Below are 57,671 nucleotides of genomic sequence, written 5' to 3' on the forward strand. Positions count from 1 at the left end.
ACGCATCGCGTGATTTGGTCCGCGCTGTTTATGCTGGTACTGATCACTTTAACCCGCAATTGGCCCCAGGTGCGCAGCGTGCTTGCGCAACCGAAAAAAGTGCTGCTGCTCGCTCTCACCGCCGTGACCATTGGCGGCAACTGGCTGCTGTTTATCTGGGCGGTAAACAATCAGCATATGCTGGAAGCCAGCCTTGGTTACTTTATCAACCCGCTGATTAATGTGGTGTTTGGCATGCTATTCCTGCGTGAGCGCTTCCGTCGCTTGCAGTGGCTGGCGGTGTTGCTGGCGACAACCGGCGTGCTGGTGCAGCTGTGGCAATTCGGTTCGCTGCCGATTATCGGTCTGGGACTGGCGTTCAGTTTTGCCTTATATGGTTTAGTGCGTAAAAAGATTCAGGTGGATGCGCAAAGCGGCATGCTGATCGAGACGCTGTGGCTGTTTCCACTGGCGGCAATTTATCTGTTTGGCTTCGCTGACAGCGCCACCAGCCATCTCAGTGCGAACGCCATGAGCCTGAATCTCAAGCTTGTCGCGGCAGGCATTATCACCACTATTCCGCTGATGCTGTTTGCCGCAGCCTGCGCGCGTCTGCGTTTATCCACCGTTGGGTTCTTCCAGTATCTTGGCCCGACGCTGATGTTCCTGCTGGCGGTCATCTTCTACGGCGAGAACCTGACGCCGGACAAAATGGTGACCTTCGGCTTTATCTGGCTGGCTCTTGCCGTTTTCATTGTTGATGCAGTGGTATTTTCAGCGCGTACGCGCGTGCGCGTAGCGTGAAATAAAACGCGCCAGCGCCGGACCGGTAAGCAGGATGGTGAACAGACGAAGTGTCTGTAGTGCCATCACAAAAGCGATATCGACCCGCGTGCCCGCCGCAATAATCGCCACGGTATCCAGCCCGCCAGGGCTGGTTGCCAGGTATGCAGTCATCAGATCGACGTGCAGCACGCGCGTCAACATCCAGGCTAATCCGCCACACAACAGCATCAAACCAAAAATCGACACCAGCATTTGCGGCAGCGTGCGCAGCGCCAACAGGAAGATGGGGCGAGTAAAGCGTAATCCCACGCTCCAGCCAATCAGCGAATAGGCCAGCGCCAGCAACCACTCCGGCACCTGCAAGGTGGCCACATCGCTGCCGTGCAGTACCGCGCCAATCAGCGCCGGCAGCAGCAATGCCCCAGAAGGAATACGCAGCTTCTGACCGAGCCATGCACCGGCTACCATGACCACCAGCGTTAGCAGGAAACTGCTTTGCAGCGCGGGAAACCACACCAGATCCACGGTGCCGCCACTGGAACCTAATCCAATACGCGCCACCACCGCGGCTGCCGTGGCGACAAACAGCACGCGCAAATACTGCATAAAGGCGACTAACCGCACATCAGCACCGAAATCACCGGCCATCGCCACCATCGCCGAGGCGCCGCCGGGCGACGATCCCCATGCGCCGGTGGGTCCGGGCAAATGACTGAAGCGCACCAGCAGAAAACCCGATAGCCCGCTAGCTGCCAGGGTCAATACCAGCACCGCCAGTACCACCGGCCAATCCTGAATGAGCGGAGTGAGAATTCCCGGCGATAAGCTTTGGCCGATCATGCAGCCCAGCACCGCCTGTGCCAGCACAAAGAAACGTTTATCGATGCGGACGGTTGCGCCGGATAATCCCATGATGGTGCCGACGATCATCGGACCAAGCAGCAAGGCCGCAGGAAGGTGGAACAGCTGGAGTATAATCCCCAGTACTAACGATGCAATCAGCAGAAGGGTCCACTGAAGTCGCAGGGAGAAGCGCGCCATAAGGTGGAATCAGAAAGAAAACAGAACCAACAGGTTACGCAGAAATGGGGAACAGCGCTAGTTTATGGGCTAATGTTAATCGCTTAAGCGCTTTCCGGTCGCCATAAATGGCGACCCTACGTTTTCAGGAGCGATTTTGTAGGGTCGTCATTCATGACGACCGCGATATTCGGCAGGTTACAACCAGTTCTTACGCTTGAAATAGAGGTACGGCGCTAGCCCGGCGAGGATCATTAAAGTAATCGCCCCCGGATAACCAAAGCTCCATTTCAGTTCCGGCATAAACTCAAAGTTCATACCGTAGCTTGATGCCACCAGCGTTGGCGGCAGGAACACCACCGAAACCACCGAGAAGATCTTGATGATGCGGTTCTGCTCGATGTTGATGAAGCCCATCGCCGCCTGCATCAGGAAGTTCACCTTCTGGAACAGCGATTCGTTATGCGGCAGCAGTGATTCGATATCGCGCAGGATTTCACGCGCCTGCTCCAGCTGGTTGCTCGGCAGGCGCGCCTTGCGCACCAGGAAGTTGAGCGCGCGCTGGGTATCCATCAGGCACAAACGCACTTTCCAGCCGATATCTTCCAGCTCTGCCAAACGTGACAGCGCCTGATCGTACTCTTCGCCCTGCTGGCCTTCCATGATCACGCGGCTGAGTTTCTCCAGCGCGCTATAAATGTTCTCGATCTCATCCGCCAGCTGCTCGATTTTGGTTTCGAACAGATCCAGCAGCAGTTCATAGGCGTTGCCATCGGTCAGCGTCTGGTTACGCGCACGCATGCGGTAAAGGCGGAAGGCTGGCAATTCGCGCTCGCGCAGCGTGTAGAGGCGATCTTCACGGATGGTAAATGCCACAGTGGAGTTGCCCGCGTGGTCTTCCGCATCTTCAAAGAAGAAGAAGGAGTGAATGTGCAGGCCGTCTTCGTCTTCGAAGAAACGCGCCGAGGCTTCGATGTCTTCCAGCTCCGGACGCGTCGCCAGGCTTTGGCCGAGTTCACACTGCACGCGATCGCGTTCGCTGTCGTCGGGCTCGATCAAATCGACCCACACCGACGTGTTGAGTTTGTCGTTATCTTCTTCCAGCTCGATGCGCGTCAGGCGATTACGATCGAGTTTAAATGCGCTCAGCATAGCAATAACTCCCCATTTTTTTGGAATGGGACAAGGCGGTGAACCACTGTTTATAGCGGGCACGGCGAAGCCTGAACACGGAAACTTTCGCTTCAAGGGTAAATCAGTGCTAACTCATGCGACGAGAGTAAAAAAGGGAGGTCGCTGATAACCGCTAAGGCTACCAGCTAAAAGAGGTAACCTTAGGAGTTCCTGTTAAACAGGTGATTGAGCCAGCATCGACTGGGCGCGTCCAAGGCATTGTCCTCTCATGATAATAGTGCGCGCATGTTACGCTGAGACGAAAAAGTCGTCAAGGTAGCGCAACCGCGCTACACCGTTTCCAGACGGGCGTAAGCCGCCACCAGCCACTTAATGCCCTGGCCCTGAAACGCCACCTGCAGGCGGCTGTGTTCACCGCTGCCTTCGAGGTTGATAATGGTGCCTTCGCCAAACTTGGCGTGACGCACGCGCTGGCCGAGCGTGAAGCCGCTATCGTTTTGCGCAATCGGCGTGCCCATGCGCTGATGGCTAACTGGACGACTGACGCTGGCGCGCAAACGTACCTCTTCCACGCACTCCTCCGGCAGCTCGCCGATAAAACGTGAAGGGCGGTGATACACTTCCTTACCATAAAGGCGACGGCTTTCCGCGTAGGTTAGCGTGAGCTTCACCATCGCGCGCGTCACGCCAACGTAAGCCAGACGACGCTCCTCTTCCAAACGCCCGCCTTCATCCAGCGACATCTGGCTCGGGAACATGCCCTCTTCCATGCCGACGATAAACACCTGGCTGAACTCCAGACCTTTCGCCGAGTGCATGGTCATCAGCTGCACCGCGTCCTGCCACTTGTCGGCCTGACCTTCGCCCGCTTCCAGCGCCGCATGTGACAAGAACGCCTGCAGCGGCATCAAATCTTCGTCTTCATCCTGATAGCTGAACTGGCGCGTGGCCGTTACCAGTTCCTCAAGGTTTTCGATACGCGCCTGGCCTTTCTCACCCTTCTCCTGCTCGTACATTACCCACAAACCGGAGTCTTTGATCACCCGATCGGTTTGCACATGCAGCGGCATTTCGGCGGTTTCGGTGGCCAGTGAATCCACCAGTTCGCAGAAGCGTTGCAGCGCCGATGCGGCGCGGCCGGCTAACGCTTTGTTCTGTAATAGCTCGCGCGTTGCCTGCCACATTGTCAGTTGCTGTTCGCGCGCGGTCTGGCGCACCACGTCCAGCGTGCGATCGCCCACGCCGCGCACCGGCGTATTCACCACACGTTCAAACGCCGCATCGTCATTGCGATTGGCCATCAAACGCAGATAGGCCAGCGCGTCTTTGATCTCCTGACGTTCGAAGAAGCGCATGCCGCCATAAATACGGTACGGCATGCTGCCTTGCAGCAGCGCCTCTTCCAGCACGCGTGATTGGGCGTTGCTGCGGTAGAGAATGGCGCAATCCTGCAGCGCGTTGCCGTTCTCATGCCAGCTCTTGATGCGATTCACCACGAAACGCGCTTCGTCTAACTCGTTGAATGCGCAGTAGAGCGAAATCTTTTCGCCGTCGCTGCCGTCAGTCCACAGCTCTTTGCCGAGGCGGCCATTGTTATTGGCAATCAGCGTGTTCGCGGCTTTCAGAATGTTGTTGGTCGAGCGATAGTTCTGCTCCAGACGGATGGTTTCTGCGCCAGGGAAGTCCTGCAGGAAGCGCTGGATGTTCTCTACCTGCGCACCGCGCCAGCCGTAAATCGACTGATCGTCATCGCCGACGATGATCACGCGGCCAGTGTCGCCCGCCAGCATGCGAATCCACGCGTACTGAATGTTGTTGGTATCCTGGAATTCATCCACCAGCACGTTACTGAAACGCTCGCGGTAATGGTTCAGGATGTGCGGCTTGTTAAGCCACAATTCGTGGGCGCGCAGCAGCAGCTCGGCGAAATCCACTAACCCGGCGCGATCGCAGGCTTCCTGATACGCCTGATAGATACGCAGCCAGGTTTGCTCCACCGGATTGCCGTAGCTTTCGATATGTTTTGGCCGCAGACCTTCATCTTTTTTGCCGTTGATGTACCACATGCCCTGACGCGCAGGCCACTGTTTCTCATCAAGGTTCATGGCTTTGATCAAGCGTTTGAGCAGGCGCAGCTGATCGTCGCTGTCGAGAATCTGGAAATCCTGCGGCAGACCGGCATCAAGATGATGCGCGCGCAGTAAACGGTGCGCCAGGCCGTGGAAGGTACCAATCCACATGCCGCCCTGGCTGGTGCCGATCAGCTGATCGATACGGTGGCGCATCTCCGCTGCCGCTTTGTTGGTAAAGGTCACCGCCATAATCGAATAGGGTGAACAATTCTCTACCGACAGCAGCCAGGCGATGCGATGTACCAGCACACGGGTTTTGCCACTGCCTGCTCCGGCCAGCACCAGCAGGTTGCTACGCGGTGCGGCGACCGCCTCGCGCTGTTTGTCATTCAAGCCGTCAAGCAGTTCAGAAACGTCCATAAGCACCGTTTTAAGAATTGAGATACATATCCAAAATCATTCGGCTTGCCGCAAGGCGGCAAGTGTGTGAATCCCCGGGAGTTTACATAAGTAAATGACCGGGGTGAGCACGCGCAGCCAACGCAGCGTCAAGTCGAATGATGATGGATACGACTGGATAAATTTACAGCTATTATAGCAGCGAGGTCAGAGATGCCAACCGATCAATTTCAACGTGCGGCAGCAAACGCGCATCATCAATTTTCATCAGATTGCCTGCGCGCAGGTTAATCCAGCAGGCTTGCATGCCGGCACGCAGCGAACCGGCGACATCGGTGGTGAGATCGTCTCCCACATGCAGAATGTGCTCAGGCGCGATGTTCAAACGCTGCGCCGCGAGGTGATACATGTCCTGCCACGGCTTAGCGCGGCCGTGCGGACCGGCTCGCAGCGCGAACTGGAAGTAGTGATCGATGCCGAGCTTTTCCGGACAGGCATTGCCGTTAGTGATCGCCACCAGCGGTACGCGCTCGCCCAGCCACGTCAACGTTTGATGCGTCTCGTCAGGCATAGCGACTTCGCTGCGCCAGTGATGGAATACGCTCATCACTTCGCTGGCACCGGTGGTTGCTTCCGTTGCAGATAAACCCACATTGAGCAGCGCCAGCTCCACCGAGCGGCGACGCCATTCAGACACGTCGTGATAAATCTCCGGCTCGCGCGCCAGCAACTCATTACGCAGCGCCTGATAATCCGCCTGGGTAAACTCGCGCAGCGCCGGATGGTAGGCCTGCAAGGCGGCGTGCGATTCGGCCGTGGTTTTGCGGATCACTGGATGGTTGTCGTACAGCGTGTCGTCGAGATCAAAGGTGATCGCTTTGATCGGGCCGAGCGGACGATAAAACTTCATTAAGACTTTCCTCGTTTGGCACGCGGATGGGCCGCATCGTAAACCGTCGCCAGATGCTGGAAATCCAGATGGGTATAGATTTGCGTGGTCGCCAGATTGGCGTGGCCAAGCAGCTCCTGCACCGCGCGCAAATCGCCGCTCGATTCCAGCAGGTGCGTGGCAAAAGAGTGGCGCAGTTTATGCGGATGAATATGGCTGGCAACGCCCTGCTTAATGCCCCATTCGGCAAAGCGCTTCTGCACGTTGCGCGTCGAGATCCGGCTGCCGCGACTGGAGACAAACAGCGCATCATCCTGCGGCGCAAAACTCGCGCGCAGCGGCAGCCAGTGCTGAATCCACGTCACCGCCGTGCCACCAATCGGCACCCGGCGCTCTTTGCTGCCTTTACCCAGCACCCGCACTTCGCCGGCTTCCAAATCCATATGGCGACAGTCAATATTCACCAGCTCTGACAAACGCAACCCGCCGCCGTACATGGTTTCCAGCATCGCGCGGTCGCGCACCGCCAGCGGATCGTTAAGGTCGATCTCCAGCAGCTGGTTTACTTCATCAACGTCCATGTTCTTCGGAAGATGGCGTGCGTTACGCGGCGTGGAAATCCCTTTGGCGGGATTGGCGGTCAACATGCCCTGATGAACTTGCCAGTCGAGAAAGCTGCGCAGCGCCGACATGCGCAATGCCAGACTGCTAGGCCCCAAACCGCCGCGACGGCTGCGTGCCGCCAGGGTGCGCACCTGCGCGGGTTCGAGCTGCGCCCAACTGGTCAACTTCATGTCATCGGCCATGTCGATAATGGCCTGCAACTGCCGTTGGTAATTCTTTTGCGTCAGCGGACTGAGCTGGCGTTCAACTTTCAGATAACGCAGAAAGTCATCCACGGCTGGCAGCAGCGGACTGACGCTACTCATGCGCGTTCAATCCAGCGCGACAGCAGATCCGGCAGCATTTGCGCCAGATGCTGTAGCAGCAGCGTGCCCATGCCCGCCTGATAATGCTGGTTATCGCGGCTGGTAAACATCAGCACGCCGAGCTCGCCGTGCTCACCCATCAGCGACATCGCCACCGAACCAATCGCTTTGGCCTGCGGCAACAGCAGTAATAGCTCCGGACCATTCAGACTGCCGAGATAGTGCTGATTGTCGCCAAAGCGCTGAATACGCAGCGGCTCAAACGCCTGACGGGACAACCCGAGTTGGGTGAAATCTGAGGGGGCGCCAATGTGCCACTTGTCGTTGAACACGCGTACATGTGCGCCCGCCAGGCCCAGCTCGCGTGCCCAGCGATGCAAACGCGTCAGCATCTCTTGCAGGCTGTCTGCCGCGGCAAGATGGCCTTGCAGCGTCAGCAGACGATCAAACAGCTGATGGTTGGCCGTGGCCTGCTCCATCAGCAGCGTGATCTCCTCTTCCAACTGCTGGATGTGGTTGCGCTGTCGCGCCATATGCCACTCCACCAGCGAAACGCTGCCGCGTACCGGATGCGGCACCATCATCTGTTCGACCTGGCGTGCATTGCGAATAAAGAAATCGGGGTTGTGACGCAGAAATGCGCTTACCGATTGATCGTCCAGCAAAACCTCGCTTTCGGTCTGCTCTTCGACATTTTTCATAGATGAATAAACCCATCGTAGACGTGTGTGGCGGGACCGGTCATAAACAGCGGCTGCCCTTCCCCTTTCCAGGCGATATGCAGCGTTCCGCCAGGCAGATCGACGCGCACATTCTCGGCCAAAATACCTTGTTGAATGCCGCAGGCAACCGCCGCACAGGCGCCGCTACCGCACGCCTGCGTTTCACCCGCGCCGCGTTCATACACGCGCAGACGGATGTGCTCGCGATGAATCACTTCCATAAAGCCGACATTAACGCGTTCGGGAAAACGCTCATGGCTTTCCAGCTCCGGGCCCAGCGTTTCCACCTGCGCGGTTTTCACGCTTTCCACCTGAATCACACAGTGTGGATTGCCCATCGACACCGCACCAAACATCACGGTTTGTTCGGCAACGCGTTGTAAATAAAGGTTCTCAGCTTTATTTGCGCGTAACGGCACGCTTTGCGGTTCGAAATTAGGTTGCCCCATATTCACACGCACCAGCTCATCGTTGGTAACGCTAAGCACCATGCGACCGGTTTGCGTACTGACGCGGATGTCGCTTTTGTTGGTCAATCCTTTCAGGCGCACAAAGCGGGCAAAACAGCGCGCGCCGTTGCCACACTGCGCGACTTCGCTGCCATCGGCGTTGAAAATGCGGTAGTGGAAATCGAGATCCGGATCGTAAGGTGGCTCGACGATCAGCAGCTGATCGAAACCGATCCCCAGATGTCTGTCCGCCAGGCGGCGAATCAGTTCCGGCGAAAAAAAGACGTTTTGCGTCACGGCATCCACAACCATAAAGTCGTTGCCGAGACCGTGCATTTTTGAGAACTGCATTTTCTGCTCCGCCGGATTACTCATAGAGTTTAGTTTGCCTGCGAACCAGGCTTGCTGGTGACCAGGCCACCCACATCAGCATCCTGAGAAGCTTTCTGCTGCTGCTCGGTGACCTGCTGATGAGGCTTGTTGGGTTGATCTTTTGGCGGGAAATACAACGGTCCTTTCAGGCCACAGCCTACCAGGCTAACCAGTGCCAGCGCCATACCCAGCTGACTTATCGCTCGTATCATTCTGTCTGCTCTTCTGTCCTTAAGCCATGGTTGCTTATCATCGCAGTTGACGTTGTAAAAGCAACAGGAAATAGCCGCAATTCCAGCAGCAGGTCAGAGTTAGAGCGTATCCCACCGCGCGAACGCGGGCGGGATCAATGCATTTGGTAACGCGGCTGGAAATCGCCGTTATCGTTATCAGGCTGCGTAGCGCAGAGCTGCGTTAACGTTTGGCTGCGGAACGGAATCACCTGGAATCGCTCACCCGTGTTCACAATTTGGTAGAACTGCGGCAAGTTAAAGTTGATAAAGCTTGAGCCGTAGGTAAAGCGATCGTGGGATGAAGAGTAGAAACGGCTCACGTCACGCACCAGCTCTTCTTTACTGCCTTCGCAGTGATGATAAACCTCAACGCGATTGGTTTCGTCGAGGATATAGATATTGAAGCCGCGATCGTCTGTGGTGTCTTCAAAGAAGAACTGAATGATGCCCTCGCTGGCATAGCCGTTTACCACCGGCGGCAGCGGCGTCTGATTCGATTCCACTTTGATCGACAAACCGTGCAGCTTGTTATTGGAAATCGCACCATAGAATTCAACGGCGTTTTCCAGCTTCTGCACGGAGACGCTCATCCGTTCAAAGAATAAGCCCCAGGTTTGGCCCGCCATGCGTAACGCTTTGAAGCGGCCAGGTTCCTGACGCGTGCTGGATAAACGCAGCTCAATACATTCTGAAACCAGCTGCTGCACGCGAGTGCGGATTAAGCCGCGCAGATGCTGGCTGTAGCAGAACACTTCTACCGTATCCGGCGGTGCCGCATCCTGATGCATTTTACCGAGGATGGTTTTCAGCGCTTCAATCATCGCCTGCTCGCCGCTGAAGTGCAGCGTGCGCACTTCATTCCACGAGTTGCGATACAGCAGATCGATACTGCCAATCAGGCATTGCTGCTGCTGACCAAAGCTGAATACGTCCAGCTTACGGAAATCAAAATGCACCACCTGATTGCGGAATGCCGAGGTGGGATCGTGTTCCAGATTGACGATAATCGCCAGGTGACGGATTTCACACGGGCTATAGAGTGCTTTCGGCGTGGGTGCCGGCACGCGCAGCGGGAAGTGGCTCGACACGTCATTGACCAGCTCCTGCAGACGTGGCAAATCGCACAGATCGTTGCCTTTCATATGCAGGCGCGTTTTGCTGGTGAGTAAACCGTTGAACCACGCCCACGCCACCAGCTTGTTCAGGTAGCGGTTATATTCCAGCGGCTGATGGCTGATGATGGAACTCATGTCGGGGGCCTGGTTATACAGATACCATCCAGCACGATTCGCGCGGCCCGCCGGGACATGAATAAAGGTGAGATTTTCTTCCGAGAGATCCGGCGAGATCTGGGGGTTCACCAGCGTCACCTTACCCGGCAACGCCTCAAATGCGGCATACAGTTTACGCGTCAGCACGCCGATATCCTGCGGGCTGGCACTGACGCTTAAATTGTTACGGCGCGCAAAGCGGATCAGGTTGCGATAACTTTGCATCATCGCATCCAGCAACTCATTGTGCGCTTCGCGTACCCGTTCGATTTTCCACTCTGCGCGGTTATCCAGTACCGCTAACTTCTCTTCATCCCAGCCCCACTCTTTCACCAGCTGCGAAAGGATCTCGCGACGCCAGCCCGTGCGCTGATGATGATGATCTTCGCTGGAGAGCTTTTCACACACTTTTAAGTAGAAACATCGACGCACTAAATCGAGGCGCGCCATGTCATCAACGCTGGTGAGGTAGCGCGTTACGCGCTCCAGCATCATGCAATAGGGATCAAGACCGAAGCAGACAATTTCGCCATCGTGCAGGCGCTGTTTGATATCCATTGAAAGCAATTGCGTGTTGGGATATTCCCAACTGTAGGCTTCCAGCAGTAGGGTTTTCAGCACCGCTTTATACGGCGAATCGATACTTTTATACAGCTGCCACAAGCTGGCACCGAAGTACTCTTCCGCCGACAGCGTGCCAAGGCCGCCGAGATCCAGCCACTCATTCGGCGTGAGCACGCCCTGAGAATAGAGTGACATGACGTAATCGTCGTAATGGTGTTCTTCTTCGCCCGGCACCATGTTCCACAGGATGCGTTTACCGGCCATCCGCACCGCGGTGCGATAGAACTCATCCAGCAGCAAAATATGTTGGGTGGAACCGCAGTCTTCACCGCCAAGACTGCCGCTTTCGTTATGGCGGAAACGGTTCTCATCAATCAGGAAGAAGCTCACTTCCACACCCATTGACACACACCATTTCTGCAACAGCGTACACTTGCGCTGCAGATTGAGGCGCTCTTCATTATCCAGCCAGGATTGATGGCATACCCAGATGTCGAGATCGGAGATGCTGTTTTGCCCCACGGACGAGGTACTGCCCATGGAGTAAATCCCGGTGATCGGACGTTCGCCTTTCACGCTGCTGCTGAGGTCAAGCGGCTGGCCGCTCGCTAAATTTTGCAGCAGCTGCTGCTGATTTTCATCGGGCGTGTAGAAGCAAACGCCATGCGGAACGCTACCTTCGAGGTAGCCCGGCATCAGCGGATGATGGTAGTGCAATAATGTTGGCAGCAGACTGTAGACTTGCTGGAAAGCAGGTCCCATGGCAGCCAGTGCACGATCAACGCGCAGCTGGTTAATAGCATCCAGTCTCTGTTTCAGTGTCTCAATGTAGAGGTACAAGACGTTTCGCCTGATTGTCCCAGTGTTAAGCACCCTGTTTCCAACGCCTGCCGCTTAATAATAAAGATATTGGGCAAATTATTGCTGGAAACGTGATCAATCTAACACCTGGAGGATTGACCGTAAAGAAAGTTGCGCTACTTAACAGTTTAGCATGTTCCGACTCTAGCCCGGCTTTTTTCAGACTCCAACCTCAATTTCAAACCGCGTAAATACGGCCACAATTGACATCGCGTCCTTTACAAGACCGTTGAAACTGACAGCATTCCCCTATCAATGATAGGATATTCGATGAACGATCAAAATGGTTAACAGCATGTTAAACAAAATTTTCAGAATTGCTACCAGACAAAGTCCTCTTGCTTTATGGCAGGCACAATATGTCCAACAGCGCCTGATGGCCGCCCATCCGGGGTTGCAAGTTGAGCTACTGCCGATGGTCACGAAAGGTGATGTCATTCTTGATACGCCGCTGGCAAAAGTGGGTGGCAAAGGCCTGTTTGTCAAAGAGCTGGAGTTGGCAATGCTGGACGGCCGTGCCGATCTTGCCGTGCATTCAATGAAGGATGTGCCGGTCGATTTTCCGCAAGGCTTGGGTCTGGTGACCATTTGCGAGCGCGAAGATCCGCGTGATGCTTTCGTCTCCAATCATTACAACAGCGTTGATGAACTGCCCCACGGCGCGGTGGTGGGCACATCCAGCCTGCGTCGCCAGTGCCAACTCAGCGCGCGTCGTCCCGATTTAGTCATTCGCTCGCTGCGTGGCAATGTGGGTACGCGTCTCGGAAAACTTGATGCCGGTGAATATGATGCCATCATCCTGGCCGCCGCAGGATTGAAACGTTTGGGTCTGGAAGATCGCATTCGCCAGGCCATGCCGGCAGAGATTTCTCTGCCAGCCGTTGGCCAGGGCGCGGTCGGCATCGAATGCCGTATTGATGATGAGCAATTGATTACGCTACTGCAGGCGTTGAATCATGACGAGACCTCAGTGTGCGTACGTGCTGAACGTGCCATGAACACGCGGCTGGAAGGTGGTTGTCAGGTGCCTATCGGCAGCTTCGCGGTGCTGGAAGACGACGCGCTCTGGCTGCGCGGTTTAGTTGGATCGCCCGATGGCAAGCAAATGGTGGTGGGCGAGCGTCGTGGACCGCGCGATCAAGCGGAAAAAATGGGCATTTCCCTGGCCGAGGAGTTATTGGATGGCGGCGCCCGCGACATTCTGCGCGAAGTCTATCAGGGACATCCTCCCGCATGACCATCCTTGTGACCCGTCCGGAACCGGCAGCCAGTGAACTGGTCTCGCGTTTGCGAAACCTGGGGAAACTGGCGTGGAGCCTACCGCTGATTGAATTCACGCCGGGTCGCGATCTTGTTCATTTACCGCAACAACTTGCCGCACTGCAAGCGGGCGATCTGGTGTTTCTGCTGTCGCAGCAGGTGGTGACCTTCGCCCAGCCAGCTTTACAACTTAGCGCGACAACATGGCCTTCTGCGCTCAGCTATTATGCTATCGGACGCAGCACGGCTTTGGCTTTGCATACCGTCAGTAATCTGAAAGTAGACTATCCTCATGCGCGGGAGACCAGTGAGGAGCTGGTGCGCCTGAATCGTCTGCAGCAGGTAACAGGCAAACGCGCGCTAATACTGCGCGGCAGCCCGGGCCGCGAATTACTGGCAGAAACGCTGATTGAACGCGGCGCGGAAGTACAATATTGCGAGTGTTATCAGCGCTGTGAAAAGCACTATAACGGCGCGACTGAAGGCCGACGCTGGCGCGATCGAGGCATTACAACGCTGGTGGTAACCAGCGGCGAAATGTTACAACAACTGTTTTCGCTGTTTTCGCCGATTGACCGGCGGGAATGGTTACTGCACTGTCGGCTTGTTGTCGTCAGTGAACGTTTGGCTACGCAAGCCGCTGAATTAGGCTGGCAGGACATAGATGTAGCCGATGGTGCCGATAACGATGCGCTGCTGCGCGCGTTACGCTGAACTTAACAATGGGATGAGCCATAATGACGGAACAAAAAGCCTCCTCCGCCATGGTTGAAGAAACCACCCCAGCGGACAATTCTCCCTCTCCAGCTACTCAGCCACCTCGCGATAAAAAAAGCGATGGCAAAGTGCTGAGTGCGGTGGCGATTGTCATTGCGCTGGCGATTGGGGCGGGACTTTACCTCAATGGGAAACACCAGGCCGATTTACAGGCTCAAACTAACCAGAATCTGAGTGAGCAGCTGAGCGCCTTGCAGCAGCAACTGGGCAGCGATAAACAGCAGCTAACGCAACAGCTGGATAGCGCCAACAGTGCCCTGCAGGAAACACGTACCCAGCAGGACAACAGCGCCAAAGAGCTGGAAACCCTGCGTGATAAAGTCGCCACTATTTCCGGCAATGACACGCGCACCTGGCTACTGGCTCAGGCAGATTACCTCGTCAAGCTGGCCGGCCGTAAGTTGTGGAGCGATCAGGATGTCACCACCGCGGCGGCATTGCTGAAAAGTGCAGATACCAGCCTGGCAGACATGAACGATCCCAGCGTCATGAACGTGCGCCGCGCGCTGACGCAGGATATCAGCTCACTCTCTGCCGTGAGTCAGATTGACTATGACGGCACCATCCTCAAGCTTAATCAGCTGTCGAACGGCGTGGATAATCTGCGATTGGCCGACAATGACAGCGATGATTCACCCATGGATGCCGACGGCGGTGAGCTCTCCAGTTCACTGCTCGAGTGGCGCCAGAACCTGGTGAAAAGCTGGCATAATTTTATGGATGATTTCATCACCATCCGTCGCCGTGATAACACTGCACAGCCGCTGCTGGCGCCGAATCAGGACGTTTATCTGCGTGAAAACATCCGTTCGCGCCTGCTCATTGCAGCGCAAGCCGTGCCGCGTCATCAGGATGAAATTTACAAGCAGTCTATCGATGCGGTATCGACCTGGGTTCGAGCCTGGTATGACACCAATGATGCCGCGACCAAAGCTTTCCTTACGCAACTGGATGAACTGAGCCAGCAGAGCATTTCGATGGATGTACCGGATACGCTGGAAAGTCAGCCGCTGTTGGAAAAACTGATGCAAACTCGCGTGCGTAATTTGCTGGCCCAACCATCGGCTGCCGCTGATCAACAGGGAGGCTAAGCATGCTGAAAGTATTGGTGCTTTTCCTGCTGCTAATGGCGGGCATCGTGGTTGGACCGATGGTGGCAGGCCATCAGGGCTACGTGCTGATTCAAACCGACAACTGGAATATCGAAACCAGCGTAACCGGGCTGGCGATTATTTTAATCCTCAGCCTGCTGGTGATTTTGCTGGTCGAATGGATTTTGCGTCGCCTGCTACGCACCGGCGCACGCACACGCGGTTGGTTCACCGGTCGTAAACGTCGCAGCGCGCAGCGCCACACGCAAAGTGCACTGATGAAACTGGCTGAAGGCGATTATAAGCAGGCCGAAAAGTTGTTATCGAAGAACGCCGATCACGCCGTTCAGCCGGTGGCTAACTATTTACTCGCTGCCGAAGCCGCACAGCAACGTGGTGATGAGGTACGCGCCAATCAGCATCTGGAGCGTGCCGCAGAGTTATCGGAGAACGATACGATTCCCGTCGAAATTACCCGCGTACGTCTGCAACTGGCGCGCAACGAAGATCACGCTGCGCGTCATGGTGTAGATCGTCTGCTGGAAGTGGCACCGCGCCATCCGGAAGTATTACGCCTGGCAGAGCAAGCTTATATTCGCACCGGCGCGTGGAGCGCGCTGCTCGATATTCTGCCTTCGATGCAAAAAGTGCAGATCAATGATGAAGCACAGCGCGAGGCCCTTCAGCAGCAAGCCTGGCTGGGCCTGATGAATCAGGCGATGGCCGATCAGGGCAGCGACGGCTTGAAGAAATGGTGGCAAAACCAGAGCCGCAAAACGCGTCAGGAAACCGCTTTGCAGGTGGCAATGGCAGAACATCTGATTGAATGTGACGACCCCGATACTGCGCAAAGCATCGTGCTGGAAGGTCTGAAGCGTCAATATGACGATCGTCTGGTGCTGCTAATGCCGCGAATTAAAAGCGGCGATCCGCAAGCTCTGGAAAAAGCGCTGCGTCAGCAGATTAAACAGCACGGCGCGACACCTCTACTGCACAGCACGCTTGGCCAGATGCTGATGCGTCATGGTGAATGGCAGCAGGCGGCAGAAGCCTTCCAGCAGGCGCTGGCACAGCGTCCAGATGCCTTTGATTATGCCTGGCTGGCCGATGTTTACGATCGTCTGCACCGCCCGGAAGACGCAGCCAAAATGCGCCGCGAAGGTCTGTTACTTACGCTGAAGACTAATCCCAGCGCCTGATTTTTACGTTTGTTACTTTTGTGCACGCCGGGCTTGTCCCGGCTTTTTTTTGCCTGCTGCAAATTGCAGATAAAAAAACACCTGCCATAAGCAGGTGTAAGATCAGGTCGTTCAGACAACTGATGGCATCCGACTCAACGTAATGTCCTTCTTACTGCAGTAAAGCGTGCGCAATGACTGCCAGGCTGGACAACGGATGCCGTAAGGGGCTCTGCATCATTCCCAGGTTTATGTAGCATTAGCAAACATAAGAGGTGGAATGAGCATCTACAGCAATATTATTGCACATGGCGTGCCAAAGTTGCAGGTACCAGAATAAGTTATTTTATTTCAATAAGATAAAAATAAGGGTTTGACGCTGTCTGATATCACTGTCGGGAATTCACTGCATCCAACCCGAAAGATGTCTCTGCAAAGCGACAAGCTATGCAAGCAAATGTCATATCCAATAAAAACAGAGGGTTAAATGTAGCCTAATAGCGACAATGTGCAGAAATAGGCGCACGGACAAGGTTGAGGAAGAAGAGTGAAAGGGCAAATGTGTAAAACGAAAAAAGCCTGCTTTTTCAAGCAGGCTTTTCGAATATGGTCGGCGAGAGAGGATTCGAACCTCCGACCCACTGGTCCCAAACCAGTTGCGCTACCAAGCTGCGCTACTCGCCGATTTTTTACTTCTTAACGCTACTGCGTAATTTTGCCTGGTGCGAAGGGAGGGACTTGAACCCTCACGTCCGTAAGAACACTAACACCTGAAGCTAGCGCGTCTACCAATTCCGCCACCATCGCGTGTCCGAGCAAAATCTGGGGTGGCTAATGGGACTCGAACCCACGACAACTGGAATCACAATCCAGGGCTCTACCAACTGAGCTATAGCCACCATAATTCTGGTGCGTAAGCGTGTTACGCTTACGTAAATTCACTGCATAACGCGGTTAACCAACCACCGAAGCTCTTGCGCACAAATTAAATGGCGCGCCCGACAGGATTCGAACCTGAGACCTCTGCCTCCGGAGGGCAGCGCTCTATCCAGCTGAGCTACGGGCGCGTAGCGCCGTTGCGGATGGGCATACTACGGGCTTGACCTCACACTGTCCAGCCCTTTTTTATAAAAAAAACGCGTTTGATTACGCTTTGTGCATTCCATCGATAATTACTGCACTTTTAGTTGCTTACCCTCTCCTTTTTGCTGGAAAAACCAGCAATATCAGAGATCGCCACGCCAATGGTAGCGTAGATATTTCAGCAACTTTAACTGGCGGCGCAAACGTGAAGGCTGACGGATTAAACGATAAAGCCATTCCAGGCCTGATTTTTGCCACCAAACGGGAGCACGTTTGACGTGCCCGGTGAACACATCATACGTGCCGCCCACGCCCATATAGAGCGCGTGTGGCCAATGTGCACGGCAATCGCGCATGAGCAGCTCCTGACGCGGCGAACCCTGCGCCACCGTGACAATCTGCGCGCCGCTAGCGGCAATACGCGCAAACAGCGACTCACGATCTTCTGGCGCAAAATAACCATTCTGGCTGCCGACGATGTTCACATTCCACTGCCGACGCAGCTTCTCGCAGGTTTCCTCTAGCACCGTCTGACGGCCACCAATCAGAAACACCGGAATGTCGTTGCGGCCCGCTTGCTCCATCAATGCTTCCCAGAGATCCGCACCTGCGATGCGATTGACCTGTAGTTGAGGATATTTCTTACGCAGAGAGCGGACAACGCTGATGCCATCAGGATATTTGAATTCAGCCTCCGCAATCAGCGTGCGCAATTGCGCATCCTCTTCCAGGGTGAGCATCTTTTCGGCATTCATCGCAATCAGCGTGCCGCTGCGCGGTTTGCCATCGGGCAGCAAAAATTGCAGAAAGCTCGCCATATCATTGAAGGCGTGAAGATCGACGCCGCGCAGGCGATAGCGCGGTTTATCGGTTTCCATGGTATGAATTTTCCCGTTGTGCCCAGACGTTAAGAGGGACTGTGTAAAACCGGCTCGCTGCGCGGACGAATCAGCCCCGCGCGCGCCAACAGCCAGTAAAGCAATTTAGCCACCCACATACAGGCAGCAAAAATCAGACAAAAGAACACCACGCGTGAGCCGAAGGCATCCAGCCCTTCGCGCGCCAACACGATCATATTAAATACCGCGCCAAAGCAAAAACTCTGCAAAATCGCGCCACTGTAACGGTTGCTGGCATCGCGCCCATAGCGATACAGGTTATCAAACCCTTTCATTAGCAAACCAACCGCAACGGCGCCAAACGGGATAAACCACACGCCACCCATCACCAGCAGCGATCCAAGCAGCGTGGGTGAAATCGCTAAACCTGAATGGTTATTCAGCACTTCCCAGGTAAAGTAGTTGGCGCTGTTCAGAATCATTGATGGGCGTCCAGGCCACATCCAACTGGGGATGAACACATAGAAATCACGCCAAATGGGTGCCAATCCCTGAAAATCGATTTTGTCGTAGTTTTGCAGTAATAGCGCCAGGTTTTCCCACGGAGAGAAAGTATCGCGCGTCAGATAGAGGAAGGTGTAAAACGCCTCATCGCCGACCACGTCAAGGTTGTAGCGACGCAATGCCAGCCAGAACATGCCGCCAATCGCCATCACGCCCGCACCCACCAGCATCCACAAGGTGATCCAGCCACGCGTAATGCCGATGAACAGGAATAACGCGAAGGCGATAATGATATTGGCGCGCGTGCCACCCACCAGCGCGTAAGTCAGCAGACCAAATGCCACCGACACCAGCAAAAACCACAGCCACTGGCGCTGGGTAGGTTTTAGGAAGTAGCGAATCAACATCGCCGGAATGAAGAAGTAGAAGAAGCGTTTGAGCGCCACGCCAGAGACTTCACTGGAGAAAATCTGGTTGTACGCGGAGAGCCGGAACAGCAGCAGACCGTTGTGCAAAAAGAAAACCGTCACGGTACCTATCGCTACCAGCGCCAGCAGCAGACACGTCAGATTGGTTTCAACCCGATTCATCTGTAGCCAGGGTTTCCGCACCGGTGCATTGGCTGGCCGCAGCCGCACTTTGTAGCTGACGTAATAGATGGCATAAAAACTGGTCGCAGCCAGCAGCGCCTGCAACAGATATTCTGGCGGCACCACCGCAACGTTAAAGCGGAACACCAGCACGCTGGTTAGCGGAAAACCGAAATAAAATGTCAGCAAAAACAGAATGGTGAAGAACAGGTGGAAGTTGAAACGCACCCGTTTAAACTCTCGCCAGGTCAGGGTCAGGATGAACCCCAGCGAAAACAGATAAACCACCAGCAGACCGCAAAACTGCATCAGGCTCATGTTCTCTCCCCTTCACTCAAGCTCAGCGCATGGCGCCAGCCTGCCAGATAGCCCGGAGCAAAAAAGGCAATCGATGATTTATCACATTGCGCCAGTTGTCGTTGCGCTTCGGCTACGCTGGCAGCATCCAGCGCATCTTCGCTAAACAGCACCGGCAAGCCTTGTTCACTCAAATCGCGCCAGAACGGATTTTTACGGTTCAGCACGAAGGGAATATTGGCCTTAATCAGCAGGCAAAGCGTGCCGATCCCCTGCTGACGTTCGAACATAAAATAGCCGAGCTGACAGCGGCTAAGCAATCCCAGATAGACGTCAAAGTCGATCTTGTCACGCAGCAAGGTGACCTGCCCCGCAGGGAACAGGCGCTGTGCGGCGGCAGCAATCTCATCAATATAACGGTGATTGTTCTCGGGATAACCGAGCGGTACCACCACCTTGACCTGCTCACCAAACTGCGCGCGAATCGCCTCTAAGCCTGCGATATGACGATTGCTGCGATCGCCTGAATTACCGAGCAGAATGGTGAACGCAGCGGATTCCATCGCTGCGGGTACGGCAGCGTCCGGCATGCGCGTTGGAAAATAGAGCAGTGAGGTCGGTACGCGCGGATGGCGCTGCTGGAAATGGTGTAAATCACCGCGCGTGGCAAATACCTGCGACACGCAGCTCTGCGCCCATCGGCGTAGCAGATAAAAAAGCTGATACTTAAGGCCTCGCCCCTCTTCGTAAAGATCTGCGCCCCATACGTGCCAGAATGCCTGCCGGCGACGCAGCCTGCCGCTCAGTAATGCTAGCCAAATACTGGGATTGAACTGGCCGTGGAAGAAGAAGCGCTGCGCGCGATTAGCGGCGCGCGCGATAACGGCCTGCGCCAGCGCACGCTTGTTGGCAAAAGTTTCGATGTGCAGTGCTGAATAGGCTTGCAGCGTTTCTGGCGCGCGGGTCACCACCATAAATTGACGCGGCGCATCTGCAGGCATCTCCGTGCTTATCACATCATTAAAGAAGCGCAGCACCGTATGATTGTGGTGCGGGATATCCGATCCCAATACGTGAAATAGCGTCATTTTTTCCGGCAATAAATTATGAAGGCACCACAGCAAAGGGCGAAATAGAGTATGTAGGTGGCCATATAGGCCTGTGCGGCTCCGGCACTACCGTGCAGCGGAATTAGCCAGCGGGAGAAACCGGTTAACAGCGCGAACTGACTCAGTTCGGTCAGAATATAAAAGCGCAGCGACGCTTTGGCGATCACCAGGTATCCGAAAACATAGGCACCTACTTTAAAGACGTCACCGCACAACTGCCAGACAAAAAGGTCACGCATGGCGGTGAACTGCGCTGAGAACAGTAGCCAGATAGCGACATCGCGCAGCAGCCATACGCAGAAGCTTGCTACGGCCACGGCAGGCATGACAAAGCGCAGCGCGCGGCCAATTTCCCGGGCGATTTGCGGTTTCTGCTCCAGCCGCGCCAGCGTCGGCAGCAGCCAAACGCTAAAGGTGGCAGTGATAAATTGCAGATAAGCATCGGAAATGCTGGTGACACCCTGCCATAAACCGACCTGCGCCCAACCTTGCTGTTCTGCCAATAGATTTCGCATCATCACCCACGCCACCGGCAAGGTGAGCGAGGTCATCAACGCCATTAGCGTAAACTTTGCCAGATTGCGTGCCAAATCCGGCTGCCACGTTGGCTTAAGCCAGCTCAACGGCAATACGTCGCGATGGCGACGCAGCATGATCAGGGCAGGAAACACAACCAGCGCCGGCACCAGCGCCAACCCCACCAGCGCACCGGCATAACCGCCCAGCCACCAGCACATGACATAGCCGATCACGCCTATCAGGCTTCCCGCGATCAGCGCCAGCGCATTACCGCGTGCATCACGAAAACCTTTCAACAGCGCTAACGTCAAATTAGCCCAGGCAATACCCAGCTGCAGAAAAGCGACAATCCGCACCACGTTCTCGTATTCAGCATGGCCAAACAGTGCTGTGCTGATCGGCTGCGCCGCCAGTAAAAACACCAGTGCCAGCAGTGTTGAAAAGCCGAGAACAATCGAAGATGCCGTACCCGTTACGGCACGCAACATCTGCGGCTGTTGCTGATGCTGCGCCACCAGCGTGGTAATGCCGTTGAAGATACCTGCACCTGCCAGCACACCAAGTACGGTAATGAGCTGGCGGAAGTTACCGGCCTGCCCAATACCTTCCGGCCCAAAGCTCACCGCCAGCAATTTCACCACCAGCAAGCCAGCCACGATTTTTACCAGCGTGGATGAAGCGGTCCAGACTGAGGCTTTGGCTAACGACATCAGGCAAAGAAACTCAGCAGCGAACTGATCACCGTGCGCTGGTTGTTATCCGACAGGTTGTAGAACAGCGGCAGGCGCAACAGGCGCTCACTTTCACGCGTGGTAAACACATCCGCACCGTGGAAACGGCCAAAGCGCTCGCCCGCCGGTGCTGAATGCAGCGGGATGTAATGGAATACCGTGAGGATTTCCGCCTCTTTCATCCAGTTGATTAGCGCCTGACGATCGTCGCTGTCGCGCAGCTTGATATAGAACATGTGCGCGTTGTGGCGGCAATCTTTTGGCACCACCGGCAGTTCGATGCGGCCCGCTGCTGCCAGCGGTTGCAACGCATCGTAGTAGCACTGCCACAGGTGCAGACGCTGCTGATTGATCTGCTCCGCCGCTTCCAGCTGCGCCCACAGATAAGCGGCTTGCAGATCTGCCATCAGATAGCTGGAGCCAATATCGCGCCAGGTATACTTATCCACCTGCCCGCGGAAAAACTGGCTGCGGTTAGTGCCTTTTTCACGAATGATCTCGGCACGCTCTACCAGCCTCGCCTCATTGATCAGCGTTGCGCCGCCTTCGCCGCCTGCGGTGTAATTTTTGGTTTCGTGGAAGCTGAAGCAACCAATATGACCAATAGTGCCGAGCGCGCGCCCTTTGTATTGGGACATCACGCCCTGCGCGGCATCTTCAATTACGTACAGTTTATGCTTCGCCGCCAGCGCCATGATGGTATCCATCTCGCAGGCGACACCGGCGTAATGCACCGGCACGATAGCGCGGGTTTTCGGCGTGATCGCTGCTTCAATTAACGTTTCATCGATATTGAGCGTATCGGGACGTACATCAACAAACACAATGACCGCGCCGCGCAGCACAAAAGCGTTAGCGGTGGAGACAAAGGTGTAGCTCGGCATGATCACTTCGTCGCCGGGCTGGATATCAATCAGCAGCGCCGCCATCTCCAGCGACGCGGTGCAGGATGGCGTCAGCAGCACTTTGTTGCTGCCAAAATGCTGCTCCATCCACTGCTGACAGCGTCGGGTAAAACCGCCGTCGCCGCACAGTTTGCCGCTGGCCATGGCCGACTGCATATATTCAACTTCACTGCCGACAATCGGCGGCGCATTAAAGGGGATCATGGGACCTTCCTGTAGAACCAGTAAGCGGTGCTTTCCAGCCGCGCACCGCTGCGTAAATAAAGGCGCATCGCCGTAAGATTGCTGAGTTGGGTAGCAACACGCAAATGCGCCAGCTGGCGCACGCGGCCCCAGTCAGCGGCAGCGAGCAGTAAACGCTGGCCCACGCCACATCCTTGCGCACCAGGCAGTACCGCCAGCAGACCGATACGCATATCACCGTCCACTTCCCGCATGGAGACGAAACCTTGCAATGCGCCCTGTTCATCGCAAGCGACCAGGCATTGATGGTCGAAAGTACCGCGCACGGCATTTTCAATCCACTGCGCATAGAAACGCCCGCTGTCTGCAGGCTCAAACCACGGCGCACGGAAGCGACTCTGGCTAAATGCCTGCGCAGCCGCATCACGCAGTGCCGGGATTTGTGCTTCACGCGCGATCCGCACGCCGGGTTGCCGCTCAGTATTTTTGATAGCGATCGTCAGATCGGCTTCGCCTTCAACCAGCTGAAAGCCCTGCTCGCTCAAGGCATCGATCGCCTCAACACGATCTGCGGGCACTTTGACTTGCCAAAGCGTATAGGGCTGGGTTAACGCTTCAGACAGCGGCAGATCGCCCTCCAGCTCCAGGCGGGCGCTGTTCTGGCCGAAGAAATCGTTTTCCCAGTGAAGGGGATTAATATTGACGCGGACGGGCATGATGAACATCCAGCAAATACTGGCCGTAGCCGGTTTTAGTCAGCGCCTGGGCTGCAGCCAGCAGCTGGGCGTCGCTTAGCCAGCCATTGCGCCATGCGATCTCTTCCAGGCAGGCGATTTTAAAACCCTGACGCTTTTCCACCGTCTGCACAAACATACTCGCCTCAATCAGGCTATCGTGCGTGCCGGTATCCAGCCAGGCAAAACCACGACCCAGCAGCTCTACGGAGAGTTCGCCCTGATCGAGATACATTTGGTTAATCGCGGTAATTTCTAACTCACCCCGGGCGGAAGGCTTAACCTGTTTAGCAAACTCCACCACGCGATTGTCGTAAAAATAGAGGCCGGTTACCGCCCAGCGCGATTTCGGCTGCTGCGGTTTTTCCTCAATTGAAAGCGCGTTGAAGTCGTCATCAAACTCCACCACGCCAAAACGCTCGGGATCCATTACCTGATAGGCGAAAACGGTGGCGCCGCTGCTGCGCGCCGCCACTTTCTTCAGTTTTGGACTGAAACCCTGACCGAAATAAAGGTTGTCGCCCAGCACCAGACAACAGTGATCATCACCGATAAAGGATTCACCAATGATAAACGCCTGCGCCAGGCCATCGGGGGTAGGTTGTTCGGCATAGGCTAGCTGTATGCCAAACTCACTGCCATCGCCCAGCAATCGTTCAAAGTGGGCGCGATCTTCCGGCGTGGTAATGATCAGGATTTCACGGATCCCGGCCAACATCAGCACCGAAAGTGGATAGTAAATCATCGGCTTGTCATACACCGGCAACAGCTGCTTTGAGATGGCACGGGTAATCGGATGCAAACGCGTGCCCGAACCTCCGGCTAAAATGATGCCTTTCATCGCTGCTCCTTCTGAATTGGGTTTTAGCGCGGCGTGGCCAGGCCCAGACGCTCGCCGCGATAGCTGCCATTAAGAATCGCCTGCCACCATTGTGGGTTCGCCAGGTACCACTGCACGGTTTTGCGGATACCGCTCTCAAAGGTTTCCTGCGGCGTCCAGCCCAGCTCGCGCGCAATTTTGCTGGCGTCAATGGCGTAACGCTGGTCGTGGCCGGGACGATCGCTCACAAAGGTAATCAAGTCCCGATAGCACGACAGCTGTGGTGCACGCCGCTGTGGGGCCAGTTCATCCAGCAAATCACACAGGGTTTCCACCACCTCAAGATTCCGTCGCTCGTTATGACCGCCGATATTATAGGTTTCACCCACTTTGCCGCTGCTGACCACGCAATAAAGCGCCCGCGCGTGGTCTTCCACATAGAGCCAGTCACGAATCTGGCTGCCGTTGCCGTATACCGGCAGCGGTTTACCTGCCAGCGCATTAATGATGGTGAGCGGGATCAGCTTCTCAGGAAAATGATATGGGCCGTAATTGTTGGAACAGTTGGTAACGATCACCGGCAAACCATAGGTACGCAGCCAGGCGCGCACCAGATGATCGCTGCTGGCCTTGGTCGCCGAATACGGGCTGCTGGGCGCATACGGCGTGGTTTCGGTAAAGAAATCGTCGCTGCCGTGCAGGTCGCCAAACACTTCATCGGTAGAGATGTGATGGAGAATGAAGCCCTTTTTGCGCTCATCCACCATGTTATTCCAGTAATGCCGCGCCGCTTCCAGCAGTTGATAGGTGCCGACGATATTGGTTTCGATGAAGGCAATCGGACCATCAATCGAACGATCGACGTGACTTTCCGCCGCCAGATGCATGATGCAATCTGGCTGGTACTGCGTCATCACGCGATCCAGCTCGGCGCGATCGCAAATATCCACCTGCTCGAAGGCGAAACGCGTGTTCTGCTGCACCGGCGCCAGCGAGGCCAGATTGCCAGCGTAACTCAGCTTATCGACCACCACCACGCGATGCTCAGTGTTTTCAAGCAGAAAACGCACCAACGCCGAGCCGATAAATCCTGCGCCGCCGGTCACCAAAAACTGTTTCATCGCCAGACGCCTTTGGTATCAACAATCCACGGCTGGGTAATCTGTGCAGCCTCAACCGCGCGGAACTGCGCATGGTCAACCAGCATCACCAGAATATCCGCCTGTTGCAGCGCATCTTCGGTGGTGACCAGCGTGGCTTCGTGCGCCAGACGCTGCGGAATGGCCGTTACGTGCGGCTCAACCACCCAGGTTTGTCCGCTGTGCCATTCGGCAATCAGATGGGCAACGCTCATCGCCGGACTTTCGCGTAAATCATCAATATTCGGTTTGAAGGCCAGACCAAAGCAGGCAATGGTGATATCGCTGGCACGTTTACCGCTGGCGGTGAGGCATTCGGCCAAAGCCTGTTTTACCTGGTCCAGCACCCAACCCGGTTTGGCATCATTCACTTCACGTGCGGTGCGAATCAGCCGCGCCTGTTCTGGATTTTGCGCCACGATAAACCAGGGATCGACGGCAATGCAGTGCCCGCCAACGCCCGGCCCAGGCTGCAGAATATTGACGCGCGGATGGCGATTCGCCAGCGCAATCAGTTCCCACACGTTGATGCCTTGCTCTGCACAGATCAGCGACAGCTCATTAGCAAAAGCGATATTCACATCGCGGAAGCTATTTTCCGTCAGTTTGCACATCTCGGCGGTACGCGCATGGGTTTCCACGCATGCACCACGCAGGAAAATGCGATACAGCTCGCTGGCGCGCGCAGAACAGGCTGGCGTCATGCCGCCAATCACGCGATCGTTTTCCAGCAGTTCGACCATCACTTTGCCGGGCAATACCCGTTCCGGGCAGTACGCGATAAACACATCGCACGCATCGCCGTGCTGCGGAAAACGCAGATCGGGACGCGCATCCGCGAGCCATTGCGCCATCTGCTCGGTTGCGCCGACTGGCGACGTCGATTCGAGAATCACCAGATCGCCCGTCTTTAATACGGGCGCAATGGACAACGCGGCGGCCTGCACGTAGCTGAGATCGGGCTGATGATCGCCGATAAACGGCGTGGGTACGGCAATCAGAAAAGCATCGGCGGCTTCGGCCTGCGTGGTGGCGCGCAGGTATCCGTCTCGCACCGCGTCGCGCACCACCTCACCCAGTTCGGGTTCAACGATGTGGATATCGCCGCGATTAATGGTTTCGACAGCGCGGCTATTAATATCCACGCCAACGACTTTTTTTCCCCGTGAGGCAAAAACGGCCGCCGTTGGCAGCCCAATATAGCCCAGTCCGATAACGGAAATGGTTTCAAAACGCATGGTTATACTCTGTGTTGTTTTAGGGCCTGCAAGATGCGCGCGCAGGCATGGCCATCGCCATAAGGGTTGTGCGCGCGGCTCATTGCCTGCCAGGCTTCATCGTCCTGCAACAGCAGGCTGACTTCCGCGACAATCTTACTGATATCGGTGCCCACCAGTTTCACCGTGCCTGCGTCCACGGCTTCCGGCCGCTCGGTGGTATCGCGCATCACCAGCACCGGCTTGCCGAGTGACGGTGCTTCTTCCTGAATGCCGCCGGAATCGGTCAGAATCAGCCATGAACGGTTCATCAGCCAGACAAACGGCAAATACTCCTGCGGCTCAATCAGAATGATGTTTTCGATACCGCTGAGAATGCGGTTTACCGGCTCGCTGACATTGGGATTGAGGTGCACCGGATAGACGATTTGCACCTGCGGATGCTGGCGTGCAATTTGCGCTAGCGCGCTGCAGATGCGTTCGAAGCCGTCGCCAAAACTTTCGCGACGATGGCCCGTAACCAGAATCAGCTTTTTATCGGCGTCAAGGAACGGATAGCGCGCGGCCAAGCGAGCATTGAGATCCGCATCATCCAATACGCGATCGCGTACCCACAGCAGCGCATCAATCACCGTATTGCCAGTAACGAAAATGCGAGCATCCGGCAGGTTCTCACGCAGCAGATTTTGCCGCGAATTTTCCGTCGGGGTGAAGTGGTAGCTCGCCAGGTGGCCAGTCAATGTGCGGTTGGCCTCTTCTGGCCACGGCGACATCAGGTTGCCGGTACGCAGCCCGGCTTCCACGTGACCCACGGGAATCTGGTGGTAAAACGCCGCCAGGCTGGCGGCAAAAGTGGTGGTGGTATCGCCATGCACCAACACCACATCCGGCTGAAAGTCGGCCAGCACGGTTTTCATGCCCTGCAAAATGCGGCTGGTAATCTCCGTCAGCCCTTGCTCCGGACGCATGATGTTCAGGTCATAATCAGGTTGCAGCTGAAACAGACGCAGCACCTGATCGAGCATTTCTCGATGCTGTGCAGTAACGCATAAGCGTGACTCGAACGCAGCATCCTGCGCCAGCGCCTGCACCAGCGGAGCCATTTTGATCGCTTCAGGACGCGTGCCAAATACGGTCAGAACTTTCACGTGGCTTCTCTTAATGGCTCGATGGTAACGTTGAACGCGGACGTCGCACCAGCGCCACTCCCGCACCGACCAGCGCGCCAATGGCGCCCCACATGATCATCATAAACAGACGACGCGGACTATCACGCGAAACCGGCTCTTCCGGCGTGCGCAAATAACGATAGGTCTGGAACTGTTTGTCCAGACGCGGCCCCGCCTGCAGCGTACTCAGCATCGCCTTGTTTTGATCATAGCTTAAATCATAAGCAGGTCCGCTGGCCTGTAACGTGTCGAGCTGCGCCTGTAACATTTGCTGGCCAAGCAAGAAGCGATCGCTGTCTGGTAGCGCCTCACCCGTAGCCGGCGCACGATTCTCTTTAATGCCCTGTTCATCGGCCACCTTCAGCGCCTGCACAATACGCTGACGTTGACGTTCAAACACCGCCTGCGCCACTTCTTCCTGACGCGTGACCTGCGCCTGCAGTTGTATGTTGCGCGCCTGCCAGGCGCCTTTTAGCTCCGCATTCAAATGGCGTGCCGCACGTTCGCTGGCATAGGCAATATATTGGCGTAGCAAATTATTGGCATCACCGGCAGTTTCGGCGACCAGCTTGATGTTATCTAACACATTGCGCGCCGGATCGGCCGCCGTGAACTGGATGTTGGTGATTAAGTCATCGAGCAGCGCCGCATCATTGTGCGCGTTGCCGCTTTTACGACTTTTGTAGTAATCGGTCTGCTGCCAGAAATCACGACGCGTATCCCATGATGCCAGCTGCATTGTGAACTCTTGATAAACCTCATCCATAACGGTTGGGGCTGGCGAACTGAGATTGAGCGTATTGGTGCGGACATCCAGATTATTGAGAAATTGCTGCTGCACAAAGAAATCACCCAACATATTCACCGTAGGACGATCGGTGACTGCCGTGGTGCTCCACGCCTGCTTCATCAACATCGAGGCCAGCCACGCAAACAGCGCAAACAGCAGCGCCAGGCCAACAATCCAGCGCTTGCCACGCCACAGCGTACAGCCGAGGCCTCGCACATCCAGTTCGTTTTCTACAACCACAGAGGTCATAACAAAAATCCTTATCAGGGTACTTTCTGGGTAATTTATTTTTTATCTTCGCTGCTGCTTTGCCAGCGACGTTTTATGCGACGGATTTTGCGCGCTACACGCCATGCGTGCTTCAGGCAATAGCCGTAAAGGAGAAACGCCATCAGGAACAGCACCAGCATCACCCATTCCGGGATAAAGGCCAGATATTCACCGAGCACGCCAATACCGGCCAGGATCGCCGCGGCCACGGTAATCAGCAAAAATGCCTGACGTGAAGTGAAGCCGGCGCGCATGATCAAATGATGAATGTGTTGGCGATCGGCAGAAAACGGGCTCATGCCTTTCCGCAAACGCCGATACATAATCGCCACCATATCCATCAGCGGAATGGCAATCAGCCACAGCGCAGTAACCGGCGTGATCGGATGGCTTAAACCCTGGGTGGTTTCCAGCAAGATCCAGATGATAGTGAAACCGATCATGGTGCTACCGGCATCGCCCATAAACACTTTATAGCGGCGGCCAATCAAACCGAGATTGAGCAGAATATAAGGAATGGTGGCGGCGATCATCGCAAAACACCACATGGCGAGGCTGGTTTGGCCATCGAAGTAGAGAATAATACCTATCGCGGCGAAGGTAACGCTGGAGAGGCCGCCGAGCAGGCCATCAATTCCATCCACCATATTAAACGCATTGATCGCGGCCCACACGGCGAACAGCGTTAATACATAGCCAAAGGGGCCAACGATTAACTCTACCGGGCCGATAATAAATCCGAGGCTGAGCAAATAGAGTTTGGCACCCACCATCATCACAATGGCGACCACCGCCTGCACCAGCGCACGAATTTTGACGCTGATATCAAAACGATCGTCAAGAGCTCCTACCAATACCAACACGCCCGCACAGCTCAGATAGAGCATCGCGTGCGGTAAATAATAATTTGAGATGGCAAAAGCGAAGCAGATACCCGCGTACACAGAAATACCACCCACTAACGGAATGGCGCCATGGTGTCTTTTTCTGGAGTTTGGAGTGTCCACTAGCCCAATTTTTTTAGCTGCTTTGCGAGCAAAAAACAGGAACACTAAAGTAAAAAGAAAAACTAAACCAAGCTCAGTACTCATAGTGAGTAAATTCACGTTCATGCTCTCAGCTAAAATCGTGGTCAACAATAGGCAAAACACCCGCTATTGCCGTATATCCCTATTCCGAATTCTGCTGCAGAAAAGTCTGATTGCTGAAAAAACAAGCAAATATCTGCCACAGTCAAAATAAATGCTTCCTGACTGGGCTCATCCTAATGCCCATAAATAAAAAACGCCACGTTAAGACGTGGCGTTAGCAATAATTCCTGGCAAATTGTGCGAATCACCGCTTGGCTTAGCGGGTCGCCACCTGCGACTTACGAACGCTTCATCATATCGAAGAATTCGTCGTTGGTTTTGGTCATTGCCAGTTTATTGATGAGGAATTCCATCGCATCGATTTCACCCATTGGATGGATGATTTTGCGCAGGATCCACATCTTCTGCAGCTCTTCCTGCGTGGTGAGCAGCTCTTCTTTACGCGTACCAGAACGATTGTAATCGATCGCTGGGAATACGCGTTTCTCGGCGATTTTACGCGAGAGGTGCAGTTCCATGTTACCTGTACCTTTAAACTCTTCGTAAATCACTTCGTCCATCTTCGAACCGGTATCAACCAGCGCGGTTGCGATGATGGTCAGGCTGCCGCCCTCCTCCACGTTACGTGCCGCACCGAAGAAACGCTTCGGACGATGCAGGGCGTTCGCATCCACACCACCGGTCAGGACTTTACCTGATGCGGGAACCACGGTGTTGTAGGCACGCGCCAGACGGGTGATGGAATCGAGCAGGATGATCACATCTTTTTTGTGCTCAACCAGGCGCTTAGCCTTCTCGATCACCATCTCAGCGACCTGTACGTGGCGTGAAGCTGGCTCATCAAAGGTAGAAGCGATGACTTCACCTTTAACCAGACGCTGCATCTCGGTCACTTCTTCCGGACGTTCGTCAATCAGCAGCACCATCAACAGGCAATCTGGATAGTTGTAGGCAATGCTCTGCGCGATGTTCTGCAGCAGCATGGTTTTACCGGCTTTCGGCGGTGCCACGATCAGACCACGCTGGCCACGACCAATTGGGGAAGCCAGGTCCAGCACGCGTGCTGTCAGGTCTTCAGTCGAGCCGTTACCGCGCTCCATACGCATACGCTTGCTGGCATGCAATGGCGTGAGGTTTTCGAACAGAATCTTGTTGCGCGCGTTTTCCGGCTTGTCGTAGTTAACTTCGTTAACTTTCAACAGCGCAAAATAGCGTTCACCTTCTTTTGGCGGGCGAATCTTGCCAGAAATGGTGTCACCAGTGCGGAGGTTGAAGCGGCGGATTTGGCTGGGAGAAACGTAGATATCATCGGGACCGGCGAGGTAGGAGCTGTCTCCAGAACGGAGGAAACCAAATCCGTCCTGCAGTATCTCCAGCACACCATCACCAAAGATGTCTTCGCCGCTTTTTGCGTGCTGTTTCAGGATAGAGAAAATAATATCCTGCTTGCGCATACGCGCCTGGTTTTCCAGCCCCATATTTTCGCCGAGGGTAATCAGCTCAGAAACCGGCGTATTCTTTAATTCGGTAAGATTCATAGTGATGGGTTCTTAAACTCGGGGTAATTCTCGAAATGATTGTCGTGAGTGGTATGGCAAAAATTCCATGCCTGTTAATGGCTCTTTTTCAACTCAGCTCGACGATTATCGTCAGATGTGGCGATAGGAAACGAGGAGACGGTCGAAAGATGATGCCGAATGTGCTAGTCATCAGATTGCCAAACCACGATAACGTTCATTGCGAGTAGGGTCTGACAAGGGAAAACTTAGATGCAAACTACAAGGTAAGAGCGTAATGCAGTGAACTCAACTTAACACGCTTAAAGTGAGACGTCCAGCAGTGGCGAAAAAATTCACCACTGCGGAACAAACACCGCGCCGGGCTTAGGCCAGGTTAGCGTTCAGAAACTCTTTCAACTGCCCTTTAGACAGTGCACCAACCTTGGTTGCCGCCACTTCGCCGTTCTTGAACAGCAGCAGAGTTGGAATACCGCGGATGCCATATTTAGGCGCTGTACCCGGGTTGTCATCAATGTTCAATTTCGCGATGGTAAGCTTACCTTCGTACTCTTCGGCGACTTCGTCGAGGATTGGGGCGATCATTTTGCAAGGACCACACCATTCAGCCCAGAAATCTACCAGAGTGACACCGTCTGCTTTCAGTACGTCTGTGTCGAAACTGTCATCGGTCAAGTGAACGATCTTATCGCTGCTCATGTTTAACTCCAAAAGATTGTGCCTGGCGAATCGGCGGAAATTATACCAACGTAGGTTGACTTTATTTCATCGGATACGCTTTCGTAAAGCGCTAGTAAGCTGATATTCTACCACACTATGAGCAAAACACACTTAACTGAACAGAAGTTTTCCGACTTCGCCCTGCACCCTCAGGTGATAGAAGCCCTTGATACTAAAGGCTTTAGCCACTGCACGCCTATACAGGCGCTCGCGTTGCCTCTTACGCTTACAGGGCGTGATGTTGCGGGTCAGGCGCAAACCGGTACCGGCAAAACGATGGCGTTCCTGACGTCAACGTTTCATTATCTTCTTTCTCATCCTGCCGCAGAAGGTCGCCAGATTAATCAGCCACGTGCGCTGATCATGGCCCCAACGCGTGAGCTCGCCGTACAAATTCATGCTGATGCAGAGCCGTTAGCGAAGGTCACTGGCTTAAAGCTGGGCCTGGCTTATGGTGGCGACGGCTACGATAAACAGTTGAAAGTATTGGCAGATGGCGTCGACATTCTGGTGGGCACCACCGGACGTTTGATCGACTATGCCAAGCAGAACCATGTCAACCTGGGCGCCATTCAGGTTGTTGTGCTGGATGAAGCCGATCGCATGTTCGATCTCGGCTTTATTAAAGATATCCGTTGGCTGTTCCGCCGCATGCCGCCGGCCACCCAACGCCTGAGTATGTTGTTCTCTGCCACCTTATCTTACCGCGTACGTGAACTGGCGTTTGAGCACATGAACAACGCCGAATACGTGGAAGTGGAACCGGAGCAGAAAACCGGCCATCGCATCAAAGAAGAGCTTTTCTATCCTTCTAATGAAGAGAAAATGCGCTTGCTGCAGACGCTGGTTGAGGAAGAGTGGCCCGATCGCGCGATTATCTTCGCTAACACCAAGCATCGTTGTGAAGACATTTGGGGCCATCTGGCTGCCGACGGTCACCGCGTTGGTCTGCTGACTGGCGACGTGGCACAGAAAAAACGTCTGCGTATCCTCGACGATTTCACCAAAGGTGATGTGGATATCCTGGTTGCCACCGATGTGGCCGCACGTGGTTTGCATATTCCTGCGGTCACGCATGTGTTCAACTACGATCTGCCTGACGATCGTGAAGACTACGTACACCGCATTGGCCGTACGGGCCGCGCCGGTGCCAGCGGTCACTCCATCAGCCTCGCGTGTGAAGAGTACGCGCTGAACCTGCCAGCGATTGAAGAGTACATTGGTCACGGTATTCCGGTGAGCAAGTACAACAGCGACGCGTTGCTGAACGAGCTGCCACCGCCGAAGCGCCTGCAACGCAGTCGCTCAGGAAACGGTCCACGCCGTGGCGGGAACAACAGCAACCGTCGTAGTGGCGCACCGCGCAATAGCAACCGTAAACGTTCGGGTTAAGCACACCATGCTAAGCGCATCGTCACTCTATGCAGCGATTGATTTAGGTTCTAACAGCTTTCATATGTTGGTGGTGCGCGAAGTGTCTGGCAGTATTCAGACCGTCGCGCGGATAAAACGCAAAGTGCGTCTGGCCGCGGGCCTCGACAAAGCCAATCATCTCTCTGCAGAGGCGATGCAACGTGGCTGGCAGTGTCTGAAGTTGTTCTCTGAACAGCTTCAGGATATTCCCCCAGAGCAAATCCGCGTGGTAGCAACCGCCACGCTGCGCATTGCAGAAAATGCGCAGGATTTCCTCATTACCGCTGAACAGATTCTTGGCTGCCCGGTGAATGTCATCAGCGGCGAAGAAGAAGCGCGCCTGATCTATCAAGGCGTGGCGCACACCACCGGCGGTTCCGATCAGCGTTTAGTGGTGGATATCGGCGGCGGCAGCACCGAACTGGTGACAGGCGAAGGCTCGCATGCCACCACGCTATTTAGCTTGTCAATGGGCTGCGTCACCTGGCTTGAACGCTACTTCAGCGATCGTCATCTGGCGAAAGAGAATTTCGAGCAGGCCGAACTGGCCGCACGCGAGATGATTCGTCCAGTGGCAGCGGCGCTGCGTGAGAAAGGCTGGCAAATCTGCGTGGGTGCATCCGGCACTGTGCAGGCGTTGCAGGAAATCATGGTGGCACAGGGCATGGATGAACGCATCACCCTGAGCAAGCTGCAACAGCTGAAGCAACGCGCCATTCAATGCGGCAAGCTGGAAGAGCTGGAAATTGAAGGATTAACGCTGGAACGCGCGCTGGTGTTCCCCAGCGGCCTATCGATCCTCATCGCTATCTTCCAGGAGCTGGGTATTGAAGGCATGACGTTGGCTGGCGGCGCACTGCGGGAAGGTTTGGTGTACGGCATGCTGCATCTGCCAGTGGATCGCGATATCCGCAGCCGCACGCTGCAAAATGTGCAGCGCCGTTTTGTCATTGATATTGAGCAGGCTGGTCGGGTGCGTCAGCTAGCAGAGAGTTTCTTTCGTCAGGTGAGCAGCAGCTGGAAGCTGGATAACCGATGTCGCGATCTGCTTCTCAGCGCCTGTTCGATTCACGAAATTGGCCTGAGCGTCGATTTCCGTCAGGCACCGCAGCACGCCGCTTACCTGATTCGTCATCTTGATCTTCCCGGCTTCACTCCCGCACAGAAAAAAATGCTGGCCTGTCTGCTACAGAATCAAAGCGGCAGCATTGATTTGGCCTTGCTGACGCAGCAGAACGCCGTCCCGCCGCGCATGGCGGAGCGTTTAAGCCGTTTGCTGCGTTTAGCGATAATCTTCTCGAGCCGTCGACGCGATGACACCCTGCCCGCCGTGCGTTTGCAGGCGGATGATGATGCGTTGCATCTGACGCTGCCAGCCGGTTGGCGTGAAGCGCACCCGCTGCGTTCTGAGCTGCTGGAGCAGGAAAGCCACTATCAATCTTACGTGCACTGGCTGCTGACGATTTCCTGATGGTCAGGCGGCATCAATGCCGCCCCTACAATCGACGTAGGGTCGCCATTCATGGCGCCCCTTCTTCAACCCTTCTTCGCGTTCTCCAGCATCGCTCTTAACCCAGCAACGCGCGTCTGTCCGGTTTTCGCCCGCTCTTCTGCGCTCACCACTTTTTTCTCGCGCTCCCATACCACATCATCCTGCGGCAGCTCCAGCAGGAAACGGCTGGGTTCCGGGCGCATCAGCTCGCCATACTGCCGGCGCTCGCGGCATAGCGTAAAGGTCAGCTCTTTCTGCGCGCGCGTAATGCCCACATAGGCCAGACGCCGCTCTTCTTCGATATTGTTCTCATCAATGCTGCTCTGGTGCGGCAATAACCCCTCTTCCATGCCAACCAGATAGACATAAGGGAACTCCAGCCCTTTCGACGCGTGCAGCGTCATCAGCTGTACCTGATCGAGCTCCTCGTCGCTCTCACCGCGCTCCATCATGTCGCGCAGCGTAAAGCGCGTAACCACCTGCGCCAGCGTCATCGGCTCGTTCAGCTCATCGCCTCCCAGCATTTCGGTCATCCACTGGAACAGCAGATTAACGTTTTTCATGCGCATCTCGGCCGCTTTCGGGCTGGGCGAGGTCTCAAACAGCCAGCTTTCGTAATCAATGCCGCGTATCAGGTCACGCACTGCGTTGACCGGTTCACGTTCGGTCAGTTGAATGATGTCGTTCAGCCAGTGTGTGAAGCGCTGCAAATGCTCCAGCCCACGTCCGCTCAAAGTTTGCTCCAGCCCCATATCGAAGCTGGCGTGATACAGGCTCTTATTGCGCAGGTTGGCCCATTCGCCCAGCTTCTGCAGCGTTGCCGGGCCAATCTCCCGGCGCGGCGTATTCACAATGCGCAGAAACGCGCTGTCATCTTCCTGATTGGTCAGCACGCGCAGGTAAGCCAGTAAATCTTTGATTTCTGGACGCGAGAAGAACGACGTGCCGCCAGAGATGCGATAGGGAATACGGTTCTGCATCAGCTGCTTTTCAAACACGCGCGACTGATGGTTGCCGCGGTAGAGAATGGCGTAATCCTTGTAAGCGGTTTTATTGATAAAGTGATGGGCAATCAGCTCGCCCGCCACGCGTTCCGCTTCGTGGTCTTCGTTATTGGCGCTCAGCACCTTCAGCTCGCTGCCCTGCCCCAATTCGGAGAACAGGCGCTTCTCAAACACGTGCGGATTGTTAGCGATAAGGATGTTGGCGGATTTCAGGATGCGCTGCGTTGAGCGGTAATTTTGCTCCAGCTTCACCACTTCCAGCGCCGGGAAATCCTGTTGCAGCAGCACCAGGTTTTGCGGCCGCGCACCGCGCCATGAGTAAATTGACTGATCGTCATCGCCCACCACGGTAAAGCGCGCTCGTGCGCCCACCAGCAGCTTCACCAGCTCGTATTGGCTGGTGTTGGTGTCCTGATATTCATCCACCAGCAGATAGCGAATGCGCTGCTGCCAGCGTTCACGCACTTCCTGATTGCGCTGCAACAGCAGCGTTGGCAGCGCAATTAAATCGTCGAAATCCAGCACGTTGCAGGATTTCAAATGCTGATCATACAGCTGATAACAGTGGGCGAAAATCTGGTCGCGCTGCGATTTGGCCAAACCCGCTGCGCCCTGCGGATCAACCAGATCGTTCTTCCAGTTGGAAATAGTGGAAATCAGCTGCTGTAACAGCGTTTTATCTTCTTCCAGCCACTGTTTGGTCAGGTCTTTCAACAGCGCCAGCTGATCCTGATCGTCGAACAGCGAAAAGCTCGCTTTCATCCCCAGCGCTTTGTATTCACGCTTGATGATCTCCAGACCCAGCGTATGGAAGGTTGAAATCATCAGGCCGCGCGCCTCTTTGCGCCCCAGCGTTTGCGCCACACGCTCTTTCATCTCGCGTGAGGCTTTATTGGTAAAGGTCACCGCGGCAATATGGCGCGCCTGATAGCCGCATTCGCGGATCAGATGAGCAATTTTATTGGTAATAACGCGCGTTTTACCTGAGCCCGCACCGGCCAGCACCAGGCAAGGACCGGTGACAAATTCGACAGCTCGTTGTTGGCCGGGATTTAAACGCATAACGGAATTCGCTCAGTTGGATCAAAAGAAAGGAGGGTATAATGGCCGGATTATACACATTAGGATGACATCATGGCGAAAACCGCGGCGGCTTTACATATCCTCGTGAAAGAGGAAGCGCAGGCTAAATCTCTGCTGGCGCAGCTTGAAAAAGGCGCAAACTTCCAGCAGTTGGCTAAAAAGCACTCTACCTGTCCATCAGGTCGTAACGGCGGCGATTTGGGTGAGTTTCGTAAAGGGCAGATGGTACCGGCCTTTGATAAGGCGGTCTTCTCCTGTCCGCTGTTGCAGCCCTACGGACCGGTGAAAACCGCCTTTGGTTACCACATCATCAAAGTACTGTGGCGTAACTGATTACTTCTGATTCTTCATCTGCTGTAGCACGTTGCTACACTGGTTCTCTTCATTATCGCTGGGTGAAACCAGCGCCAAAAGCGCTGCGGCTGGCGCAACCACCGCACCAAGAGCGACCGCTGCAGCACCGCGAGCGATGAGCGGCCCGGCTTTCACACCGGCATCCGGATTTTTAAAGGTACCGCGCACATAGAGCGGTGAACGCAGCGTGATGATGCGAATACCTTTACTCTCCGGATTGATCGACAAATCCATGCGTTCGTTAGCGAAGTTGACGTTGCCGGTGACGTTGATGACCGCATTCTCGGTATCCAGCAAGAATAGCTTCGGCGTCGCCAGGCCCTGACGAATATTCAGATCGGTAGCCGCACAGTTGATTTTCACCTCATCATCACCGAACAGTTTACCCACCACATAGTTACCGACGTTCAGCCCAGCAATCTCCATCAGGCTTCGGCTAATCAGACCATCATTCATCAGCAGCTTTAGTTCACCATCGCTGGTGCCCAACAAATCGGCCACCGAATTACCGGTACCGCTCAGGGTCGCGTCACCGTTAAGTTGGCCCAAACTGTTTTGCATAGCAGTGACATTCGGGAACAGCTGACGCAGGCGCAGCTTACGCGCATGCAGATCGGCGCGTCCGCGCATTGGGCTGCGATCGCCTTCCAGATGAATGGTGGAGTTGATACTGCCGCCCGCCATACCGAAGCGCAGCGGATCGAGCAGCAGATCGCCGTTCTTCAGCTGCACATGGGTATAAAGATCGCTGAGTGGCAGCTTGCTGCTGTGTTCAATGCGTTTACCACTGAACTTCACGTCAGCGTCCATCACGTCCCAGCTTTTGGTATCGAACTTATCATGCGGCAATACGCGATCGGCGGGCTGCGTCGAGGCCTCACCGCGCTGCGCTTTCGCCTGCTGCGTTTTGTCGCTGCCTTTACCCGAATCAACGCCAATCAACGGCCCCAAATCGGCCATGCGCAGCTGGTTCGAGGTGAGTTCACCGGTAAGCGTTGGACGCGGTTTGCCCTGACGATAAATGAGCGAGCCGTGAATATCACTGTCACCAATATGACCATTGAACTTCTCATAGCGGAACAGCGGCCCTTTATCCTCGTTGAAGCGCGCAATCAAATGACCATCGGTTTCATACGGCGGCGTATCCGGCAACAGCACGCCCGTGAGGCCATACAGATTCGCCAGCGTGTCGCCGGAGAAGCGCAGGCGCACATCCAGCCCGCCGAGATTGAGCGGATCCTGCAAGGTGCCATCAAGGCGCACCCGCGTGCTGCCGTTGCGGACATCCACCTGCAGCGGGAACGGCGTGGTTTTGCTGCGCAGCGATAACATGCCGCCAATTTTACCGTCGCCATCCAGTTTTTGGTTGTTGTAGGTGCCGCTCGCCTTCCAGCCGAAGACAAAATCACCCGCCCCTTTTTGCTGGTCGTTACCGCCCGCAACCTGCGCGTAGGGGACCGGTTTCCCCAGCGGATTGATCGTCACCGTAACATCGGCTTTATTGATGGCATCGCGATACTGCACCTGCCCCTGATCAAACAAGATGTTATCGAGGCGGAATGACCAGGCAGAAGGCGCTGCATTTGCATCGCTGTTTCCGCTGCTGGCAAGATCGAAGGTCCAGTTGTTCTTTTTGTCGGCGGTCTGCACCAGACGTGCGTCCGGCTGCTGCATCTTAATCCACGGCAGATAGATCTGCTTATGCAGCAGCGCCAGCGGCGCAATAGTCGCTTCTACCCGCTGTAAGTGCACCATGGTGACATCCGGAACGGTCGGCGGATTACCGAGCATCACATCATCAGCATGCACCTGCGGCCATGGCACCCAGCTGCGCCAGCCAGGCTCTTCACGGTTGCGCACCCAAGCCACGCCAAGATCGCCGCGAATGGCGAAAGGACGATTCAGTTCAGCTGAAACTTTTTGATTAATCGTTGGTTTGAGACGATTCCAGTCAAAGGTGGCGATGATCACCACAATCAACACTACCAATAACAAAAAAATCCCGACCACCCAGCTCAGGATCTTTCGAGTACGTGACATATTGCTTCCTCCATGCCCTTCCACGTCTCACTAAGGATAGTCGAGACCTTGGAGAAGGGGATCAGGGAAGCTCAAGTGCCATGTGTTCCAGCTCGCTAAACGGCACCGGACGCGAGAAAAAATAGCCCTGCGCCGCCATCGCGGGGGAGCTGCGCACCTGCTGCCACTCTTCTTCGGTTTCCACGCCTTCCACAATAACGCCGTTGCAGTAACGGTTAATTAACGCCAGCAGCATGGAGAACATTGAACGGCCTTCGTCACTGGCGCGCAGCAGCATAAACAGTTCGCGCGATAATTTGATGTAGTCGTAGCGCAGTTCGGTTAGTGCAGAGAAGTTCGCCATCCCAGAGCCAAAGTCATCCAGCCATAGCGGACCGAGTTCCGGCATCTTCGCCACCATCTCTTCCTGCGGCAGCGCGTGGTGCTCCGTCAGTTCAAAACGTACCCATGGTAACTGCGCGATTAAGGTACGAATCAATTCATGCTGCTCAATTTCCATCAACGTTGGGCCGTCGATATTCACCGACGCCACCAGCTGACGCTGACTGAAAAAGTGTGACCATTTTACCAGGAGCTCCAGCTGCTCCTGGACGACACCCAGCCGCTGCGAGATAGTCAGGGCTTCGAAATAGTCTTCGGGCGACAACCTTTTTTCTGGCGCGGAGGGATGGGTCACCGCCGTCAGTAATTCAATGGCCAGCAAGCGGCCTGAGACCTGATAAATCGGCTGGAAAGTATAGAATCGTTGGCACTGCTGCCAGAAGAAACGCGTTTCCTGTTGTTGCTCCAGTTCATTTGAAACAGGCAGCCGATGACTCAAATTCTTCATCACCATGGTTTTTTCCTGGTTGGTGTCGAGTGCCTGCAAATAGCATCTCAGCGGCAAGTATCGGCGATCGCAGGGATAACTTTATCAATCTCATTAGTCCCAAGAATCGTTGAGTGTAACAGCGTGCTCCGCGCTTAATCGGCAAAACAAAACGCGCTTTGACCGTTAAATCACCGCAGCAGGATGAGTTTACCGCCTTAAGCTAAATCAAAACATCGTTTTAAAAAGCATTGACGACTGCCATACCAGACGCGAGACTAATGCGAAATTCACTATAGGCTGAAGACCATGACGCAGAAGAACATCGCCATCATCGGCGAATGCATGATTGAGCTGTCCGAGAAAGGTGAGAACATCAAACGCGGTTTTGGCGGGGATACGCTGAACACGGCGGTTTATCTGGCACGCCAGTCAGATCCTCAGCAACTGCGTGTCGACTACGTCACCGCACTCGGCACCGATAGCTTCAGCGATCAGATGATCGCCGCCTGGCAGCAGGAGCAGATTCACACCGATCTGATTCAGCGCCTCGACAATAAAATGCCGGGCCTGTACTTCATCGAAACCGACGATCACGGTGAACGCACGTTCTGGTACTGGCGCAACGACGCCGCCGCGCGCTTCTGGCTGGATAGCGCACAGGCGGATGATATCTGTCAGCAACTGGCGCACTACGATTATCTCTATTTGAGTGGCATCAGCCTGGCCATTTTGCCGGCCGCCAGCCGCAACAAACTCATGACGCTGCTTAGCGCCTGTCGTCAGAACGGCGGCAAGGTGATTTTCGACAACAACTATCGTCCGCGTCTGTGGGCCGATAAAGCCAGCGCGCAGCAGGCGTACGCCGAGATGCTGCGTCATACCGATATGGCGTTTCTCACCCTTGATGATGAGGATCTGCTGTGGGGCGAGCAGCCGCTGGATGCGGTGATTGCCCGGACGCGTGCCGCAGGCGTGCAGGAGATCGCAATTAAGCGCGGTGCGGATTCCTGCCTGGTGGCGGTTGGCGACGAACCGCTGCGGGATGTTGCCGCGATCAAGCTGGCGAAAGAGAAAGTGATTGATACCACCGCCGCAGGTGACTCCTTTAGCGCCGGGTATCTGGCACTGCGTTTAGCCGGGGGCAGCGCCGAAGAGGCGGCAGCGCGTGGTCACCTCACCGCCAGCACGGTAATTCAGCATCGCGGTGCGATTATTCCGCTCAGCGCAATGCCGCGTTAATCCAGGTGCGCATGAATGCGCACCCTACGCATATTGTAAGGTCGTCATTGATGACGACCAAATTCATCAATATTGCTAACCACCTCGCGCTCAACGTTTGCCTTAACGCAGTATTTTTCTCTGCCAATTTCCACTAATCACTTAGCTCGTCCACTTCTGTAACATTACCCGCTGCACCGCTTTAACCCTGCTTATCAGAGTGATTTAAATTCAATGTGTTATGCCACGAAAACACGCCCGCCAGGCATAGTCTGAAACTGGCGAAATCGGCGGTTTTCGGCTGGACGCCAGCCGCAAAAGAGACCATGTTTTAATCAATAACAGCGGGATGCTGTTACTCCGGCCGCGAACAGAATAATGACAATATCACTCGCTCAGGACTGACTTATGCACACAGAAATTATCAATATCTGGCCAAACGGTGATGCGCCAGGCGCGAGCGATTCGCGCGCTCAGCCGCAGATCGTCGATCTCGCCAAAGAGTACGAACCTTATGACCGTGCGGCCACCGGCGTGCGCTGCCCGGAAATTGCCCTTTGGCATCCGGAAACCTCGAATGGTATTACGCTATTGGTGGCGCCGGGCGGCGGTTATCAGCGGGTATTGATCGATCGGGAAGGCAGCGCGCTTGCCACCTTCTTCACTTCAATGGGCTACACATTGGCGGTAATGACTTATCGCCTGCCCTATGATGGTCACCACGAAGGTCCGGACGCGCCACTGGCCGATGCGCAGCGTGCGGTGCGCGTGCTGCGTGAACGAGCACAACGCGGCATCAACGGTAAATACATTGTGATGATGGGCTTTTCGGCGGGTGGACACGTTGCCGCCAGCCTCGGTACGCGCTTCGGTGAAAAACTCTATCCGGTGCAGGATCAGGCAGACAGCTTCTCGCCGCGCCCGGATGCGATGGTACTGCTCTATCCGGTAATCAGTATGCGTGAAGGTCTGGCGCATGAAGGCGCGCGCACCCGCTTATTGGGCGCGTGGCCGGATCAAAAGATGATTGAAGCGTATTCACTGGAGACGCGCGTACATGCGCAAACGCCGCCCACGCTGCTGATTCACGCGTCCGATGATGAGTCGGTTTCGGTGAATAACAGCATGGTGTTTTTCAGCGCGCTGCGGGAGCACAAGGTGCCGGTGGAGATTCACTTCTACCAGAAAGGCGGCCACGGATTTGGTATCCGTGGCGTGGCGGATCTTCCCCTCGCCAGCTGGCCAATGCTCGTAACGGAATGGCTTAGAGCTAAGACCTGATAATCAGGATGATGGCGCGGTCTGTTCCCCCGCGCCTGCGCTGATGTCCGGTTTGGCTTCATCCGAAGCGGCAGGCGCAGCAGGTGCGTCTGGTAACTTCATCACCTTATCCCAGCTTTCCTGCAGCATCTTCACGTTAGTCTCGGCCTCGCCCTGCGGCTGAATCAACACCATGGTCAGCTCCTGCGACAGCTGCTGGCGCAGTTCCTGATTCAACTGGTCGCGCGTCATTTCGCTGAGGAATGTCTGGCGCAGCTTCTGATACTGCTCTGGCGCAATGTCCACGACCGCATTTTGCTGCGAACGCAGACGCTGGCCCATCAGAATATCGGTGTCGGTGCGAGCGTAAGTGGCGAACAGTTTGTTGAGTTCCAGCAGCTTTTGCGCCATCAGCGCGTCGAACTCATCCTGCGGCAAACCCTTATCGCGGACTGCGGCCAGCTCCTTCGCTACCTGATTCATGTTCTGCGGCAACGAGGCATTCGGGCTATCCATGTTGATGGAACACTGCGCACGCTGATACAGCACACGGCAGTCAAAGCCAACCTGCACGCTTTGCGCTTTGCTGTCCGCCAGGGCGCGCTGCACATGCCAGAACAGCGCTTCACGCGCCAGATCGCTCTGCCAGTAGCGCTGGAGATTCTGCGAATCGCGAATCGGCTGCCATGCCGTATCCCATACCAGCGACAGGCGATCCTGATTCATCCCGCCATTCACCAGATTCACCGGCTGATGCGGCAACGGCGAGAGCGTCGGTAACGCAGCAGGTGCCACGCGCTTGCCTTTCAGCGGCGAGAAGGCTTTATTGATCTGCTCCGCCATGCTGCGGCTATCAACATTGCCGACCACATACAGCGTCATGCCATCGGGCGTATACCATTGCTGATAGAAACTATTGAGCTGGGCAATATCCACCGGTGCGCGCGGTTGCTCACCCGGATCGTGCGCCAGCATCGCCGAACCTTTCAGGCGATAGCGCCACCACACATCCTGCGTATTGGCAGGCCAGGTAGCGATGGGATCGGTTGCCGTCAGCGCGGTGGAAACCACCTGCTCGTTGATGGTCATTTTACCGGCGGTTGCCGCCAGCCAGCTGAGCGCTTCTTTCAGCAAGTCTGGACGGTTATTGGGCAAACTTAGATTGTATTGGGTGTAATCGTACGACGAAATAGCGGGCGGCAGCGGACGCTGTGGATCCATGGCCTGCTGCCACAGTGCACGTTGCTGATTGGTGTCCAGCGCGGCGTTATGCACCATCGCTAAACGCGGTAAAAGATGGCTGTAGCCAGTTTGTTGTGCGCTCTCCACCAGTGAACCGGTGTTAACAATCAGGCGCAGTTCAATACGATCGCTTGGACGCTGTGGTGTGGTCAGAAGCTGCCAACTAAAACCATTGTCCAGTTTGCCTTCCTGCCAGGCGGGATCGGGTTGGAGCGTTTCGGCTTGCACGCCAAAACCGGATGCTGCCAGTAGCAATCCGCCAACCAAAAGCCGAATTCTGGTGCCCTGCATGTGAACCCCTACTCAAACAGATCAACGCTCGTTAGCGCGGCATATTCGGCCACATCTGGGTGACCGGTGCGGCATTTTGCCGCCACGTTTATTTAATAACAGACTCTTTGACCACGAGAAGGTCAGGATGTCGCGCAACGAGGCAAAAAATCGGGAAAAAAATCAATGGGGTTTATTATGCAAATGCCCGCTGTCAGGGCAAGCGACAGCGGGCATTTCTGGGCAAATTAACGCAAATAGCGCTTTTACGCGGCGGTTTCTGGTGCGTTATTCACCTTTTTCCCTGAAGAAAGCGTCGCGTTCAGCTGTTTCTCGTCCAGCTGACCCACCCACTTCGCCACCACAATAGTCGCCACGCCGTTACCAACCAGATTCGTCAGCGCACGGGCTTCGGACATAAAGCGATCAATACCGAGAATCAACGCCAAACCTGCCACCGGCAGATGGCCCACAGCGGACAACGTGGCCGCCAGCACGATAAAGCCGCTGCCGGTAACACCTGCTGCACCTTTAGAAGAGAGCAACAGCACCACTAACAGCGTGATTTGGTGGAAGACATCCATGTGTGCGTTGGTGGCCTGCGCGATAAACACCGCCGCCATGGTGAGATAAATCGAGGTGCCATCAAGGTTGAACGAATACCCCGTTGGGATCACTAATCCCACCACCGATTTCTTACAGCCGAGCTTCTCCATCTTATCCAGCATGCGCGGCAGCGCAGACTCAGATGAGGAGGTCCCCAGCACAATCAGCAGTTCTTCTTTGATGTAAGCAACAAATTTGAAGATGTTGAAGCCAGCAAAGCGCGCAATCAGCCCCAGCACTACCACCACAAACAGCACGCAGGTGATATAGAAGCAGATAATCAGCTGACCGAGCTGCACCAGCGATCCCACGCCATATTTGCCGATGGTAAAGGCCATGGCCCCGAAGGCACCGATAGGCGCGAGACGCATGATCATGTTGATAACGCCGAAGATCACTTTCGAGAAGCTCTCAATGACGTTGAACATCACCGTACCTGCGCTGCCAAGGCGATGCAGCGCAAAGCCGAACAGAATAGCGAACAGCAGTACTTGCAGGATGTTGCCGCTGGCGAAAGCACCGATGACGCTATTCGGGATCACATCCAGCAGGAAGGCAACCACACCTTGCTGCTCCGCCTGCTGGGCGTAAACCGCAACCGCTTTAGCATCCAGCGTGGCCGGATCAACGTTCATGCCCGCACCAGGCTGCACCACATTGACCACCACCAAACCAATGATCAGCGCGATGGTGCTGACCACTTCAAAGTACAGCAGCGCAACCGCGCCGGTACGTCCAACGGCTTTCATGCTCTCCATGCCGGCAATACCGGTCACCACCGTACAGAAAATAACGGGGGCGATGATCATCTTGATCAGCTTAACGAACCCATCGCCGAGCGGCTTCATTTGCGCGCCTAACTCAGGATAGAAGTGGCCCAACAGGACGCCGATGCCGATGGCAACCAGTACCTGAAAATAGAGGCTTTTTAAGATTTTCATAACAGGTGTCCAGTAAGACGGTTTTCACCGCCATTGTTGTGGAGTAACGCATGCGGCAAGCCGCCAGAAGCGTAAAACCTTACCGATGGCGAGGAAAATAACACCCTGTTAACAAGATTAATATCCCCTAACATTCCTTACAAAAGTTACAAAACTCTAACTATGAACTGAAACGCTTCAGCTTCGCGCTTCGCTTTAATTTTGTAAGGAAAATCAATAACCAAGGTGATTATTCAAGGGTTTGGGAGGGATTGAGCCAGCGTTGATTAAAGACGTCGAGAGGCAGTGCTTCAGCATATAAGTAGCCTTGCCCGATAGTAATTCCGCGCGCCAGCAGCCAGTCACGCTGCTCGGCGGTTTCCACACCTTCAGCAATCACGTCGAGGTGAATGATGTCGGCAATGGCTGCCACAATGCGCACCATGGTGTCATCAACCGGTAACGCGGCGACGAAACTGCGATCCATTTTCAGTTTGTTCACCGGCAGCGCTTTGAACTGATGCAGATAATTCAGGTTGGAGTAGCCCATGCCGAAGTCATCGAGCGCAACGGCCACGCCGGTTTTTTGCAGCAAGCGCAGTAGCGCAATCGCCTGTTCAGCATCGCCAATCTGCGCGGTTTCCGTGATCTCCAACACGAAGTTACCGGGCGCAATACGATGGCGCTCCAGCAATCCCTGCAAATGGCTCACCATGCTGGCATCGCGCAGCTGTACCGCCGAGATATTGACGCTGAGCGGTATATTGATCCCCTGCTTCTGCCAGGCGGCAAGAATGCGGCAGGCCTCTTCAAATACCCAACGCCCAATCGCCGAAATCACCCCAATCTCCTCGGCGCTGGCAATGAACTCTTCCGATAACCCGTAGCTGCCATCCGGCATGCGCATACGCAGCAGCGCTTCGGCGCCGGCCAGTTCACCGGTTTCCATATTGATTTGCGGCTGCAAATAGAGGGAAAACTGATCCTCCTGCAAACCTTGCAGGATGTCATGTTCCTGAGTTAAACGCTTTTGCGCCCGTTCGGTGAGGGCGGGATCGAAGAACAGGATCTGATTTTTACCCTGGTGGCGCGCCGACATCATTGCCGATGTCGCGCGATCGAGCTGTTCGCTGGCCGAAATGGTGCTCTCTTCATAAAGCGCTAACCCAATGCTGGCATTTGGTCGCAGCTGAAGATTTTGCAGATTCACCGGCTGATTGAGGCGAATCATCAGGTTGCGCGCCAGACGCATGGCGCGAAACGGGTTGTGCGCGCGCTTCATTAACAGCGCGAAGTCGCTGGGGCCGGTTTGCGCCAGTAAGACGTGATCGTCCACGGTGCTGCGAATCTTCTCCACCAGCGTCAGCATTAACGTATCACGCTGTTCATCGCTCAGTACGCCGTTGGCTTCCTGTAGGGTCTCGATACGAATCACCATCAGTCCCCACGCCTGGCGGTTACGTTGCTGGTTCATATGCTGTTCGAGCAGCGCGAGGAACAGCGCGCGATTGGGCAGATCCGTCACAGCGAAATGGGTGGTCATGCGGCTCATTTCATCGTGAATCGACTCTAATACCTGCTGATTACGGTTGTAGCTGCGGATCAGCATGCCAATTTCATCATCACGGTGATTGTTGGGCAGCGCCAGCTTGTGCGTCAAAATCGCCTGCGGCGGCAGCTCCTGCAAATCACGCGAAATATCGCGCAGCGGATGCACAATTAAACGATTGATACACCAGCTGATGGCGACAGAGAGAATCAGCGCCAGCAGTAGATAGGTGGTGATCATGGTCGATAACGTGCTGAGCAGGAACTGATAAACGCGCGAGGAGTCAGCCTGCAGCACCAGATAGGCAATCGGCTTCGGCAAGCCAGATCGCTCCACCGAATAGAGCGGCAGCGTGATTTGTACCGGCAGCTCAAACAGGCGCGCCACCCAGCGCGGCACCGGTTTTTCCGGCGCGAAATCGGCATGCAGCGCCTGAAACGCATTCGGCAGCACCACATCAGCGCGCGATAAAATACCGGCCGGTTTCAGAGTATTAAGGATATGTTCAGCTTGCGGGATGTCGGCTTTTAGCACTGCCTCGGAGAGCGGCTGACGCACGGTATGCGCCACATTTTCCATTTGTTGGGCGTAGTCAATCCTGCGCTGCTGCACAAAATGAAACAGCTGGACGACAATAAAAATGCTGATGGTCACAATCGCTACGGCGGAAACCGTCGCCATCTGCTTTATCGTTAAAGAACGACTGACGCGCAACAAAACCTCTCCGGGCCAGTTTGGCCATGTAATTAGATGAAATGCGCAGCGAGTATATCCCAGGTCAGGGTCGCATTTCGCCGGGATAAAGTTGAAAAATGGCCAGGCAGAAGAATTTTCGCGGTGATTCGGAATGGTGCAGGTGCGCATAAATGCGCACCCTACGAAAACCCGGCTATGTCCACGTAGGGTCGCCATTCATGGTGACCGATTCACGCTTAGCTGACGAGCATTACGCCATTGATGGCGACCCGGTGGAAAATAAGACTTAGCGCTTCTCCTGGTACGCCATCCAGGTAAGCAGTTGCAGGCTGGCGGAGAAGTAGTTTTGATCGGGCGCCAAACGGTCATTGAGATAGCGCGTTTGGTTCAACGTCAGATCGCGCACGGCAACCAGGCCACCTTCCATATTGTACGGTGCAGGTGTATTCCCCAGCACATCATACCAGGCGGGCGTGGTCAGGCGTGGCGAGCCTTGCCAGACGCGCTGGAACGGCACCAGACGCAGACTTTGCGGATCGTACCACCAGATATTTAGGGGAATACGAATCGCGTCATAGCTGAAGCGGTTGGAATAACCTAGCGCCGGCGCCACTGAACCATCGGCATTCAAAGCTACCCAATCGAGCGGCAGGCCGGTTTTGCCAAAGTGCATATCGCCTAACAGCGCCATGCCGTCATCAATCAGCTCATTCCAGATGCGCAGATGGCTATGATCGGCAAACTCACGCCAGGCCGCGAACAGAAAATAAGAGGGGTTGAGGACCACATAGCTGGTTTTATTAAACCCCTGCGCGCCCGGCAACATCACGTTATGTCCGCCATAATCGATGACATTAAGCTTAATCACCGCACGTTGGATGCGATCGGACGCCTGCTGATAATCGCCGCCCCACTTCTGTGCGGCGCGTTGCAGGGCCCACGCAATCAGCACATCACCGTCGGACGCATTATTTTTGTCCGCAACCGGATCGGCAGCACCTGGCGTATAACGCCAATAGAACAGATCGTTCTGTGGATTGCTCAGATGGCTGCGCGTCCACTGCCACAGCAGATCAAACGTGACACGATCGTCGTGCGCCACCGCCAGCAGCATGCCGTAGCCCTGGCCTTCGGTATGGCTCACATTATTGTTTGCCGTATCGCTGATGCGGCCGTCGCTGCTCATAAACCGGCTTTTGTAGGTACTCCAGCCATCTGCGGCCACCTGGGCGCTAAAAAACATCACCATGAAACACAGCATCCATTGACGCCAGAACCGCATCACTTTCATCACAGCATCCTATTGATATCGATAGTGCAGCGTGCCGCCGTCGTTCTTCTCGAGGGTTACCGGCACTGCCGCGCTGCCGCCTTGTGCTTGCAGCCACTGCGCATACAGGCCAGCCAGTACCGCACTCAACGCCAGCTGCCAGCGTTCTGCTGCTACGTGAATGTCACCCTGCGGCAGCGCGTGGTGCTGCAGCAGAATGGCGTTTTCCTGCGGCTGCAACTGCACAAAACCCCAGTTAAATCGGGCCAGCTGCAGATTCATCTCACGCTCCAGATCCTGCACGGTGCGCGCTTCTGCTAAAGGATAGCGTGTTGCCAGCGATGCGCCGACACCCTGCAGGAAGCCTTCCGCTTCCTCGCCAGCATTATCCAGCATGCTTTCAATCATCACGCTCACCAAATCAAACCAGCCCGGCTGGTGTGGATGGCTGGCGCGTGCTGCGATTTGCTCACTCATTAGTAATCTCCGAACAAGTAACGGAAGTACAGATTGGCGGTACTTTCGTTGTAATCACCAAAGGTGTCGTAGCCTAACTGACCGCCTACGGTGACATCTTTGTTGATCTTGTAATCCGCACCGGCATGCAGGTTGTAGCCAATACCGTTTTTGCTATCGCCGCTGTAGAACGCGTCCTTCACGTAGCCCTGGTCAGCCAGACTCTGCAACTGTGATTGCAGAGACGGGTTGTTCGGGAAGTAGGCGCTTTTATCCTGGCTATAGGATTGATAACCCACCGAGCCGCCCACGTTCACTTTCAGATCGTCAAACTTGCGGCTGAATTCAACAGGGAACGATACGGATGCATAGTTTTGCGGACTGAAGTAACCGCCCTGACCGTAGCTGAAGTAGCTAAGGTTTTTCGAGTAATCCATCCACGATAGGCTCATGCCGACTTTCAGCTCGCGATCGTCGAAGTGATACGGACGCACATAAGCTCCGGCCGTAGCCTGCACGCTATTGTTGCTCGCCACGTTTTCACCCAGGTAGCTGTACGCGCCAGCACCAGCGTAGAAGCCGGCATCACCGTTGTCGTAACTCAGCAAGGCGTTACCGCCGTTTTTCGTTACGCGGCCCCAACGTTTACCGCTGGTTTTGTCTTCCACACCCACATACGACAACAGGCTGTCGGTCATCGCGCGGCGTTCACCGGTGAGGATCAGCGTCAGGAAATCCGTCAGCTTCGGCGACCACTGCACGCCACCCACCAACGTGCTCAAATCTTGTCCGAGCGGCGTGCTGCCGAGATCAATCTTGTAGCTGTCGCCCTTCAGCGCCATGTTCAGCTCAACGCCGGTCGCTGATTGCGAATCAGTAGAAGAGTTAGGCACGTCATCAATTTTCGCTCCTCCCGTCGCCACCACGTTGCCCTGCACCAGCGAGTTGGTGCCGAAGCGACGCCAGGCATCACCGCCGGCGCTGCCGGCTGAGAGTGAAACCGGCGTCATCGTGAAATCGAAACGCGATTCGCCAAACGGCACGGTAGAGAAGGTCAGTGGCGCTTTGGCTTCGGTCAACTTACTCAACCCAGATTCACCGTCGCGTCCGCGCACCTGCACCGCGCCCTGCACCCAGGTACCGGTTTTCTCCTGCAAATCGTCCATCATGTTGTCGATTTGGCGCAGCGTCTGCCTCTGCTGCACGGCTGGCGTGTTGCTCGCCAGCGTCACCCCTTCCGCGCTGCTGGTGGCATCGGGCGCCGACTGCCACGGCATTACCGCACCATAGCTGGATGGCGAGCGGCCAACCGGCGAGGTGCCGCGATTGATAAACGGATTATCGGCCAGGGCCAGACCACCCACGCTCGGCACGCTACCGGTTTCAGCACCCTGCAGACCAATCAGCTGACCGCGCGCGGTGCGCAGGTAGCTCATTGCCTGGCTGTGTTCGCCGTTAGCTTCGGCAACGCGCGCAAGCAACAGCAGGCGATCGGGTGACTGCGCGTTATTCAGGCCGCGGGTTAAGGTGTTGGCTTTGTTGAGGTCGTTTTGCGCCAGCGCCACGTTGATGGCGCCAGTGCGCGCGTCTTGCGTCGCGGTGTCCTGCGTCATCAGGTAGTCATACACCACGCCCGCTTCTTTGTTCATCTTGCCGGATTGATACAGTCGCGCCATGGCGAACATCAGATCGCGGTTCTGTGGATCGTGCTGCAGCGCGCCCACCAGCTTATCGTAAGCAGCGGCGTACTGTTTCTGCTCGCGCAGGCGATCGACCTCGTTGATCACGTAACCATTGCGGATACCCGCCAGCTGCGTCGGCGTGCTGCGCGCCTGCAGTTCCGGACTGCTGAGGAAGCTTTGCGCTTCAGTATTCAAACCGGCCTGATTCAGCACCGCTACCTGTGCGGCGTAATCCCCGGCGTTGCCTTGCACTCCGCGCTGCATGTTGCTGCGCACCACGGAAACCGCGGTGGTGATATCACCTGCTTTTGCCAGTTTCTGCGCCAGATTACCGGCATCAACCGGATTTGACGGTGGCGTTGCCGCCAGCGCGCGCAGGGTATTGGCCGCTGCAGCGTTCGATCCCTGCGCCAGATACTGATCGGCGGTGGTCATCTGCAGGTTGAAATTCACGCGCTGCGCCAGCTCACGCATATCGCTGTTTTTGCTGCCGTTGGGAATACGTGACAGCAGCATACTCGCCTGCTGCCAGGCACCGCTTTCACTGGCGTTTAACGCGCCCGCGTACAGTTCAGCGGTGCTCGCACCGGTACGCAGGGTCGGCTGCATGATATTCGCTGCCATCATGCTATCGCCCTGTGCGCGATAGATGCGCGCCAGATCGAGACGCAGCCAGCCATCGTTGGGATAGCGCTGAATGCCGCTATTTAGCGTAGCAATCGCCGCGCTGTTGTTGCCCGCAGCTAATTCACGCTTGGCCTGCGCACGAATTGGATCGGTGCTATTGCCGCGCGGCGCGACGCTCTGGCGCACGCTGTCGGGCAGCGATGCCAGCAGCGTATTGGCTTCCGCCCCGCGATTCTGCTGACGCAGCACGTAGAACAGGCCTTCTTTAGCGCTGCGGTTGTTGGCATCGCTTTGCAGGATGGCGCGATAGGTTTGCTCCGCCTGATCGAGTTGATTGCTGCGACGCTGAACATCGGCACGGAACAGTTTGGCGGATACCCCTTTTTCGCCGTCGGCCTGCGTCAGCGGTTCGCTCAATGCCAGCGCCTGCGCGCTGTCGCCATTTTTCAGCGCCTGCTGCGCCGTGGCCAATTGCGCATAGAAGCGCGCATCGGCGGCCTGTTTCTGCCGCGTGTCGCTCTGATCGCCACCCAGCTGCGCGGCGCGCGTTAGGTAATCCGCTGCTTCCGCATAGCGACCGGCGCGCTGAGCCACGTAACCCATGCCGGCCAGGGCATCGGCATCTTGCGGGTTGGCCTGCAGCACTTTCTCAAAGTTGTTTTGCGCATTGCTGACGTCGCCGCTGTTTAACGCAGTAAAGCCCGCGCCTTTCTCCGCGCCGCCGACGTTTTTACGGTAGTAATCCAGCACCGCGTTGTCTTGCGGATGACGCTGCTGCCAGGTTTGATAAAGCGAAGCATCTGAAGCCTGCGGGCCAAGCCACAGCAGGGCCTGGCGCAGCGATCGATCGGCTTCTTTGTTGCCATCCGCCATGCTCGCGAGCACATCGATACCCTGACGGCGGGTTGATTCCTGATAGGTTAATGCTTTACCCAGCGCCAGTTTTGCACCGGTATCCTGCGGATGATCGGCGGAGAACTGGCGCAGCGCTTCCACCGCCTGCGGCAGCAGCGAGCGATCGCCCGCCATGGTCAGATAATATTCTGCCGCCACGCTCGGCGGCGGCTCATTGCCGCTGAAGGTATTACGCCAGGTTTGCAACGAAGCGGCAATGTTGCCACTGCGCGCCTGCTGACGTGCCAGCTGCAGCTGCGCCTGCGGAATGGTTTGCAGCTGACGCGCGTTATCCAGCTCGGTGAGATGCGCATCGTTTGGCGAGGCCGCACTCAATCGCGCACGCCACTGCGCCGCTTCGGCCGTGCCGCCGCTTTGCTGGGAATAGAGCGCCAGCAGATAGAGCGCCTGCGTATTGTTCGGCTCAACCATCAGCACTTTCTGCAGCGAGGCTTTCGCCAGATCGTCATGCGCTTTCTGATGCCAGTAAGCCGCTTGATCGAACAGCGCCTGCAGCGCGGGATTGCTGCTCTCCGCCGCCAGCAGCGGCTGCGAGAGCGCCAGTGCTCCCCCCAGAATCAGAGCATGACGCACGCCGGCACTTAACAGATGTTTTTTCATTATTTTTATCCTTACTTCTTGCCGGACTTGCTATCAACTTTTGGGTTGAGACGACGCCACGCATGACGTTTCAGCATCACCCATGCACCGCTGCCGACCAGCGCTGAAAGCAGCAGTGCCGCCAGCGCCATCAGCACCGAGTGCTGGTTGGCATACCACACCACCATCATGTACCACGGCATTTCGCCGCTCGGGAATTGCGGCCCCACGCGGAAGCTGCGGATGCCGTTCTCATCGGTGATGATGGCAGTATCACCGCGAATACCGGCGTTAATCCGCGCAGAATTCAGATCTTCATGCAGGCGTAGCAGCTGCTGATCGCTGGTGGCCACCGTCATCACCACCAGACGATCGCGGTTCCACGGCGAGCGATAGCTGACAAAGCCGCGCCACGCTTCGTTCGATGAGAAGTAACGATCGGCATCCAGCTGCTGGCGATACCAGTCGCCGGTCAGCCAGCCGCGCACTTTTTCCCAGCTCGTCGGCTCTTTCACGCCCAGCGTGTTGCCGCTGGTATCAAATGGCGTATTGGCCAGCATCCGTTGGTTGAAGTCGTTGTTCTGCGTGGTACTCACCGCCAACACATCGCTGTGCTGCAGGCGAGTCAGATTGGTGCCGCCATTTGGCAGACCAAACAGCACCTGGTTCTGCAGCAGTGGAACGCCGGTGGCGTTGCCGGCACGTGATGCCATATCCAGCAGCGTGGCGATCTCCGCGTCGCTGGGTTGCTCTGGCAACAACAGCGTCGTCTGCGAGAAATCCGCCAGCCGCGAGAACGGGAACGACGCGCCGACAAAGTAAGAGAGGTTCGGCAGCATGGTGAAGTGCCGCGTGTGGCTCAGATCGATCCATGAATCCTCTTCAATGCGGCTCTTGATATTGTTGTTCAGCAGCACGCCGCACGGCGCATCTGCTTTCGGCTTGATGTTGAAATAGAGCGCCAGCTGGTTGTCACCATAAATCAGGTAGGGTTCGAGCTTCAGCGTGTAATGCTCCTGCCGCGCGTCACCGCCCAGGCGATGCCAGGCGCTCTCCAGCAAGCCCACTTTGTTCACCGTCAGGTTACGCAGGAAGGTGCCGTTGATCATCACGTTGAGGAACGAGTTGTTCTCATCAATCCAGCTTTCGGACGGGAAGCGATAGTGCAGATTCACCGGAATGGTATCGCCATCCCACAGGAACAGGTCAGGCGCGGCGCGGAAATTGACGCTCAGCGCATCGTGCCAGATGCCGGTGGTGGTCAGGCTCTGATCCTTACGCAGCAGTTCGCTCAGGCGTACCGGACGCGTGGTGTTAATCCAGCGTGGCGCATCATAAGGTTTTCGCACGCCAATCGGCTGCGGCTGCACATTCAGGCTGTTGCCATCAGTAGTGAGCGGCTGCGTGGTTAAACGGTTAGCCGCCTGGCGAAGCTGATCGTCATTGGCGCCCACCACCAGCAGCAGCTTGTAAACAGGATTGTTGGGATTATCGATCACCTGCAGCAGCGGGCCATTGCTCGCGGGTAGCGTCACCGTGCCAATTTTGTCGCCAGGATGCCCCACCAGAATACCGTTGTGCTCGGGCAAATCGCCGCGCACCACCGGGAAACGAATGCCGCGATAGTCCGACTGAATACCCATCCAGGATGCCACCAGCGCAGCCGCGCTGATGCTATCCGGCGCAACATTGGTGGCAAAGCCAAAGCTAACGCTGGCTGGCGTCATGCGTTGCGCATCAATAAACGGACGCGGGAAGTTGCGCAGGCTGGTGCCAATGTTCAGCTGCTGACCTTCCAGGCTCAGCGTGGTTTTAGGCAAAATGGATACCTGATACTGCTGCGCGCTCTCTTTCTCGCACAGCAGCTTATCGGCATCGTTAATCTTGAAGCTCAGATTGTTGCTCGATACCACCATTGCTGCCGGGATATCCAGCTGGTAGTCACTGATATCGCTGTCGCTGGAGCCCAGCGGTAAGGTGCCGAGCGGCTGACCGTTTAGCATCAGCTGCAGCGAAGTGTTACGCGCCGCCAGTGCCGCAGAGACGCGTAGCGAAAGGTTGAGGCGTGCGCTGGTGATCACTTCATCCGTCGGCAAGGTGAACACGATACCGGATTGCAGTTGACCGCCGGTGAGCGTAATACCCTGCGGCTGGCCCATCTGCGCGACGGAAACCGTGCTGCTAATCGGCTGGTTGAGCGTAGCCGTGCCGCTATCAGCCATGGCGCCTGGCTCGACCGAAGGCAGCACCATGTCGGGTGCAGGCGCGGCTGGCGCCGCATTTTCATTCGCGGGGGCGCTCTCCGAAGGAGCATACGGCGCCGCACCGGCGGCTTGCTGTAACTGCTGGTCGGCCGCACCTTCCATGCCCTGTGGCGGTGGAACCGCTGAAAGCGCAGCACTATCCTGAGTCACCGCCGGGGTTTCAGCCCATGCTGGCGCGAGCACGAGCGCCGTTGCCAGCGAGCTTGCCAGCAACGTTTGCGTCAAATTCTTCATGCAGCGCTGTCCTCTTTTACCGCAGGCTGGTTATCACGCTTACGCTTCTCACGGCGATCTTTCCAGGTCAGCCAGAACAGCTCAAAGACGGTACGAATAATGGTGCCAAGGGAAACCAGAGGGTTGTCCTGCTTGTACTCCGGCTGAATCCATGCATCGGCACGCGCCAGCACCACACGCACTAATTCACGGCGGCGCGCCAGCGGCATATCGCCAAAGCGCAGCCGGATGCTCTCTTCATCGCCGGAAATTTTGCTTACCGGAATGGTGATGGTGCCGGATTTCAACAGCAGATCGATCTCTTCGATGTCATCCTGTACATGACGATGGTCCGGCGCATCGAGCTGCGCACCACCCATCGACAGATCGCTGGTTTGCGTGCGTGAAGAGATGCCGCTGGCGTAGTGAATGACCGCCGGAATCTGCACGTCAATACGGATGGTTTTACGCACCTGTTTGGTTTCACGCGCCACGGCAATCGCCGCCATCAGAATGATCAGGCTGAACACCGCCCAGCCGACGTTAAGGGCAATAACGTAGGGATCGACGCCAAAGTAGTCATGCGCGGTGGCACGCACTACGCCAGCAATAATGCCGATTGAAAGCAGCGCGGCAACAATCACATGCGGGCGCACAATGTGGAAATCGAAGAAACCCTGATCGAGCAAGCCGCCTTTATCCGTAACGTTAAATTTTCCGCGCTTCGGTGCCAGCATGGTCAGCAACGTGGGGATAACGAGGTGGAAGCACATAACGGTTTCGTAGATTTCACCCCAGAAGGTGTAGCGGAACTTGCCGTTCATGCGCGAGTTGACGTATAGCGACATCACCAGATGTGGCAGGACGTAGGCGAAGATCAGCGATGCCGACGAGTGAATGATATTCAGGTTAAACAGCAGGTACGCCAGCGGCGCGGTCAAAAACGCGACGCGCGGCAAGCCAAACTGGAAGTGCAGCATGGCGTTGAGGTAGCACAGACGCTGTTGCCAGGTTAAACCACGGCCGAACAAAGGGTTATCGACGCGGAAGATCTGCGTCATGCCACGCGCCCAGCGGTTACGCTGCACCACATGCAGCCCCAGACGTTCGGTCGCCAGGCCAGCCGCCAGCGGGATCGCCAGGAAAGCGGAGCCCCAGCCAAGACGCTGCATTTTCAATGCGGTATGCGCATCTTCGGTGACGGTTTCAACTGCAAAGCCACCAATCTCTTCCAGCGCGCTACGGCGGATCACCGCACAGGAGCCACAGAAAAACGTCGCGTTCCAGTTATCATTACCCTGTTGAACCGGGCCGTAGAACAGCGAGCCTTCATTAGGAATGCTGCGCGCTGCACGCAGATTACGTTCGAACGGGTCCGGCGAATAGAAGTAATGTGGCGTTTGCAGTAGCGCCAGTTTCGGATCGTTGAGGAACGGCCCTACTGTTGCCTGCAGGAAGGTACGCGTGGCAACGTGGTCACAGTCGAAGATGCAA

At 55.7% G+C, this 57,671-nt stretch carries 44 protein-coding genes and 4 tRNA genes (2 of these 48 running past the window's edge); 10 read left to right on the forward strand and 38 right to left on the reverse strand.

Annotated elements, in window-relative coordinates:
- A protein-coding gene (gene rarD, locus AAGR08_RS17820) for an EamA family transporter RarD (RefSeq protein ID WP_345827481.1) crosses the window boundary here: on the forward strand, positions 1-783 show its 3' portion. 117 nt of this gene lie to the left of the window's left edge; 783 of the gene's 900 nt are visible here — the last part of the coding sequence; the start codon falls outside the window, past its left edge; its stop codon occupies positions 781-783.
- Here the strand turns inward: rarD and AAGR08_RS17825 are convergent.
- The 9 genes from AAGR08_RS17825 to AAGR08_RS17865 all read right to left on the reverse strand — a co-directional run bounded on the left by AAGR08_RS17825 (position 754) and on the right by AAGR08_RS17865 (position 11,659).
- Entirely contained in the window at positions 754-1,806 is a 1,053-nt protein-coding gene (locus AAGR08_RS17825) for an AbrB family transcriptional regulator (RefSeq protein ID WP_345827483.1), read from the reverse strand. The two genes, rarD and AAGR08_RS17825, sit on opposite strands and share 30 nt — an antisense overlap.
- A gap of 177 nt (positions 1,807-1,983) precedes the next feature.
- A complete protein-coding gene (gene corA, locus AAGR08_RS17830; RefSeq protein WP_097095343.1) occupies positions 1,984-2,937 on the reverse strand; it encodes a magnesium/cobalt transporter CorA in 954 nt (317 codons plus the stop codon).
- Between the two features lie 311 nt (positions 2,938-3,248).
- On the reverse strand, positions 3,249-5,411 hold the full coding sequence (gene uvrD, locus AAGR08_RS17835) for a DNA helicase II (RefSeq protein WP_097095344.1): 2,163 nt from the start codon (positions 5,409-5,411) through the stop codon (positions 3,249-3,251).
- Between the two features lie 172 nt (positions 5,412-5,583).
- Positions 5,584-6,300 (reverse strand): 5-amino-6-(5-phospho-D-ribitylamino)uracil phosphatase YigB, encoded by a 717-nt coding sequence (gene yigB / locus AAGR08_RS17840; RefSeq protein WP_097095345.1) that lies wholly within the window; start codon positions 6,298-6,300, stop codon positions 5,584-5,586.
- The gene (gene xerC / locus AAGR08_RS17845) at positions 6,300-7,208 is read right to left on the reverse strand and encodes a tyrosine recombinase XerC (protein ID WP_097095346.1); all 909 of its coding nucleotides are present in this window, start codon (positions 7,206-7,208) and stop codon (positions 6,300-6,302) included. Before xerC ends, yigB begins: the two co-directional genes overlap by 1 nt.
- A complete protein-coding gene (locus AAGR08_RS17850; protein ID WP_345827487.1) occupies positions 7,205-7,909 on the reverse strand; it encodes a DUF484 domain-containing protein in 705 nt (234 codons plus the stop codon). Before AAGR08_RS17850 ends, xerC begins: the two co-directional genes overlap by 4 nt.
- Positions 7,906-8,730, reverse strand: coding sequence for a diaminopimelate epimerase (dapF, locus tag AAGR08_RS17855; RefSeq protein ID WP_097097610.1), 825 nt, complete (start codon positions 8,728-8,730; stop codon positions 7,906-7,908). The genes AAGR08_RS17850 and dapF overlap by 4 nt, the downstream gene beginning before the upstream one ends.
- Positions 8,731-8,759: 29 nt before the next feature.
- Entirely contained in the window at positions 8,760-8,963 is a 204-nt protein-coding gene (locus AAGR08_RS17860; RefSeq protein WP_097095348.1) for a lipoprotein, read from the reverse strand.
- A gap of 134 nt (positions 8,964-9,097) precedes the next feature.
- Positions 9,098-11,659 (reverse strand): class I adenylate cyclase, encoded by a 2,562-nt coding sequence (locus AAGR08_RS17865; RefSeq protein ID WP_345827491.1) that lies wholly within the window; start codon positions 11,657-11,659, stop codon positions 9,098-9,100.
- A 316-nt stretch (positions 11,660-11,975) separates the two neighbouring features.
- On the opposite strand from AAGR08_RS17865, the gene hemC reads away from it, so the two are divergent.
- Genes hemC through hemY form a run of 4 tightly spaced genes read left to right on the forward strand, consistent with a single transcriptional unit; the run spans position 11,976 to position 16,007 of the window.
- Positions 11,976-12,917, forward strand: a complete 942-nt coding sequence (gene hemC, locus AAGR08_RS17870) for a hydroxymethylbilane synthase (protein ID WP_345827493.1) — start codon at positions 11,976-11,978, stop codon at positions 12,915-12,917.
- Positions 12,914-13,654: a uroporphyrinogen-III synthase gene (gene hemD, locus AAGR08_RS17875; RefSeq protein ID WP_345827495.1), complete on the forward strand. Its 741-nt coding sequence runs from the start codon at positions 12,914-12,916 to the stop codon at positions 13,652-13,654. The genes hemC and hemD overlap by 4 nt, the downstream gene beginning before the upstream one ends.
- A gap of 23 nt (positions 13,655-13,677) precedes the next feature.
- Positions 13,678-14,808: a uroporphyrinogen-III C-methyltransferase gene (hemX, locus tag AAGR08_RS17880; protein ID WP_345827497.1), complete on the forward strand. Its 1,131-nt coding sequence runs from the start codon at positions 13,678-13,680 to the stop codon at positions 14,806-14,808.
- A gap of 2 nt (positions 14,809-14,810) precedes the next feature.
- A complete protein-coding gene (gene hemY / locus AAGR08_RS17885) occupies positions 14,811-16,007 on the forward strand; it encodes a protoheme IX biogenesis protein HemY (RefSeq protein WP_097095352.1) in 1,197 nt (398 codons plus the stop codon).
- Positions 16,008-16,593: 586 nt separating this feature from the next.
- Here the strand turns inward: hemY and AAGR08_RS17890 are convergent.
- The 18 genes from AAGR08_RS17890 to trxA all read right to left on the reverse strand — a co-directional run bounded on the left by AAGR08_RS17890 (position 16,594) and on the right by trxA (position 32,192).
- Positions 16,594-16,670, reverse strand: a tRNA-Pro gene (locus AAGR08_RS17890).
- Between the two features lie 36 nt (positions 16,671-16,706).
- A tRNA-Leu gene (locus AAGR08_RS17895) sits at positions 16,707-16,793 on the reverse strand.
- Positions 16,794-16,809: 16 nt separating this feature from the next.
- Positions 16,810-16,885: transfer RNA gene (locus AAGR08_RS17900), tRNA-His, on the reverse strand.
- A gap of 91 nt (positions 16,886-16,976) precedes the next feature.
- Positions 16,977-17,053: transfer RNA gene (locus AAGR08_RS17905), tRNA-Arg, on the reverse strand.
- Positions 17,054-17,212: 159 nt separating this feature from the next.
- Positions 17,213-17,947: a lipopolysaccharide N-acetylmannosaminouronosyltransferase gene (wecG, locus tag AAGR08_RS17910; RefSeq protein WP_097095353.1), complete on the reverse strand. Its 735-nt coding sequence runs from the start codon at positions 17,945-17,947 to the stop codon at positions 17,213-17,215.
- A gap of 29 nt (positions 17,948-17,976) precedes the next feature.
- Positions 17,977-19,320, reverse strand: a complete 1,344-nt coding sequence (wzyE, locus tag AAGR08_RS17915) for an ECA oligosaccharide polymerase (protein WP_097095354.1) — start codon at positions 19,318-19,320, stop codon at positions 17,977-17,979.
- Entirely contained in the window at positions 19,317-20,387 is a 1,071-nt protein-coding gene (locus AAGR08_RS17920; RefSeq protein WP_345827498.1) for a TDP-N-acetylfucosamine:lipid II N-acetylfucosaminyltransferase, read from the reverse strand. The genes wzyE and AAGR08_RS17920 overlap by 4 nt, the downstream gene beginning before the upstream one ends.
- Positions 20,384-21,637, reverse strand: coding sequence for a lipid III flippase WzxE (gene wzxE / locus AAGR08_RS17925; RefSeq protein ID WP_345827500.1), 1,254 nt, complete (start codon positions 21,635-21,637; stop codon positions 20,384-20,386). Before wzxE ends, AAGR08_RS17920 begins: the two co-directional genes overlap by 4 nt.
- The gene (gene rffA, locus AAGR08_RS17930) at positions 21,637-22,767 is read right to left on the reverse strand and encodes a dTDP-4-amino-4,6-dideoxygalactose transaminase (protein WP_345827502.1); all 1,131 of its coding nucleotides are present in this window, start codon (positions 22,765-22,767) and stop codon (positions 21,637-21,639) included. The genes wzxE and rffA overlap by 1 nt, the downstream gene beginning before the upstream one ends.
- The gene (gene rffC / locus AAGR08_RS17935; protein WP_345827504.1) at positions 22,764-23,462 is read right to left on the reverse strand and encodes a dTDP-4-amino-4,6-dideoxy-D-galactose acyltransferase; all 699 of its coding nucleotides are present in this window, start codon (positions 23,460-23,462) and stop codon (positions 22,764-22,766) included. Before rffC ends, rffA begins: the two co-directional genes overlap by 4 nt.
- Positions 23,440-24,321: a glucose-1-phosphate thymidylyltransferase RfbA gene (gene rfbA, locus AAGR08_RS17940; RefSeq protein WP_097095359.1), complete on the reverse strand. Its 882-nt coding sequence runs from the start codon at positions 24,319-24,321 to the stop codon at positions 23,440-23,442. The genes rffC and rfbA overlap by 23 nt, the downstream gene beginning before the upstream one ends.
- 23 nt (positions 24,322-24,344) lie before the next feature.
- Entirely contained in the window at positions 24,345-25,421 is a 1,077-nt protein-coding gene (gene rffG / locus AAGR08_RS17945) for a dTDP-glucose 4,6-dehydratase (protein ID WP_345827506.1), read from the reverse strand.
- Positions 25,418-26,677, reverse strand: coding sequence for a UDP-N-acetyl-D-mannosamine dehydrogenase (gene wecC, locus AAGR08_RS17950; RefSeq protein WP_345827508.1), 1,260 nt, complete (start codon positions 26,675-26,677; stop codon positions 25,418-25,420). The genes rffG and wecC overlap by 4 nt, the downstream gene beginning before the upstream one ends.
- Before the next feature lie 2 nt (positions 26,678-26,679).
- Positions 26,680-27,804: a UDP-N-acetylglucosamine 2-epimerase (non-hydrolyzing) gene (wecB, locus tag AAGR08_RS17955; RefSeq protein ID WP_345827510.1), complete on the reverse strand. Its 1,125-nt coding sequence runs from the start codon at positions 27,802-27,804 to the stop codon at positions 26,680-26,682.
- Positions 27,805-27,814: 10 nt separating this feature from the next.
- The gene (wzzE, locus tag AAGR08_RS17960; RefSeq protein ID WP_097095363.1) at positions 27,815-28,864 is read right to left on the reverse strand and encodes an ECA polysaccharide chain length modulation protein; all 1,050 of its coding nucleotides are present in this window, start codon (positions 28,862-28,864) and stop codon (positions 27,815-27,817) included.
- A 35-nt stretch (positions 28,865-28,899) separates the two neighbouring features.
- Positions 28,900-29,976, reverse strand: a complete 1,077-nt coding sequence (gene wecA, locus AAGR08_RS17965; RefSeq protein WP_097095364.1) for a UDP-N-acetylglucosamine--undecaprenyl-phosphate N-acetylglucosaminephosphotransferase — start codon at positions 29,974-29,976, stop codon at positions 28,900-28,902.
- Positions 29,977-30,254: 278 nt separating this feature from the next.
- Positions 30,255-31,514 (reverse strand): transcription termination factor Rho, encoded by a 1,260-nt coding sequence (rho, locus tag AAGR08_RS17970; RefSeq protein WP_008105744.1) that lies wholly within the window; start codon positions 31,512-31,514, stop codon positions 30,255-30,257.
- A gap of 345 nt (positions 31,515-31,859) precedes the next feature.
- Positions 31,860-32,192: a thioredoxin TrxA gene (gene trxA / locus AAGR08_RS17975; protein ID WP_008105741.1), complete on the reverse strand. Its 333-nt coding sequence runs from the start codon at positions 32,190-32,192 to the stop codon at positions 31,860-31,862.
- A gap of 117 nt (positions 32,193-32,309) precedes the next feature.
- Between trxA and rhlB the strand changes: the two genes are divergently transcribed.
- Positions 32,310-33,605 carry an ATP-dependent RNA helicase RhlB gene (gene rhlB / locus AAGR08_RS17980; protein WP_097095365.1) on the forward strand — a complete coding sequence of 432 codons (1,296 nt, stop codon included), beginning with the start codon at positions 32,310-32,312 and terminating at the stop codon, positions 33,603-33,605.
- A gap of 7 nt (positions 33,606-33,612) precedes the next feature.
- Positions 33,613-35,097, forward strand: a complete 1,485-nt coding sequence (gppA, locus tag AAGR08_RS17985) for a guanosine-5'-triphosphate,3'-diphosphate diphosphatase (protein WP_345829936.1) — start codon at positions 33,613-33,615, stop codon at positions 35,095-35,097.
- A gap of 65 nt (positions 35,098-35,162) precedes the next feature.
- Here gppA and rep read toward each other — a convergent pair whose 3' ends face one another.
- Positions 35,163-37,184 (reverse strand): DNA helicase Rep, encoded by a 2,022-nt coding sequence (rep, locus tag AAGR08_RS17990; RefSeq protein WP_345827514.1) that lies wholly within the window; start codon positions 37,182-37,184, stop codon positions 35,163-35,165.
- Positions 37,185-37,256: 72 nt separating this feature from the next.
- Here rep and ppiC point away from each other — a divergent pair, with 72 nt between their 5' ends.
- Complete coding sequence (gene ppiC / locus AAGR08_RS17995; RefSeq protein WP_008105734.1) at positions 37,257-37,538, forward strand: peptidylprolyl isomerase PpiC; 282 nt, start codon at positions 37,257-37,259, stop codon at positions 37,536-37,538.
- Here ppiC and AAGR08_RS18000 read toward each other — a convergent pair whose 3' ends face one another.
- Together AAGR08_RS18000 and pdeH are read right to left on the reverse strand one after the other, a co-directional pair.
- Positions 37,539-39,599, reverse strand: a complete 2,061-nt coding sequence (locus AAGR08_RS18000) for an AsmA family protein (protein ID WP_097095369.1) — start codon at positions 39,597-39,599, stop codon at positions 37,539-37,541. It abuts the gene before it with no gap.
- A gap of 61 nt (positions 39,600-39,660) precedes the next feature.
- Complete coding sequence (gene pdeH / locus AAGR08_RS18005; RefSeq protein WP_345827516.1) at positions 39,661-40,434, reverse strand: cyclic-guanylate-specific phosphodiesterase; 774 nt, start codon at positions 40,432-40,434, stop codon at positions 39,661-39,663.
- A 282-nt stretch (positions 40,435-40,716) separates the two neighbouring features.
- On the opposite strand from pdeH, the gene AAGR08_RS18010 reads away from it, so the two are divergent.
- Positions 40,717-41,649: a sugar kinase gene (locus AAGR08_RS18010; RefSeq protein WP_345827518.1), complete on the forward strand. Its 933-nt coding sequence runs from the start codon at positions 40,717-40,719 to the stop codon at positions 41,647-41,649.
- 387 nt (positions 41,650-42,036) lie between these two features.
- Entirely contained in the window at positions 42,037-42,909 is an 873-nt protein-coding gene (locus AAGR08_RS18015; RefSeq protein WP_097095372.1) for an alpha/beta hydrolase, read from the forward strand.
- A 3-nt stretch (positions 42,910-42,912) separates the two neighbouring features.
- Here AAGR08_RS18015 and AAGR08_RS18020 read toward each other — a convergent pair whose 3' ends face one another.
- The 8 genes from AAGR08_RS18020 to bcsA form a co-directional block, all read right to left on the reverse strand.
- Positions 42,913-44,421 (reverse strand): pitrilysin family protein, encoded by a 1,509-nt coding sequence (locus AAGR08_RS18020; RefSeq protein ID WP_345827520.1) that lies wholly within the window; start codon positions 44,419-44,421, stop codon positions 42,913-42,915.
- Positions 44,422-44,666: 245 nt separating this feature from the next.
- Positions 44,667-45,947 (reverse strand): dicarboxylate/amino acid:cation symporter, encoded by a 1,281-nt coding sequence (locus AAGR08_RS18025; protein ID WP_008105722.1) that lies wholly within the window; start codon positions 45,945-45,947, stop codon positions 44,667-44,669.
- A 229-nt stretch (positions 45,948-46,176) separates the two neighbouring features.
- Entirely contained in the window at positions 46,177-48,189 is a 2,013-nt protein-coding gene (gene hmsP / locus AAGR08_RS18030) for a biofilm formation regulator HmsP (protein ID WP_320204465.1), read from the reverse strand.
- 268 nt (positions 48,190-48,457) lie between these two features.
- A complete protein-coding gene (locus AAGR08_RS18035) occupies positions 48,458-49,462 on the reverse strand; it encodes a glycosyl hydrolase family 8 (RefSeq protein WP_345827522.1) in 1,005 nt (334 codons plus the stop codon).
- A gap of 9 nt (positions 49,463-49,471) precedes the next feature.
- Entirely contained in the window at positions 49,472-49,918 is a 447-nt protein-coding gene (bcsD, locus tag AAGR08_RS18040; RefSeq protein WP_345827524.1) for a cellulose biosynthesis protein BcsD, read from the reverse strand.
- Entirely contained in the window at positions 49,918-53,721 is a 3,804-nt protein-coding gene (locus AAGR08_RS18045) for a cellulose synthase subunit BcsC-related outer membrane protein (protein WP_345827526.1), read from the reverse strand. Before AAGR08_RS18045 ends, bcsD begins: the two co-directional genes overlap by 1 nt.
- An 11-nt stretch (positions 53,722-53,732) precedes the next feature.
- Positions 53,733-56,198 (reverse strand): cellulose biosynthesis cyclic di-GMP-binding regulatory protein BcsB, encoded by a 2,466-nt coding sequence (gene bcsB, locus AAGR08_RS18050; RefSeq protein ID WP_345827528.1) that lies wholly within the window; start codon positions 56,196-56,198, stop codon positions 53,733-53,735.
- Positions 56,195-57,671, reverse strand: partial view of a UDP-forming cellulose synthase catalytic subunit gene (gene bcsA, locus AAGR08_RS18055; protein ID WP_345827530.1) — the 3' portion only. It continues 629 nt past the right edge of the window; the window shows 1,477 of its 2,106 coding nt (coding positions 630-2,106); its start codon lies beyond the right edge, outside the window; its stop codon occupies positions 56,195-56,197. The genes bcsB and bcsA overlap by 4 nt, the downstream gene beginning before the upstream one ends.

It is taken from the genome of Pantoea sp. BRR-3P (genome assembly GCF_039621635.1).
Taxonomy (GTDB): domain Bacteria; phylum Pseudomonadota; class Gammaproteobacteria; order Enterobacterales; family Enterobacteriaceae; genus Pantoea; species Pantoea floridensis.

Excerpts from the sequence above, each read along its gene's own strand:
- wzxE (WP_345827500.1), bottom strand. The coding sequence starts at position 21,637 with ATGTCGTTAGCCAAAGCCTCAGTCTGGACCGCTTCATCCACGCTGGTA.
- wecC (WP_345827508.1), bottom strand. The coding sequence starts at position 26,677 with ATGCGTTTTGAAACCATTTCCGTTATCGGACTGGGCTATATTGGGCTG.
- wzzE (WP_097095363.1), bottom strand. The coding sequence starts at position 28,864 with ATGACCTCTGTGGTTGTAGAAAACGAACTGGATGTGCGAGGCCTCGGC.
- hemY (WP_097095352.1), top strand. The coding sequence starts at position 14,811 with ATGCTGAAAGTATTGGTGCTTTTCCTGCTGCTAATGGCGGGCATCGTG.
- rffG (WP_345827506.1), bottom strand. The coding sequence starts at position 25,421 with ATGAAACAGTTTTTGGTGACCGGCGGCGCAGGATTTATCGGCTCGGCG.
- trxA (WP_008105741.1), bottom strand. The coding sequence starts at position 32,192 with ATGAGCAGCGATAAGATCGTTCACTTGACCGATGACAGTTTCGACACA.
- hemC (WP_345827493.1), top strand. The coding sequence starts at position 11,976 with ATGTTAAACAAAATTTTCAGAATTGCTACCAGACAAAGTCCTCTTGCT.
- AAGR08_RS18015 (WP_097095372.1), top strand. The coding sequence starts at position 42,037 with ATGCACACAGAAATTATCAATATCTGGCCAAACGGTGATGCGCCAGGC.
- gppA (WP_345829936.1), top strand. The coding sequence starts at position 33,613 with ATGCTAAGCGCATCGTCACTCTATGCAGCGATTGATTTAGGTTCTAAC.
- ppiC (WP_008105734.1), top strand. The coding sequence starts at position 37,257 with ATGGCGAAAACCGCGGCGGCTTTACATATCCTCGTGAAAGAGGAAGCG.
- uvrD (WP_097095344.1), bottom strand. The coding sequence starts at position 5,411 with ATGGACGTTTCTGAACTGCTTGACGGCTTGAATGACAAACAGCGCGAG.
- AAGR08_RS18000 (WP_097095369.1), bottom strand. The coding sequence starts at position 39,599 with ATGTCACGTACTCGAAAGATCCTGAGCTGGGTGGTCGGGATTTTTTTG.
- xerC (WP_097095346.1), bottom strand. The coding sequence starts at position 7,208 with ATGAGTAGCGTCAGTCCGCTGCTGCCAGCCGTGGATGACTTTCTGCGT.
- pdeH (WP_345827516.1), bottom strand. The coding sequence starts at position 40,434 with ATGGTGATGAAGAATTTGAGTCATCGGCTGCCTGTTTCAAATGAACTG.
- rffA (WP_345827502.1), bottom strand. The coding sequence starts at position 22,767 with ATGATCCCCTTTAATGCGCCGCCGATTGTCGGCAGTGAAGTTGAATAT.
- rhlB (WP_097095365.1), top strand. The coding sequence starts at position 32,310 with ATGAGCAAAACACACTTAACTGAACAGAAGTTTTCCGACTTCGCCCTG.
- bcsB (WP_345827528.1), bottom strand. The coding sequence starts at position 56,198 with ATGAAGAATTTGACGCAAACGTTGCTGGCAAGCTCGCTGGCAACGGCG.
- rfbA (WP_097095359.1), bottom strand. The coding sequence starts at position 24,321 with ATGAAAGGCATCATTTTAGCCGGAGGTTCGGGCACGCGTTTGCATCCG.
- hemD (WP_345827495.1), top strand. The coding sequence starts at position 12,914 with ATGACCATCCTTGTGACCCGTCCGGAACCGGCAGCCAGTGAACTGGTC.
- AAGR08_RS18025 (WP_008105722.1), bottom strand. The coding sequence starts at position 45,947 with ATGAAAATCTTAAAAAGCCTCTATTTTCAGGTACTGGTTGCCATCGGC.
- AAGR08_RS18035 (WP_345827522.1), bottom strand. The coding sequence starts at position 49,462 with ATGAAAGTGATGCGGTTCTGGCGTCAATGGATGCTGTGTTTCATGGTG.
- AAGR08_RS17850 (WP_345827487.1), bottom strand. The coding sequence starts at position 7,909 with ATGAAAAATGTCGAAGAGCAGACCGAAAGCGAGGTTTTGCTGGACGAT.
- wecA (WP_097095364.1), bottom strand. The coding sequence starts at position 29,976 with ATGAGTACTGAGCTTGGTTTAGTTTTTCTTTTTACTTTAGTGTTCCTG.
- AAGR08_RS17920 (WP_345827498.1), bottom strand. The coding sequence starts at position 20,387 with ATGACGCTATTTCACGTATTGGGATCGGATATCCCGCACCACAATCAT.
- wecG (WP_097095353.1), bottom strand. The coding sequence starts at position 17,947 with ATGGAAACCGATAAACCGCGCTATCGCCTGCGCGGCGTCGATCTTCAC.
- rep (WP_345827514.1), bottom strand. The coding sequence starts at position 37,184 with ATGCGTTTAAATCCCGGCCAACAACGAGCTGTCGAATTTGTCACCGGT.
- AAGR08_RS18020 (WP_345827520.1), bottom strand. The coding sequence starts at position 44,421 with ATGCAGGGCACCAGAATTCGGCTTTTGGTTGGCGGATTGCTACTGGCA.
- corA (WP_097095343.1), bottom strand. The coding sequence starts at position 2,937 with ATGCTGAGCGCATTTAAACTCGATCGTAATCGCCTGACGCGCATCGAG.
- dapF (WP_097097610.1), bottom strand. The coding sequence starts at position 8,730 with ATGCAGTTCTCAAAAATGCACGGTCTCGGCAACGACTTTATGGTTGTG.
- AAGR08_RS18010 (WP_345827518.1), top strand. The coding sequence starts at position 40,717 with ATGACGCAGAAGAACATCGCCATCATCGGCGAATGCATGATTGAGCTG.
- AAGR08_RS18045 (WP_345827526.1), bottom strand. The coding sequence starts at position 53,721 with ATGAAAAAACATCTGTTAAGTGCCGGCGTGCGTCATGCTCTGATTCTG.
- yigB (WP_097095345.1), bottom strand. The coding sequence starts at position 6,300 with ATGAAGTTTTATCGTCCGCTCGGCCCGATCAAAGCGATCACCTTTGAT.
- AAGR08_RS17825 (WP_345827483.1), bottom strand. The coding sequence starts at position 1,806 with ATGGCGCGCTTCTCCCTGCGACTTCAGTGGACCCTTCTGCTGATTGCA.
- hemX (WP_345827497.1), top strand. The coding sequence starts at position 13,678 with ATGACGGAACAAAAAGCCTCCTCCGCCATGGTTGAAGAAACCACCCCA.
- wzyE (WP_097095354.1), bottom strand. The coding sequence starts at position 19,320 with ATGAGCCTGATGCAGTTTTGCGGTCTGCTGGTGGTTTATCTGTTTTCG.
- AAGR08_RS17860 (WP_097095348.1), bottom strand. The coding sequence starts at position 8,963 with ATGATACGAGCGATAAGTCAGCTGGGTATGGCGCTGGCACTGGTTAGC.
- rffC (WP_345827504.1), bottom strand. The coding sequence starts at position 23,462 with ATGCCCGTCCGCGTCAATATTAATCCCCTTCACTGGGAAAACGATTTC.
- bcsD (WP_345827524.1), bottom strand. The coding sequence starts at position 49,918 with ATGAGTGAGCAAATCGCAGCACGCGCCAGCCATCCACACCAGCCGGGC.
- rho (WP_008105744.1), bottom strand. The coding sequence starts at position 31,514 with ATGAATCTTACCGAATTAAAGAATACGCCGGTTTCTGAGCTGATTACC.